General features: G+C 60.6%; 40 protein-coding genes, 1 tRNA gene and 1 pseudogene (1 of these 42 running past the window's edge). 25 read left to right on the top strand and 17 right to left on the bottom strand.

The window, feature by feature from the left end; translation table 11 throughout:
- A protein-coding gene (locus SO180_RS06280) for a flagellar hook-length control protein FliK (protein ID WP_449377950.1) crosses the window boundary here: on the bottom strand, window positions 1-559 show its 5' end (the start). The gene continues 1,037 nt to the left of window position 1, outside the view; only the first 559 of its 1,596 coding nucleotides appear in the window; the start codon lies at window positions 557-559; the stop codon falls past the left edge of the window.
- Between the two features lie 364 nt (window positions 560-923).
- Here SO180_RS06280 and mnmA point away from each other — a divergent pair, with 364 nt between their 5' ends.
- The 4 genes from mnmA to SO180_RS06300 all read left to right on the top strand — a co-directional run bounded on the left by mnmA (window position 924) and on the right by SO180_RS06300 (window position 3,451).
- Entirely contained in the window at window positions 924-2,105 is a 1,182-nt protein-coding gene (gene mnmA, locus SO180_RS06285; protein WP_449377951.1) for a tRNA 2-thiouridine(34) synthase MnmA, read from the top strand.
- Between the two features lie 21 nt (window positions 2,106-2,126).
- Window positions 2,127-2,765, top strand: coding sequence for a class I SAM-dependent methyltransferase (locus tag SO180_RS06290; RefSeq protein WP_449377952.1), 639 nt, complete (start codon window positions 2,127-2,129; stop codon window positions 2,763-2,765).
- A gap of 46 nt (window positions 2,766-2,811) precedes the next feature.
- Window positions 2,812-3,177, top strand: a complete 366-nt coding sequence (locus SO180_RS06295) for a hypothetical protein (protein WP_449377953.1) — start codon at window positions 2,812-2,814, stop codon at window positions 3,175-3,177.
- Between the two features lie 197 nt (window positions 3,178-3,374).
- Window positions 3,375-3,451 (top strand) — tRNA-Met (locus tag SO180_RS06300).
- Here the strand turns inward: SO180_RS06300 and SO180_RS06305 are convergent.
- The 4 genes from SO180_RS06305 to traA all read right to left on the bottom strand — a co-directional run bounded on the left by SO180_RS06305 (window position 3,408) and on the right by traA (window position 8,859).
- Window positions 3,408-5,078, bottom strand: a complete 1,671-nt coding sequence (locus tag SO180_RS06305) for a recombinase family protein (protein WP_449377987.1) — start codon at window positions 5,076-5,078, stop codon at window positions 3,408-3,410. The genes SO180_RS06300 and SO180_RS06305 overlap by 44 nt on opposite strands.
- Window positions 4,978-5,217 carry a hypothetical protein gene (locus tag SO180_RS06310; protein WP_449377954.1) on the bottom strand — a complete coding sequence of 80 codons (240 nt, stop codon included), beginning with the start codon at window positions 5,215-5,217 and terminating at the stop codon, window positions 4,978-4,980. Before SO180_RS06310 ends, SO180_RS06305 begins: the two co-directional genes overlap by 101 nt.
- Before the next feature lie 287 nt (window positions 5,218-5,504).
- The gene (locus SO180_RS06315; RefSeq protein ID WP_449377955.1) at window positions 5,505-5,720 is read right to left on the bottom strand and encodes a helix-turn-helix transcriptional regulator; all 216 of its coding nucleotides are present in this window, start codon (window positions 5,718-5,720) and stop codon (window positions 5,505-5,507) included.
- A gap of 127 nt (window positions 5,721-5,847) precedes the next feature.
- The gene (gene traA, locus SO180_RS06320; RefSeq protein WP_449377956.1) at window positions 5,848-8,859 is read right to left on the bottom strand and encodes a Ti-type conjugative transfer relaxase TraA; all 3,012 of its coding nucleotides are present in this window, start codon (window positions 8,857-8,859) and stop codon (window positions 5,848-5,850) included.
- 172 nt (window positions 8,860-9,031) lie between these two features.
- Between traA and SO180_RS06325 the strand changes: the two genes are divergently transcribed.
- Window positions 9,032-9,358, top strand: a complete 327-nt coding sequence (locus tag SO180_RS06325; protein WP_449377957.1) for a conjugal transfer protein TraD — start codon at window positions 9,032-9,034, stop codon at window positions 9,356-9,358.
- Between the two features lies 1 nt (window position 9,359).
- Entirely contained in the window at window positions 9,360-9,626 is a 267-nt protein-coding gene (locus tag SO180_RS06330) for a conjugal transfer protein TraD (RefSeq protein WP_449377958.1), read from the top strand.
- A gap of 463 nt (window positions 9,627-10,089) precedes the next feature.
- Here SO180_RS06330 and SO180_RS06335 read toward each other — a convergent pair whose 3' ends face one another.
- The 10 genes from SO180_RS06335 to SO180_RS06380 all read right to left on the bottom strand — a co-directional run bounded on the left by SO180_RS06335 (window position 10,090) and on the right by SO180_RS06380 (window position 22,938).
- A complete protein-coding gene (locus SO180_RS06335; RefSeq protein ID WP_449377959.1) occupies window positions 10,090-10,608 on the bottom strand; it encodes a DUF1275 family protein in 519 nt (172 codons plus the stop codon).
- A gap of 226 nt (window positions 10,609-10,834) precedes the next feature.
- Window positions 10,835-12,526: an aspartate-alanine antiporter gene (gene aspT / locus SO180_RS06340; protein WP_449377960.1), complete on the bottom strand. Its 1,692-nt coding sequence runs from the start codon at window positions 12,524-12,526 to the stop codon at window positions 10,835-10,837.
- A 90-nt stretch (window positions 12,527-12,616) separates the two neighbouring features.
- The gene (locus SO180_RS06345; RefSeq protein ID WP_449377961.1) at window positions 12,617-14,023 is read right to left on the bottom strand and encodes an NAD(P)/FAD-dependent oxidoreductase; all 1,407 of its coding nucleotides are present in this window, start codon (window positions 14,021-14,023) and stop codon (window positions 12,617-12,619) included.
- Between the two features lie 5 nt (window positions 14,024-14,028).
- Window positions 14,029-15,663 (bottom strand): NAD-dependent malic enzyme, encoded by a 1,635-nt coding sequence (locus SO180_RS06350; RefSeq protein ID WP_449377962.1) that lies wholly within the window; start codon window positions 15,661-15,663, stop codon window positions 14,029-14,031.
- A 125-nt stretch (window positions 15,664-15,788) separates the two neighbouring features.
- A complete protein-coding gene (gene cydB / locus SO180_RS06355) occupies window positions 15,789-16,571 on the bottom strand; it encodes a cytochrome d ubiquinol oxidase subunit II (protein ID WP_449377963.1) in 783 nt (260 codons plus the stop codon).
- A 3-nt stretch (window positions 16,572-16,574) separates the two neighbouring features.
- On the bottom strand, window positions 16,575-17,987 hold the full coding sequence (locus SO180_RS06360) for a cytochrome ubiquinol oxidase subunit I (RefSeq protein ID WP_449377964.1): 1,413 nt from the start codon (window positions 17,985-17,987) through the stop codon (window positions 16,575-16,577).
- A gap of 11 nt (window positions 17,988-17,998) precedes the next feature.
- Window positions 17,999-19,732 (bottom strand): ubiquinone-dependent pyruvate dehydrogenase, encoded by a 1,734-nt coding sequence (gene poxB, locus SO180_RS06365; protein ID WP_449377965.1) that lies wholly within the window; start codon window positions 19,730-19,732, stop codon window positions 17,999-18,001.
- A gap of 180 nt (window positions 19,733-19,912) precedes the next feature.
- Window positions 19,913-21,166 (bottom strand): threonine/serine exporter family protein, encoded by a 1,254-nt coding sequence (locus tag SO180_RS06370; protein ID WP_449377966.1) that lies wholly within the window; start codon window positions 21,164-21,166, stop codon window positions 19,913-19,915.
- 36 nt (window positions 21,167-21,202) lie between these two features.
- Complete coding sequence (fumC, locus tag SO180_RS06375; protein WP_449377967.1) at window positions 21,203-22,618, bottom strand: class II fumarate hydratase; 1,416 nt, start codon at window positions 22,616-22,618, stop codon at window positions 21,203-21,205.
- A 92-nt stretch (window positions 22,619-22,710) separates the two neighbouring features.
- A complete protein-coding gene (locus SO180_RS06380) occupies window positions 22,711-22,938 on the bottom strand; it encodes a hypothetical protein (protein ID WP_449377968.1) in 228 nt (75 codons plus the stop codon).
- Window positions 22,939-23,262: 324 nt separating this feature from the next.
- Between SO180_RS06380 and SO180_RS06385 the strand changes: the two genes are divergently transcribed.
- Window positions 23,263-29,151, top strand: a complete 5,889-nt coding sequence (locus SO180_RS06385) for an AAA family ATPase (protein ID WP_449377988.1) — start codon at window positions 23,263-23,265, stop codon at window positions 29,149-29,151.
- Here SO180_RS06385 and SO180_RS06390 read toward each other — a convergent pair.
- Entirely contained in the window at window positions 29,146-29,571 is a 426-nt protein-coding gene (locus SO180_RS06390) for a response regulator transcription factor (protein WP_449377969.1), read from the bottom strand. The genes SO180_RS06385 and SO180_RS06390 overlap by 6 nt on opposite strands.
- Window positions 29,572-30,034: 463 nt before the next feature.
- On the opposite strand from SO180_RS06390, the gene SO180_RS06395 reads away from it, so the two are divergent.
- The 18 genes from SO180_RS06395 (at window position 30,035) to SO180_RS06480 (ending at window position 46,180) form a co-directional block, all read left to right on the top strand.
- Window positions 30,035-30,418: a hypothetical protein gene (locus tag SO180_RS06395; protein ID WP_449377970.1), complete on the top strand. Its 384-nt coding sequence runs from the start codon at window positions 30,035-30,037 to the stop codon at window positions 30,416-30,418.
- Between the two features lie 74 nt (window positions 30,419-30,492).
- A complete protein-coding gene (locus SO180_RS06400; protein WP_449377971.1) occupies window positions 30,493-31,428 on the top strand; it encodes a helix-turn-helix transcriptional regulator in 936 nt (311 codons plus the stop codon).
- 316 nt (window positions 31,429-31,744) lie between these two features.
- Complete coding sequence (locus SO180_RS06405) at window positions 31,745-32,362, top strand: response regulator transcription factor (protein WP_449377972.1); 618 nt, start codon at window positions 31,745-31,747, stop codon at window positions 32,360-32,362.
- A 325-nt stretch (window positions 32,363-32,687) separates the two neighbouring features.
- Window positions 32,688-33,137, top strand: coding sequence for a winged helix-turn-helix domain-containing protein (locus tag SO180_RS06410; RefSeq protein ID WP_449377973.1), 450 nt, complete (start codon window positions 32,688-32,690; stop codon window positions 33,135-33,137).
- Between the two features lie 44 nt (window positions 33,138-33,181).
- Window positions 33,182-35,008, top strand: a complete 1,827-nt coding sequence (locus tag SO180_RS06415; RefSeq protein ID WP_449377974.1) for an FUSC family protein — start codon at window positions 33,182-33,184, stop codon at window positions 35,006-35,008.
- Window positions 35,008-35,211, top strand: a complete 204-nt coding sequence (locus SO180_RS06420; RefSeq protein ID WP_449377975.1) for a DUF1656 domain-containing protein — start codon at window positions 35,008-35,010, stop codon at window positions 35,209-35,211. The genes SO180_RS06415 and SO180_RS06420 overlap by 1 nt, the downstream gene beginning before the upstream one ends.
- A gap of 11 nt (window positions 35,212-35,222) precedes the next feature.
- Window positions 35,223-36,410 carry an HlyD family secretion protein gene (locus SO180_RS06425; protein WP_449377976.1) on the top strand — a complete coding sequence of 396 codons (1,188 nt, stop codon included), beginning with the start codon at window positions 35,223-35,225 and terminating at the stop codon, window positions 36,408-36,410.
- A 683-nt stretch (window positions 36,411-37,093) separates the two neighbouring features.
- Entirely contained in the window at window positions 37,094-37,867 is a 774-nt protein-coding gene (locus tag SO180_RS06430) for an alpha/beta fold hydrolase (protein ID WP_449377977.1), read from the top strand.
- Between the two features lie 42 nt (window positions 37,868-37,909).
- Window positions 37,910-39,580, top strand: a complete 1,671-nt coding sequence (mdcA, locus tag SO180_RS06435; protein WP_449377978.1) for a malonate decarboxylase subunit alpha — start codon at window positions 37,910-37,912, stop codon at window positions 39,578-39,580.
- Between the two features lie 11 nt (window positions 39,581-39,591).
- Window positions 39,592-39,909: a malonate decarboxylase acyl carrier protein gene (mdcC, locus tag SO180_RS06440; RefSeq protein ID WP_449377979.1), complete on the top strand. Its 318-nt coding sequence runs from the start codon at window positions 39,592-39,594 to the stop codon at window positions 39,907-39,909.
- Window positions 39,906-40,844: a biotin-independent malonate decarboxylase subunit beta gene (locus SO180_RS06445; protein ID WP_449377980.1), complete on the top strand. Its 939-nt coding sequence runs from the start codon at window positions 39,906-39,908 to the stop codon at window positions 40,842-40,844. Before mdcC ends, SO180_RS06445 begins: the two co-directional genes overlap by 4 nt.
- Window positions 40,831-41,553, top strand: coding sequence for a biotin-independent malonate decarboxylase subunit gamma (gene mdcE, locus SO180_RS06450; RefSeq protein WP_449377981.1), 723 nt, complete (start codon window positions 40,831-40,833; stop codon window positions 41,551-41,553). The genes SO180_RS06445 and mdcE overlap by 14 nt, the downstream gene beginning before the upstream one ends.
- A complete protein-coding gene (gene mdcG / locus SO180_RS06455; RefSeq protein ID WP_449377989.1) occupies window positions 41,510-42,205 on the top strand; it encodes a malonate decarboxylase holo-[acyl-carrier-protein] synthase in 696 nt (231 codons plus the stop codon). The genes mdcE and mdcG overlap by 44 nt, the downstream gene beginning before the upstream one ends.
- Complete coding sequence (gene mdcB, locus SO180_RS06460; protein WP_449377982.1) at window positions 42,202-43,083, top strand: triphosphoribosyl-dephospho-CoA synthase MdcB; 882 nt, start codon at window positions 42,202-42,204, stop codon at window positions 43,081-43,083. Before mdcG ends, mdcB begins: the two co-directional genes overlap by 4 nt.
- Before the next feature lie 17 nt (window positions 43,084-43,100).
- Window positions 43,101-44,033 carry an AEC family transporter gene (locus SO180_RS06465; RefSeq protein WP_449377990.1) on the top strand — a complete coding sequence of 311 codons (933 nt, stop codon included), beginning with the start codon at window positions 43,101-43,103 and terminating at the stop codon, window positions 44,031-44,033.
- Window positions 44,034-44,043: 10 nt separating this feature from the next.
- A complete protein-coding gene (locus tag SO180_RS06470) occupies window positions 44,044-45,021 on the top strand; it encodes an ACP S-malonyltransferase (RefSeq protein ID WP_449377983.1) in 978 nt (325 codons plus the stop codon).
- A 101-nt stretch (window positions 45,022-45,122) separates the two neighbouring features.
- On the top strand, window positions 45,123-45,551 hold the full coding sequence (locus SO180_RS06475; RefSeq protein ID WP_449377984.1) for a VOC family protein: 429 nt from the start codon (window positions 45,123-45,125) through the stop codon (window positions 45,549-45,551).
- A 305-nt stretch (window positions 45,552-45,856) separates the two neighbouring features.
- Entirely contained in the window at window positions 45,857-46,180 is a 324-nt protein-coding gene (locus SO180_RS06480) for a hypothetical protein (protein WP_449377985.1), read from the top strand.
- A 76-nt stretch (window positions 46,181-46,256) separates the two neighbouring features.
- Here the strand turns inward: SO180_RS06480 and SO180_RS06485 are convergent.
- Window positions 46,257-46,512 (bottom strand): annotated as a pseudogene (locus SO180_RS06485) (IS481 family transposase); the annotation flags it as partial.

Genomic DNA, 46,512 nt, shown 5'->3' on the forward strand with positions numbered 1-46,512 from the left:
GAGAGTTTGAATTGCTGGCCGCCTGGCTGGCGGCCGCGTTCGGATCGACCGGCACGACCGGGGCCGCGACGATGACGGCGTTCGGATCAGGCGTAGTGGACGCCACGGCTGCCTGCGTGGGATCGGCCTGAATGGCGGCGGCGACACCGTCGGTGTCCTCGGTCTTGTCGCCCTTGCTGTCATTGGATTTTTCGGTCGATTTCGTGCCGGAGGCGTCCGACCTGCCTTTGGTCTTGTCGGGCGCCTTGGCGGGATCGGCGGGCGTGTCGGTGGCGGCAGACGTCGAACTGTCGGTCGCGTCAGTCGATCTGCTCTGCGACGACGGATCGCTCGAGGAAGTGTCGTGCGTGCTCTTGTCGGAGGAGGACGACGAGGAGCTGTCGGTGCGGCGCGGCGCCGGGTCGGAGGTCGTACTCGGCGTGCTGCCGGCAGCCGTCGTGTTACTGTCGACGAGCGCACCGAACTGGTCGTTCGCCGCAGCCCCCTGCGAGCGGGCAGGTTTTGGCGGTGTGGTCTGGACCGACACGCTTGCGGCTACATCTGACGTCACGCTGACCACGGACACGCCCCTTGAAATGAAACTCAGGACAAGGGGTTAGCAAGGAGCGGGCCAGCCAGGCTAAGTATTGCTTTATACAACAAGATCAAATACTTAATACATGGGGCGGGACGCCAGGAAGGCCTCCGAAGCCCAGCCCATTTCTGCCTCCCGGCAAGAATTGCCCTAAGCGCCCGGCGAAAGCCTCCCCTGCGATTGCTTCAGGGGAATACGGCCTATATTAAAGGGTAGCTCTCAGCCGCTTTCGACCGGGCAAGCCGACTCGTGGAACTATTCCCGTTCCCTGAGACCGTCCCTTTCCCGACCGATCAACGCGGGATCAGCGGAACACTTCCGCCGCAAGTCGCCTTCAACAGCCGGAACCATGCGCAACAGTCTGGATCTCAAAGGCCGTCCGCAGGACACCAGGGTCGTCGTCGCCATGTCGGGCGGCGTGGACTCCTCGACGACGGCTGCGCTGCTGAAGGCCGAGGGCTATGACGTTGTCGGCATTACACTCCAGCTCTACGATCATGGCGCGGCGACCCATCGCAAGGGCGCTTGCTGCGCCGGCCAGGACATTCACGACGCGCGCGATGTCGCCGCCAAGCTCGGCATTCCCCATTACGTGCTCGACTATGAGGACCGCTTTCGCGAATCCGTCATCGACAATTTTGCCGACAGCTATGCGCTCGGCGAGACGCCGGTGCCGTGCATCGAGTGCAACCGCTCCGTCAAATTCCGCGATCTCCTGAAGACCGCGCGCGAACTCGGCGCGGTCGCGCTTGCCACCGGTCACTATGTCGCCTCGCGCGGCCTTGCCGACGGCTCCCGCGCGCTGGTGTGCGCTGCAGATAGCGAGCGCGACCAGAGCTATTTCCTGTTCGCGACCACGCGCGAGCAGCTCGATTATCTACGCTTCCCGCTCGGCGACATGACCAAGACCGAGACGCGCGAGCTCGCCCGCCGCTTTGGCCTCAGCGTGGCCGACAAGCATGACAGCCAGGACATCTGCTTCGTGCCGACCGGGCGCTACACCGACATCATCACGCGGCTGCGCCCCAATGCGATGGAGCCCGGCGACATCGTCGATCTCGATGGTCGCGTCATCGGCCAGCATCACGGCATCGCCAATTTCACCGTCGGCCAGCGCCGGGGCTTAGGCATCGCCTCCGGCTCGCCGCTCTACGTGGTGCGGCTCGAGGCCGCGACCCGCCGCGTCGTGGTCGGCCCGCGCGATGCGCTGAAGATGCACCGTATCGTGCTGCGCGACGTCAACTGGATCGGCGACGGCGATATCGATCGGGCCATCGGCGGCGGCCTCGAAATGTTCGTGCGCGTGCGCTCGACCCGCGCGCCGCAGCCAGCGTGGCTGCGCGGCGGCAACGGCCATTACGAGGTCGAGCTGGTTGCGGGCGAAGAGGGCGTCTCGCCGGGACAAGCCTGCGTATTCTACGACGCGCCATCGGGGCAGGCGCGCGTGCTCGGCGGCGGCTTTATCCAGAGCGCGGCCGCGAAGATCGCAAGCGATGCGGCGCGGCCGCTCGCGGAAGCGGTGCGCGGTTAAAATCTTTATAGGGCAGGGGGCATGGCAGCAGATATCTCGCGCGCCGGGGTCGAGAAGGCCTATGGCCGCTGGGCGCCGGTCTACGATCTCGTCTTCGGCAAGGTGTTCGACGCGGGACGCCAGTCGACCATTGCGGAGGCCGACAAGATCGGTGGCCGCATCCTCGACGTCGGCGTTGGTACCGGCCTGTCGCTGTCGGATTATTCGCGCTCGACGAAAATTTGTGGCGTCGACATTTCCGAGCCGATGCTGCGCAAGGCGCAGGCGCGTGTGCGCGCGGAAAAGCTCGGCAATGTCGAGGTGCTCAGCGTGATGGATGCAAAGAACCTCGCATTCCCCAATTCCTTCTTCGACGCGGTGGTTGCGCAATACGTCATCACCGCGGTGCCCGATCCCGAAGGTACGCTCGACGAATTCGTGCGTGTGTTGAAACCCGGCGGCGAATTGATCCTCGTCAATCACATCGGCGCCGAGAGCGGACCGCGAAAAATCTTCGAACTCGCCTTTGCACCGCTCGCGCGCCGGCTCGGCTGGCGCCCCGAGTTTCCCTGGGACCGCCTCGTCGACTGGCAGAAGCGCCACGGCGGCATCACGCTCGCCGAACGGCGCCCAATGCCGCCGATGGGCCACTTTTCGCTGATCCGCTACCGCAAATCGTGAACGTAGCTGGCTGGAACATGCGCATATCCCCGCGCGTTTCCGTCTCATGCGCACGACATCAAAGCTCATCCTTGCAAGCCTCCTGATAGCGGCCTCAGGCACCGCGATGGCTCAGGCTCCGCCCAGCCCGGCGACGCCGCCACAGGCGACCGCGCCGCCGCCCCCGCAACGCGCCAGCGACTGCACGCCGACCCAGAGCGATCAGCCCCGCGGCACGGTGAGGCCCGACGGCCAGACCACCGGCCAGGCTCGGGAACCGCTCGGTGACAAACTGGCCAAATCCGACGGCGTGCTGTGCCCGCCCTCCGGCGTCGATCCCGAAATGCGCGCCCCCGCGCCCGAGGTCGGCAAAACCCCGATCATCCCGCCCCCCGGCAGCCCTGGCGGCGACCCCAATGTGAGGCCGAAGTAGGCCTATTTCTTCACCTCTCCCCACATCCGGGGGGAGAGGCCGAACTCCACGGAGCGCGAATTTCGGGTGAGGGAGCTTCTACGAGTCTGGTGCCGAAAAGGGCGCGCTGGGCGGCCACCTTGCTTGACAGCCCGCTGCCCCCTTCCTTATATGCCGCGCGTTCGCGAGATCGGCCGTTTCGGCCCCGCGAGCCCTGTGGCGGGGTAGCTCAGCTGGTTAGAGCACGGGAATCATAATCCTGGGGTCGGGGGTTCGAGTCCCTCCCCCGCTACCACGTATGACCCACTATTATGGTGGGCCTGCGGAAAGACTTCCCCGCCGATTAGGGCGGCGAGTTTACCTTTCACCTCGACTTCGAAGCCCTGCCATGGTCCCTTCGGGTAGAGGGTGATGCTGTGCACTAACGCCCGAAAATCGTCGATCAAGGAACCGCGATCGTCGTCTGCGCCGGCATGGTCCGCCATTGTCTCGGCAAGCGCGTTCACAGTGTTGATGTAGCGGTCGAGGGTCGCCGGATGGAGAGCGATGGGGACGGGGGCCTCTTCGAGCGCGGCCAACTCGGCCTCGACGCGCAATCGCTCCTCCTTTAACTCCGCGATCCGCAGCTTGGCATCCTCTTCGGAGATCACGTACTTGATCACAAGATCGATGTTGCGCTGGCGCTCGCCTTCGATCCGATCACGTTTCGCCTCCAGTCGCGCGCGAACCGCGACCGCGTTCCCCGCAAGCCGCTCTCGTTCACTGTTGTATTTGCGCACATAAGTCTCGATCAGCTGCGGATCCTTTAATTCCTCGGCCATACCACTGAGTACGAGCCCTTCGATATCGCGCAGGTAGATGATCCTGCGATTTGAACAGCTCCCGCTCTCGCGAACCGCCGAACAGCGAATCCTGGTCTTTCCGGTCTTGTCACGATCGTGAACCGACATGCCGGATCCGCAACATCCGCAGCGAAGGAGGCCAGAGAGGAGATGCGGTGCACGTCGCTTAACGTGGCTCGCCAAATGGCTCTTCTCGGTCTTCAGAGCCAGAGCCTGCTCCCAAACTGACTGTTCGACGATCCGTAGTTGAGGCACATCGATGCTTTGCCACTCGTCACGAGAGTTCGGGCGAGACAGTCGCTTCCCGGTGTCAGGATCCTTGACCATGCGGACCTTGTTCCAGACGATCCGGCCGGCATAGAGTTCGTTGAAGATGAGCCCAGCACCACGTTGGGCGTTGCCGTTAATCGTCGATGCGTTCCATCGCCGCCCCCGCGGTGGATGAACGTTTTCTCGGTTGAGATCGTGTGCGATCTCGCGAGGTGTTCGTCCCCCAGCATACGCCACGAAAATACGCCGGATGATGGCAGCCTCTTCTTCCACGATTTCAAGCTCACCGGGTTTGCCGGGAATCGATCGATATCCGTAGGCGCGACCCCCGGCGTGCCGGCCATCGCGTACCACGCCGGCCATACCGCGACGGACCTTCTTCGCTCCGTCTTCTCGCTGCATCTGTCCTACGAGGCCTCGAATCCCAATCAAGATAGAATCCGCAGTGCCGTCATGGACGGCCTGGATTTCGATCCCCTGGAAAGACAACCGTTTGTGGATGCCGGCCAAATCTTCCATGTCACGTGAAAGCCGATCCAGTGCTTCCACAATGACGACCGTGAAAAGGCGCTGGCGCGCCGCATCCATCAGCTGCATCAAGCCATCACGGCCGAATACCGAGGCACCAGAACGAGCCTTGTCCTCAAAAGTCGCAACGACATTGAGTTGATGGCGGGCCGCATAGGCCTGGCATAGAGCAATCTGATCCTCAGTCGATTTTTCGTTTTGAAGCTCGGTCGAGAACCGAGCATATATTGCTGCGAGCTTCATTTTGAATACCACCGCTGATGCGCATCTCGCCAGCGGCATCAAGATGGTTTTTCATCAGACGCTCGCTTTCAAAAAGATGATCGCGTCTAGCGTCGGCAATTGCAAGTGCTTCAACAAATTTGATCAGAATGGGATCTATTTCGCTTGAGGTTGCTCGCCGCGATACCCGATCAACCACTCCCCTCATTCTCGCGCGCTTCATCCGAGCAGGATGCAGCGCTCATTTAAGAAAGGGCACAACGCATTCGCTCGATCGTAGAATTGGATATCATAAGAGACGAAACGGACAGGTGATGCTATCTGGGGCAGAGTTGCGACCTGCAATCAGAGTGTTATGAGCGGCAGATCGGTCAAACCGCAAAGCGGCTGCGCGATAGTGCCAGACCTTACGGCCTGGCCCCGATCCGGTTTCACCCTCAGCCAACAGCAGAGGAGATGGGCCGCCGGTTGCGGGTATCGACCGACTCACTGGACTTTATCTAACTCGCGTTTCGGACGCCATCCGACTGGATCAGCGATCCAGCGGTTGATGTCGGATTCGTGCCAGCCGGTGCCGTTGACGCTGATCTTGATTTGGGCCGGGAAAGTGCCCTCAGCGATCTTGCGGTAGATGGTTGACCGGGACAGCCCGGTCCGGGCAAGGACGGTCTTCAAGCGGACGATACGATCTGGTTCTCGCATGGCTGTGCTGCCTCCTGCTGGCTGTTTCTGACTGCTCCTGAGACCAGACAGGACAGGCCGCTACGTCGCGCAACAGAGTTTCTCGCGTCGCCGTACCGTGGCGTGCAGACGGCCGCAAATGGATGGGTCAAATTTCGATGCCGCGGCCTCTGCCGAGGTCGATGCCGTGTGTGAACGCGAGTTCGATGCCAAGCCGGCGGCCTGAGTCGAACGCGATGCCAAGCTCCCTCTTGCGGTTGGCGAGGACGGATTCTAGTTGCGGATCGCGTTCGAGGCTTCTCGCCATATCGCCCATGACCGAGCGCGTGGCCCTGTAGCCGGACATGTCGCCCGCCTGATATTGGCGCAGGCGGGTCTGGTCGAGCTCCTGCCAGCGCTCCACGAAACGGTCGGCGCGGCGGCCCGGATTGATGCGCAGTTCGGTTTCAAGCTGGAGGGCGCGGACGGCGCGGTTGATGCGTCCGCCAGCGGCCTCGTGGGCAAGCTCCGGGTTCTTCTTGTAGGCGGCTTCGGCATCATGCGAGCCGTAGGGCCGGACGTCCTCGAAGATCCGGCGAGCCTTCTGTAGTTCTTTCACTTGGTCGGGACTCGCCTTGCCGCCCGTCTCCTGCGCCTCGAAGATCGCATCCACGGCGCGGGCATGGCGCACCAGCGCCCGCGTGCGCAGGCGCCGCGCTTCCGCGTCCGGATCTTGCGCCACGTTCTTTGCCGGCACTTTGGCTGCGCGCCGCTCGGCCGGCAGATCGCTCCTGCCCCTTTCCGGCATCTCCCGTTCCGGCCTCTGTCCGCTATCCGGGCCGGACACATCTACGAGCGGGCGCAACCCCTCGAGCATGTTGCGTACCTTCTCTGGCACGACCTTGCGAACGATCTCGGCCACGCGCTCTCGAAAGGTGATCCCACGCCGCTCGGCAAAGCTCTGTGCCGCGTCGGCTCGTTCATAGTCCAAGGCCATGTCCTTGGCCCGGTCGCGCGACAGGGTGCGGACCAGCCGGTCCTGATTGGCAAAGTCGTCACGACTATAATGCAGGTCCACGCCGTCGCGGTGCCGCGACAGGGCGACATAGCTGCTGTGGGCATCCATGCCTGGCGTCGCCAGCACATGGGCGCGGTCTACCGTCATGCCCTGCGCCTTGTGGATCGTCGCCGCATAGCCATGGTCGATCCGGTTATAATCCTTGAGGTCGAAGCGGACGGATCGGCCATCGTCAGTCTGCACGGTCATGGATTGCGTGCTGATCTGCTCGATGGTCCCGAGCGTGCCATTCTTCACGCCAAGGCCGCGCTCGTTCTGCAGGAACATGACGCGATCCCCGCTGGCAAAATTTCTCGCGCCGCGTTCAACCGTCAGGCGGAGGTCATCGCCCAGATCACCCGCAGCCCGCATTCGCTCGCGCGCTGACTCGTTGAGTGCGCGAACTTCATCGTTGGTATGAGTTAGAATGATCCGGCTCCGATCCGGTGATGCCTCCCGGTCGCGATCCCAGCGGTCGATCAGCTCGTTGCGGGCCTGCCCGCGAGCTTGGGCTTTATGCACCATGCCGTGGGAGCGATAGGCCTCAAGCGCATGGCCGGCTCTGCCGTTGGCGAGATCACGCGTGGCGTCCCGCTGCCAATCCTCCAGCTGGCGGCGCACCTCGCCGATTTCGGCGCCGCGATGGCGCCCGTGGATCGAGCGGAACGCCGCGCCGGCTTCGATGGATTGCAACTGCTTGGGATCGCCGACCAGCACCACCTTCGCGCCGGCCTTTGCCGCATGGGACAGCACGCGCTCCAACTGACGCGTGCCGACCATGCCCGCCTCGTCGATCACCAGCACATCGCGGGTCGTAAGCTCGTCGCGGCCCTGCTGCCAGCCATGCTCCATGCTGGCAATGGTGCGCGACGCAATGCCCGATCCGCTCTCGAGATTTTCTGCCGCGATGCCGGACAGCGCCACGCCCCTGACCTCATAGCCCGCTGCTTCCCATGCCTCCCGCGCCACGCCCAGCATCGCGCTCTTGCCGGTCCCGGCATGGCCGACCACGATCCCAAGATCGCGCCCATCCGTGACATGCGCCAGCGCGTCGGCCTGTTCGCCCGACAGGACAAGGCCGCGCGCTTCCGCACGCGCCAGGGCGGCTTCGCGGTCCACGCCACGCAGCTCATGGCGTTCCCGCTCCGCCATCAGTTCGGCGGCGCGGCGTAGGCGTTGTTCCGCCTCGATCATCTCGCGGGTGGTGAACCGATCCTCGCCGCGAGCGTCCTTGCCAAGTTCGACCAGATCTGGGGCGCCGCGCATCGCGCCCATCACCGCGTTGAACTGCTCGACCCCGTCGCTGTGCCGATGCGCGAACTTCGCCATGTCGCGCTGCGTGAAGGTCGATTGTTGCTGGGTGATTGCGTCCAGCCCAAGGGAGGGATCGGCGATGATCCGCGCACCATTGCCGCGCGCGATCTCGCGGTGCATCTCGGCGCGGTCGGCTTCGAGCTCTTCGCCTTCTATGCCTCGAACCTCGATACGTTTAGCGGGCGCGCCGATCTGACTTTGCGGCTCCAGCGCAATGCCCTGTGCTTCAAGGCTGCGATGGTCGATCCGCGCGTCAATGTCGAGCTCGGCTAATCGCTCATTGGCAAGCTCGGCCCAGCGTTCGCGCCAGCGCTCCACCATCTCCGTGCGGTTCCACTCCCGCACCTTTTGGCCAAAGCCTTTCTCGTCCACCGCGCGCATGGTCAGCATGACATGAGCATGGGGCTTGGGCATGCCGTCCTCGGCCATGTCCCAATGCACATTGAGATCGGCGATCATGCCCCGATCCACGAACTCGGCCCGAACGAAATCGCGAGCGAGTTCTATGCCTTGTGCTTCAGTCATCTCGCGCGGGATGGCGAATTCCACCTCGCGGGCAAGCTGCGCGTCCTTCCTGATTTCGAAGGCTTCGACATCGTTCCACACCCGTTCGCGGTCGCTCCATGCCTCTGGCGCATTCTCGGGCAGCACCATCTCGGAATGGACGACGCCGCGCTTGGCAGAAAAATCATGGCAACGCTCCAGCCGCTCGTCACGCAGCCGCGAGGCGGAGCGGTAGGCGGCTGACGCCACCGCGCTTGACCCGGACTTACGGCCAATGACCTTGACGTGAAGATGATAGATCGCCATCGCGATCAGATCAGTGGCACAGCGAAGCGCACGTCGGAACGACGTATAAGCGCGCCCTCCCTCGAAAAATTCTCGGGAGCGACTACCGCGTCCCAGGCCGTCCTGACGACGTTACAGCGTTCTGCCAGTCCCTCAACTATCATCGCTCCATAGACAGTTTACGGAGAATATGATGCGCAAGCCACGAGACTTTGACGCGGAACTGAAAGCGCTCGAAGACAAAGCGCGCGGCCTCAAGAGCCACAAGGTGCAGCAACTCGGCGAACTGGTCATCGCCACCGGGGCTGACACACTCAACAGCAATGAACTGGCAGGTGCGCTGATCGTGCTGGCCGAAACAAAAGAGGCCGGAAAGAGGGAGGCATGGGCCAGGCGCGGGGCCGCGTTCTTTCAAGGACGGTCGCGGCGAAATGCACCGGCAGCTGAGCGCGACACGAACGGCGCTCCGGCGCAAGCGGGCGGCGCGCAACCGGCATCAGGCCGCAAGGGCGCGACATGACATGCGCACATGGCAGGTCGAGCGCCGCAAGCGCACGCGACACCTCATCGAACTCGGCGGCCTCGTCGTCAAAGCCGGGATCGTCGACCTGACCGGCGATGATCGCGCCACTATTCTCGGTGCGCTGCTCTGGATGGCTGACAAGCTCAGAAGCGATCAACACGAACGGGTGCGGGCGCTTTGGGCGGCACAGGGGAAACAAGCGTTCGAGGCGGACCCAGAGACACAAACGCAGGCGCATCTAATTGTCCCAGCAACTCGTCGTTGAGGCACGACAATGACACGTCAGCCGCACGACTGCGTACTAGTAGCGACGTTCGAGCGTGCCGTTGAAAGCAGGAACGACCGAACTCGCGATCTTTGTCACGGCGTGACTCAGAATGTTGCGTTCATACTGGTTGCTCCGGTCGTTGCGAAATTTAACCATCACACAACGCGGCGGCTTGAACCACATTTGCAAGACCTTCCAGCTTGTAAAGACGGCGCAGGTGTTTGACATTTACCTGCTAACGTTCGCACCGGAGCAACACATGAATGTGCCTACCGTAGCGCATGCGCGTCTTGGAATCTCCAGGCAAAACCTTCCATTGATGCCTACGACGCATTATCTCGTTCCTCGATAACAGCTCGTTTCCGATTGCTGAGCCAGCTGCCGCATTTGCTTTCGCGTCAGTATTAATGGCAAGGACTCGAACCCCTTTTGTGAGCCGGGAGCCGGGCATACCGAAGCGTTAAGCCTCCAACGGGAAGGATGGCCAAAAATGCGCAGGACAGCCCGAGGGTGACGTAGGCCGTAGCGCCGAGTGCCGTTCCCGCGAGGAAGCCAAGCCAGAGCGGGAGTAGCGCTGCGAGGTCACGCCCTGCATCTGCAGGTGTACCGGCGCGCTCTGTGCACCCATCGCAGCCATTCCGAATAGCAACGCGACGATCGCGGCCGGAGCGTCCAATCCCCGAAACGGTATGCCGGCCAGACACGAAGCTAAAAAACCGATCAACAAGATCCATTCGATCGCCAAGCTCCGGGCTAACGCGGCGCGCGGGCAGTCTCTTATCGAATGAATGAGTAGTGATACCGCGACGCCAGCAAAGAAGAATGAAGGGATGGCAAGAAGCTTTTCGGGCGCGACCGGTTCCTTCTTAACAAGTTCCGTTCCGACAAGAACGAGACTTCCCGTCACCTGCGCGACGAAAATGCCGAACAAACCGAGATAAGTGCAGCTGTCGACGTAACCGGCGACGAGGCTGAGCATGACGGGGATCGACCGTGGAACTACAATCGGGATTGCTGGTGACTCGCTCATGTGCTCTTCTTAGTTGTCGAACTGTTGCTTACGATGCGGGTGCCGCTGCTTTGCAGACAAAGGAGCAGAGCCCGCGTAGGAGACCATCTCGGCGTCGTAGCAGTGCATCACCAGGACAGGGATGCACGTTCGCGACGCGAGTGAGTGCGATGGCGCCTTCGGAGCGACGACGTGCTCACTTCATGACCAGCAGGATTACGACGCCGAAGATCGCGAGTACGATGCGGCTGACGGCGTACGGGATGGTGTAACCGATCGCCGGAATAGTGCTCTTGGCGGCTTCCTGAATCGCGCCCAGCGCCGGGGTCGCGCTCCGGGCGCCGGCGCAGGCCCCGAGCAGGATGGCCGGGTGAAACCTGAACAGATACTTGCCGAGGACGAGAGCGACGATGAGGGGCGCCAACGAGGCGAATATGCCGGCAACGAACAGGCTGATGCCGTAGGTCGCCAGCCCGGAAGTCAGGCCGGGACCGGCGTTCAAGCCGACCACGGCCAAGAAGCCCGAGAGTCCAACATTGTTGAACACCCAGAGCGCGGGCGCGGGAATGGCCCCGAACGTGCGATAGACGGAGCGCAGGTACCCGAAGACCAGGCCGGCAATGAGCGTCCCGACGAAGGCACTAAGGCTAAGCGGAATGCCGGCTACGTTGACCGTGATCAAGCCGACGAGGCTGCCGATCACAATGCCCGCGCCCATGAAGGCGATGTCCGACCTGGACGAGCGGCGGTCGGCGTAGCCGAGCGACGTCGCCAGATCTTCAACGAATTTCCGAGCGCCACGCAACGTCAGCACATCCCGGCGTTGGATCACCAGATCCGGACTCGGCTCGATTGCCTGACCGGCGCGCGTGACGCGAAGGAGGAAAATGGAACGCCCAAAGCGCACGAACTCGTCTTGCTCAAGTTCGCGAACGGTTCGATTGGCGGCGGCCTTCCTTGTGACGACGACGTCCATCTCCTCGACTACATAAGTAAGGAGCTCGGGATCCTCGACCTCGGGGCCGACGATGCGTTCGGCGCTAAGAAGCGCGCGTTGAGGGCCGGAGATCGCAAGCGTGGCGCCCTTCTCGACAGGAGCGTGCGTATCGGGTTCAAGAATCTTGTTCCCCTGGCGATAGCGCGTGATCACCGCGCCATCGAAGGCCCCATTCAGGTCCCGCGGCGATTGTCCAGCGAGGTCGTCATTCTCCAACCGGTAGCTGCGCGTGGTCAGCGGCCGCCACGCGGATTCGACGCCCGGCTCGGTGCCATGCGTGCCCATCTTGGCCTCATATCGCTTGCATTCGTGCACCAGATCGATGCCCAGAAGCCTGGGTCCGAGCGTGGCCAGAAACCACGCTGATCCGACGGCGCCGAACGGGTAGGTCACGGCGTAGGCGATCGCGACCAGGCTGGCCATCGACGCAGTCTGTTGCGGATCAAGACCGAGCTCGCCCATGTTGGCTGTTGCGACGCCAAGGGTGCCGGAGTTCGTGTAGCTGCCCGCGAGCAAGCCTGCCGCAACTGCAGGGTCGTAGCCGAGAAGTCTTGCTGCGACATAGGCGGCCCCAAGGCCGGTGCAGCAAACAATCAGCGTAAATGCGACCTGCGGCAGTCCGTCCGTCTTAAGTGCGCGAATGAATACTGGCCCGACGCTATATCCGACGGCGAACAGGAACATCATGAAGAAGGTGTCCTGTACCGCGGGATCGATGTGGATATGGAGTTGTCCGATCAGAAGGCCAGCGATCAGCGTGCTCGTCACCGCACCAAGGCTGAACGTGCCAAACTTGAGATTACCGAACCAAAATCCGATCGCGAGTGTGAGAAACAACGCAATCACCGGATTTTGGCGTAACGTGTCCACAAGAGTCTGAAAAATCTGCACGACGATCTTCCTATTTGCTGGGGCCGATTGATGCGAACGTTCTTCGCAATCTTTGCTTTTGGCGTGATGAGTAGGCGCGAAACTCCCCGCTCAGTGGAGCTTCACCCGCGGGCTGGTTCGCCTCGACAGGGCGCGAGCAATTGCGCCGAAGATGGCGCCCGCGGTTCCGCGTAGCGCGCGTTCGTGCATGAGGCGCAGCGAGCGGTACATCAACCCCGCGACCAAGCCCTCGATGAAGACGCCGCGCCCGAACAGAAAGCCCGTCAGATTTCCGACAGTGCCCCAGCGCCCGAGTGACACCAGGGAGCCGAAGTCCCTGTACACGTAGGGAAGGAGTGGTGCTGAACGCAGCCGCCGGTCGATCTGACGCACCATGTGCGCTGCCTGCTGATGCGCTGCCTGCGCGCGTGGTGGGACCAGAGTAGACGTACCCGGCCGTGGGCACGCGGCGCAGTCACCGATTGCGAAAACGTTGGGGTCGCGGGTCGTCTCCAACGTCTGCTGCACCACGAGCTGGTTGGCGCGATTGACTTCCAGCTGGTCGAGGTCTCGCAACACCGGGGGCCCTTTGACCCCGGCTGCCCACACCACTAGCTCCGAGCTGATGAAACTTCCGTCGGCGAGCTTGAGGCCCTGCGCGGTCACCTCCACCACCTTGGCTCCGGTACGAACCTCGATTCCCATCTCATCAAGAAGACGATGAGTCGCCTCTGAGATGCGTTCGGACAGTCCAGGCAGAACTCGATCTGCTGCTTCAATCAGCACGAGGTGGATGTCGCGCTCGGGATCGATGCGATCTAACCCATAGGCGACCACTTCGCGTGCCGTGCGTTGCAGCTCCGCGGCGAGTTCCGTGCCGGTTGCACCGGCGCCGACAATCGCGACGTGCAACTGGCCGGGACGCACCTCGCCGGGCTGCGTCTGGGCGCGGAGGCATGCATTGACCAGCCGCCGATTGAAGCGCGCGGCTGCCGCCGACGTTTCGAGCGCCACCGCATGCTCGGCAACGCCGGGCGTGCGGAAGTCATTGGTGAGGCTGCCGATCGCGATGACGAGGGTGTCGTAGCCGATGGCGCGAGACGGGGTGATCTCGCGGCCCTCGTCGTCGAAGCTGGCGGCCAGATGCACTTCCTTCTCGGCGCGATCAAGCCCGACGATCTCGCCGAAGCGATAGCGGAAACCGTGCCAATGTGCTTGTGCGAGGTAGCTCAGCTCGTTTTCGCCCGGATCCAGACTGCCAGCCGCGACTTCGTGCAGCAGTGGCTTCCAAACATGCGTCCGGGCGGAGTCAACCAGTGATATCTCTGCTCGTCCGCGCTGACCGAGACGGTCGCCGAGACGAGTGGCCAACTCCAGCCCGGCGGCGCCGCCGCCAACAATGACGACGCGATGAAGGTGCTGCTCGTCGGTCGAGGATGCTGCGCGCGGCGTATCCTCCCGCGCCGGCTCGGTAAGGGCGTTTTCGAACGAACCACGCAATTCGAATGAGGACGTCATCGGGCTTACTCCTGATACGCGGGACGATACGCATGCGCGCGGATGAAGGCGCCGACATCCTTGGGCCGGGACACGCGCGAGATGCCCTTGTCGAAAATGTGCTTGGCGACTTGCTCGGCGACATGGAGCGAGGTTTCCAGGATCCGGCTCTGAGGCGGATAGATAAGTCCGGTCGCGAGGTTTTCCTCCGTGACCTGGTCAGCCACGGCTTTGGCTGCAACGATGAACATCTCATCGGTCACCCGCGTCGCCTCCGTAGCAAGCACGGCCATGCCCATGGCAGGAAAAATGTAGACGTTGTTGCCTTGGCCCGGCACTAACGTGCGTTCGCCGATCTTCACCGGTGGGAATGGACTGCCGCTTGCGAAGATCGCGCGTCCCTTGGACCAGCGATAGGCCTCTTCAGCCGTGCATTCCGAACGCGAGGTGGGGTTCGAATATGGGAAGATGATCGGCCGCTCGTTGATCTCCGCCATGGCCTCGATGACCTGCTGGTTGAAGAGTTTCGGTACGGTGCTGACGCCGATGATGCCGGTAGGCTTAAGCGCCGTAACCGCGTCCACGAAAGTTGTGATTGGTGAATGCTCGATCGCGAAAGGCCTCTGGAAGTCGGCAAGGTCTTTGCGCGATTTGACCATGAGGCCGTTGATGTCGAAGAGGGCGTTGCGGGCGCGCCCCTCAGCGATGTCCATGCCCTCCATCGCCATTGCCTGGCTGATGAGCTCCGCGATGCCGGTCGCTGCGGAGCCGCCGCCGAGGAAGAGGAAACGCTGCTCCGTGAGCTTGCTCTTGGAAATGCGCAGTGCTGCGAGGATGCCGGCCAGCGCGATGCTGGCGGTGCCCTGAATGTCGTCGTTGAAGGTGCAGACCTTGTCATGATAGCGGGAGAGAATGGGCACGGCGTTGAAGTTTGCGAAATCCTCCCACTGGATGCAGCACTTCGGGTAAAGGTCCTCGACGGCCGAGACGAACTCGTCGACGAAGGAAGCGTAATCGTCGCCGCGCACGCGTTGCTGGCGCAGGCCAAGATAGAGCGGGTCCTCGAGCAGATTCTGGTTGTTGGTGCCGACATCGAGAACGACAGGCAGGCAGTGTCGCGGCGGAACGCCGGCGCAAGCCGTGTAGAGCGCAAGCTTCCCGACCGGAATACCCATGCCCCCGACGCCGAGATCGCCCAGACCGAGGATGCGCTCGCCGTCGGTGACGACGATGAAGCGCACGTCCTTTTCCGGCCAGTTGGACAGCAACTCCTTCAAGCGGCCGCGCGCACTGATCGGCAGGTAGATGCCCCGCGCGCCGCGAAAAATATGGTCGAACTTCTGACAAGCTTCGCCGACCGTCGGCGTATAGACGAGGGGCATGTAGGTCGCCGGATCAGACATCAGGACGGCGTAGTACAGTGTTTCGTTGCGCGCCTGCAGATCCGACAGCACGAGGTATTTCTGTAGATCGTCATCGAGATTGGTGATCTCGTCGTGAACGCGCGCCACCTGGTGCTCGATCGGAAGCACGGCGGGTGGCAACAGGCCCTCGAGCCCGTATTCGCGGCGCTGAGCCACAGTGAATGCGGTCCCCTTGTTCAAGCGCGGGCTATGAAGCAGCTCAGAACCTGTCAGACGCTCGTTAGTTGCTTTGGTCATATTGATTTCTCCTATTGCTACGAGGATGGGTTGGGTGTGTTCGGTTCGCTTCGCTTAGTAGTCTCGTGGCGCGTTGCCGATCTTCCCTCTGAAGACATTCAGGCTGATCGCGGTGTAGACGAGCATCAGGGGGAAGACTGTGTATAAGAGACAGACGGCACGGTGTCCTTGCGAGCGCGAACGCTGACAGCGAGAGCGATGGCGGCAAACGCGGCGGCTACGGGGAAGACGAATAAGTAGGGACGTTCGATCCACCGCATCATGACCGGAAGGGCCTGGGCCAGAGCGCAGACAAACACGATGATCAGGAAGACGAGCAGCCCGCCCGACAGGTACGGGATGACGCGATATGCGCTGTCCCGCACATCGCCTTCACACTTGCGCACAAGCCAACAGGCGCCGAGCAAGGTGTAGCCGAGGCAGAGTCCTACGCCGCAGAGGAGCGCGAACGGGCTTAGCCAGCCGAATTCGCTGCCGGAGTAGTGACCGGCCGAAATCGGCAGGCCCTCGACCAGGGCGCCGACGGTGAGTCCCTGCATGAAAGCAGCGACGAGCGAGCCACCGGCAAAGCTCGCGTTCCAGATCCAACGCATGCGCGTCGTCTTGTACCGGAATTCGAACGCAACGCCGCGCAGGATCAACCCTGTGAGCATGAAGAGGAGCGGCAAATAGAAGGCCGATAGCAAGGTTGCGTAGACGAGCGGAAAAGCTCCCCATAGGATCACGCCGGTTACGACGAGCCAGGTTTCGTTGCCATCCCAGATCGGAGCGATGGCGCTCATCATCGCATCGCGCCGTCGTTCGTCGCCTGTGGCGCCGAAAAGGATGCCGATGCCAAGATCGAAGCCGTCGAGGAGCACGTAGAGCAACGTGCTGATTGCAAGAACGGCTACCCAGAAGAGGATCATGGGTTATTCTCCTGAAACAAGCAGAGCGGTGTCCGGCATGCCATGCTGGCCGACGACGGACATCGGGCGGTTGGGGCTGGCACCGACTGGCGGCAGAGCGAGACGACCGGCGGGGCCGCTGCGGAGAAGCCGGTAGACGTAGAGGGTGCCGAACACAAAGAGGAAGACGTAAAGGGCGCAGAAGACGACGAGCGAGATCGAAGCCGCACGCGTCGTCAGAAACGGCGTCAGCGCATCAGCCGTCCGCAGCACGCCATAGACTGTCCAGGGTTGCCGCCCGACCTCTGCAGTAAACCAGCCGGTCAATATGGCGATGTACGGCAAGGGAAAGCTCAGGAAGGTGCACCAGAGCAGCGCGCGGTATTGCTCGATGCGGTTCTTGCGGCTCAAGTAGGATCCGAGCCATGCAAGTGCCAGCATGAGGAGACCGCAGCCGACCATGATGCGGAACGCAAAGAAGGGGATCAGGACCGGCGGACGATCCTGCGGCGGAAAACTCGTCAAGCCGACTTCCTTCGAATCGAAGCTCATGCTGCCGATCAGGCTGCCGAGGATCGGCACCGAGATCGCATATCGGTTGCTCGCCGATGCTTCGACCGGAAGCGCGAACAGGACTTCGCTGGCGGGCTGCTCGTCACGCCAGCGCCCCTCGATTGCCGCGAACTTGGCAGGTTGATAGTCGTGGACGTAGTCGCCGGTGAGGTGCCCGAAGAAAATCTGCACCGGAACGAGGACGGCAGCGAGATAAAGGCCCATGCACAACATCGTGCGGGCCTCGGCGTGGAATTTGCCCCGCAGCAGATACCAGGCTCCCGTCGCAGCCACGCAGAAAGCGCCGGTCAGGTAGGAGGCGAGCAGCATGTGCGGAAAGCGTACCCAAACGACCGGGCTGAAGATGATCTTGGCCCAATCGGCGGGAACGAACGTACCGTTCTGGACGACGTAGCCGACCGGCACTTGCATCCAGCTGTTGTTGACCATGATCCAGAACGCTGAGAGCGTGGTACCGAGCGCAACCATCGCTGTCGAAAGCAGGTAGAACCATGGAGCAACTCGTTGCCGCCCGAACAGAAGCACGCCGAAGAAACTCGCTTCGAGCGCAAAGGCGGTGAACGTTTCATAGGCGATGAGCGGACCCTGGATCGGACCGGAGATCCGCGAGAGCTCGCTCCAGTTGGAGCCGAACTCGAAGGCCATCACGATGCCGGTGACGACGCCGAGCCCGAACACGACGCCAAAGATCTTCAGCCAGAAATCGAAGACGCGGCGATACACCGGCCGGCCGGTGGCTAGATGTAACGCCTCAAGGACGGTCAGCCATGCCGCCAATCCAATCGTGAAGGAGGGAAAAATGATGTGGAACGAGATTGTGAACGCGAACTGCAGCCGCGATAGAAGGAGCGCCGTCAGATCCATGGTGCGTCCCCTCAGCGCCAGAGATTCGTCTTGGCGAGGTCGATCACCTCGTCGGCCCGGCCGTTCATGATCGCCTTCGCCATGTAGAGTGAGAATCCCTTGGCCATTTCAACCGTGACCGAGGGCGGCATGACAAGTTCGGTGCGGTTCACGACCGCGTCGATCAGGACAGGACCGTCATGGGCGAGGGCGGCGCCGACGGCCTCATCGACCTCTGACGCATCGGTGATCCTGATGCCGCGAATGCCGATGGCCTCCGCCATTGCCGCGAAGTTCGGGTTCTTCAGCTCGGTCCCGAAGTCGAGAAATCCGGTCGACTTCTGCTCGAGCTCGATGAAGCCCAGCGATCCGTTGTTGAACACAACCACTTTCACCGGGAGATTATACTGAGCGATCGTGAGCAGATCGCCCATCAGCATTGTGAATCCGCCATCGCCGGACATCGAGATGACCTGGCGGTCGGGAAGAGCTGTCTGAGCGCCGATGGCCTGGGCCATCGCGTTCGCCATGGAGCCATGCCAGAACGAGCCGATCAGGCGGCGACGACCGTTCATCGCGAGATATCGCGCGGCCCAGACCGTCGGAAGGCCCACGTCACAAGTGAAAATGGCATCTCTGCCGGCGTGCGCACTCAACGCACTCGCGACCTGCTGCGGATGCACCAATCCCTTTCGGCGGCTTCCGGCGGCGAGCTGGTCGAGTTCGCTGCGAGCCTTGGCATAGTGTCGCTGCGCTTGTGCTAGGTGCGCCTCGTCCTGCTTGTGCTCAAGATGTGGGAGCAATGAATGGATCGTCGCACGGACATCTCCGACCAAAGCAAGGTCGACTGCTGCGCGCCGCCCAAGGTGCTCCGGCCGGATGTCGACCTGGGCAATGCGGACAGCAGCTCCTTCGGGATAGAATTGCCGGTAGGGGAAATCCGTTCCCAGCATCAGAAGCACGTCGCAGTCCCGCATGGCGTAGTAGCCGGACGAAAAGCCGATCAGGCCGGTCATGCCCACATCGTAAGGATTATCCCATTCCACATGCTCCTTGCCGCGCAGCGCATGCACCATGGGCGCCTTCAGTCGTTCGCCGAGCGCCAGCAATTCGTCGTGTGCTCCCGCACATCCCGAACCGCAAAGAATGGTCACGCGACGATCGCCGTTGAGCAACGCCGCCAGGCGATGCAGATCTTCCTGGGATGGAGTGACAACAGGCGCCGACGGCAGCAGGCCTGAAACCTTGGGAAGAGGTGTATCGAGCGCCGGCTGCAACGCCACATCTCCCGGCATCACGATCACCGAGACGCCGCGCCTGCCAACCGCCTCGCGGATCGCGACTTCGACTGCGCGCGGCATCTGGTTGGCGCCAGATACGAGCTCGCAATAATGGCTGCACTCCTGAAACAGCGTCTGCGGATGCGTCTCCTGGAAGTAGCCACTGCCGATCTCGGCCGACGGAATGTGCGCGGCAATAGCGAGCACGGGGAGGTTCGAACGGTGACAATCGAACAATCCGTTGATCAGATGCAGATTGCCGGGCCCGCAGCTTCCGGCGCAAACGGCGAGGGAGCCGGTCAAGTGGGCTTCCGCGCCCGCCGCGAACGCAGCTACTTCTTCGTGCCGCACATGGATCCACTCGATCTTGCCCTGACGACGAATGGAATCTGTGAGGCCATTGAGGCTGTCACCCACGATCCCATAAATCCGCTTGACGCCAGCATTGGCCAGGATCTCGGCAAACTGATCTGCGACGGTTTTCATAGGAGCCTTCCTGTTTGGTTAGGAACTACGAGAAGAGACAAGATGACTGTGAAGCCCGCGATCGACGCGACTGAATGGGCTCGGATGATTTGACTGATGCCGGATTTCTCCGGCCGCGGCTTTGCATGGATTGATGAGGCTTTGTCAGTTCGTGATGCCAATCGCGGGCGGGCCGGACATTCATCGCTCCGCAGAAAATCCGTGCGAATTGGCAAAGCTGTCGATCACCATCTTTGGAACAATCAGCCCGATACTCGTTGCCAGGATTACTGCGGCAGCAGTTGCACCGTCGGCGATCGTTGCACCCACAAGTTCTGAAGTTGGCTGCGCCGAACCGGCAAGCTGGGTCAGGCCACTCATCATCCTGAAGATGTAGACCCCAGGGATCATCGACACGACGGACGCGAAGCCGACGGCCGCAAACGGCAAGTGCTGGCGGCGTGAAACCGGCGTGAGCAGTAGGCCGACGACAAAGCAGGCAACGAAAGCGCCGGTTGCGACGCCAAAGCCAAGCCAGGCGATTGCAACCCAACGCAAGGCGTGAGCCAGCATGCCGACCAAGAGCGGCCAACCCAGCATGTTCAGTGGCATTGAGAAAAATACGCTGAAGCAGACCACGGCAATGCCGGCTGCACTGACGTCGAGCCAGAGCGGCACCGCCACCGCCGGCGGGTCAAGCGGCAACCACTCATGCATCGCTGTGAGCCCCAATAGCAGCCCAATCGAGATTGCCGCGACAATGAGTCCGGCATAACCAAGGCGGGCCGCACCGAGATGAATGCGTCCCGCGATCAGGTCTATCGCTCCGTTGAGAACGTGCGGTCCTGGAACCAGCACCATGCCGGGACATACAACGACGAGCCGCAGAGCCGAGCTCAACTGGTAGCGCGCCGCCAGTCCACCGATCAGACCTGCAAGCAACGCTGCACCGAATGGTTGGATGAAGATATTCGGACTCAGGATGGAAATCGAGCGACGCAGTAGAGCGCCGGCGCCTGCGCTTACGAAGATCACCAGCGCTGCGGGCGCGTGCTGAATGCCGAAGATGACGGCAAGAGCGACCGCGCCGACGGCCGCAGCCAGGGCAAACAACCACCTCGGTGCCAGCGGCCCCTTGGCGATGATGTCAATCCGCTTGCAAGCCTCCTCGAGCGAAAGCCGATCCGCCTCGATGCATGCGACGGTGCGCATCGCGGAAGCAACGCGATCCATGTCGACACCGACTGGATCCGCCGCGACGTATGAGATCGGCGTCATCCGATCGTTCTCAACTCGCAATTGCAACTCGCCCCAGCGCGGCAGCAGCTCGGCATGGATACCGAGCTTGTTGCCTAGCCGGCGGACCACAGCGACGATCTGATCGGTTGTCTGACCATTCACAAAAAGCACTTTTGCGAATGTAAGGATCAACTTCGATTGTTCCTCGAAGGTCATGGCTTCTTCCACGATTGTTGGCGGAGCCGCAGACGGTCATCCGCCCAGATTACCCGTGGCGACGTAAGGTTTGACCATCTTGGCCGGGTCGACGATGCGGTCGAATGTCTGCTCGTCTACGAAACCCAGTTTGAGGGCAGCCTCTTTCAGGCTGAGGTCGTGTTCCGCAGCGTGATGCGCTATCCTGGAAGCCTTGTCGTAGCCAATCACCGGCGCCAGCGCCGTCACCAGCATCAGCGAACGGTTCACGTATTCGCTGATCTTCTTCCGGTTCGGCTGTGTGCCCTCAACGAGGAACTTGCGGAAGTTCGTGCAGCCGTCGGAGAGAAGAGTGATCGAGTGGGTGACGCTAAAGATCATGAGAGGCTTGTAGACGTTCATCTCGAGATATCCTCCCGCCCCGCCGAAGCCCGCAGCGACATCGTTCGCCATGGCCTGCACGGCAATCATTGCCAACGCTTCGGCCTGGGTCGGGTTGACCTTGCCGGGCATGATCGAGGAGCCGGGCTCGTTCTCCGGGATCAGGAGCTCGGCGAAACCAGCGCGCGGCCCGCATGAGAGCAGCCGGATGTCGTTGGCGATCTTGTAAAGCGACACTGCAAGCGTGCGCAGCGTTCCGGAGAGCTGAACCAGCGCATCATGCGCACCCTGAACGGTGAACTTGTTGGGCGCCGTGACGAACGGCAGCCCGGTGAAATCGGCAATCTCGGCGGCCACCGCCTCGGCAAAACCCGGCGCAGAATTGATTCCGGTCCCCACGGCCGTGCCGCCCAGGGCGAGCCGATAGACGCCCTTCAATGCATCTTCGATCCGATCGATGTCATCGGACAGCATGCCCGCATAACCCGACCATTCCTGGCCGAGCGTAAGCGGCGTTGCGTCCTGCATGTGGGTGCGGCCAATCTTGACGATGTCGCCCCATTCCACCGCTTTCACGGCGATGGCATCGCGCAGCGCAGCAACCGCAGGAATCAGGCGGGACTTCGCACTGACGGCGGCCGCGATATACATCGCCGAGGGAAAACTGTCGTTCGAGGATTGCGACATGTTGACATGGTCGTTCGGATGGACCGGCGTTTTGCTGCCGAGCGCCGTCCCGGCGAGCTGACAACAGCGGTTCGATACCACCTCGTTGACGTTCATGTTGAACTGTGTGCCGCTGCCAGTCATCCAGACGTGCAGCGGGAACATGTCGTGGTGCTGGCCGGCGAGGATTTCGTCGCACACCCGGGTAATCAGATCGTGCGCTTGAGCCGGCAACCGGCGGCCAGCGTGGTTGGCGGCGGCAGCGCAACGCTTGAGAATTGCGTAGGCGGTGATCATCTCGCGTGGGATCAGGTCGTGACCGACGCTGAAGTGCTCAAGGGAACGTTGCGTTTGCGCTCCCCACAGCTTGTCTGCCGGTACTTCGACCTTGCCCAGACTGTCTGATTCTACCCTGACTGCGGTCATGTTCGATCTGTCCTGTTTCGATGAGCGATTAGTTACCTGCTTGCTTACGTCCGAACCAACGTATGTGGCCGGCCGACTCGGTTGTGGGACGTCTAGTGGAAGCTGTTCGCAAGTATCGACTTGACGCTAACCTCTCCGTCATAGACCCCTGCGACCAGTGCGCCGGAGATCGACACCTGGAACAGCGTATGCACGGGTACGCCGAGATATTCAGACAAGGCAGCGGTGACGACGCCTGATTGGTCTGTGCTCGAGCGCTCGATTTCGTTGTCCAGCGCCATCTTGATTGACACTGGAATGTCTGCGGTCACGATTGGCATCTTAGGCGCTCCAAAAACGGGGCCGGTTCCGAAAAGAAGATTCTACGGAGTGGTCCAGCAAAAGCTGCTTCGGCACCGAAGGTTTGCCAGCTGTCGCGGTGGTCATGTGGATTTCCGTTGTTTCAACGTGCGTGATTTGACACGCATGTGCTGCCGTAGCGAGTAAAGCATCGCCAATGACGCCCAATTACTGCTTACGAGCGGGCGAGCCCGGATCGAGTACGTCAACGGAACCTGGCAATTCTCATGCGATGCGGTGCAATTTCTGCTAAGACGCGCAGGTCAGCTCGATCCGGAAGCCCGATCCCTGGAGTCCGTCAGGTGATGGCGCATTCGATGAACAGCGCGTACTCGGATGGCAGCTCTCAGATCCTCTGGGAGGACGGCGAACGTGTCTTCCGCCGTGACTGGCGACTCGACGACAATGGCAAACGACGGTCCGTGCTGGTCGTTCTTCCTGCCGCCAGCCACCCGTCTGGCTCGAGCCTCGATCGCCTCACGCACGAATACGAGCTAAAGGACGAACTCGACACGGCGTGGGCAGTGCGGCCGCTGGAGCTCGTACGCGACGCCGGTCGGACCATGCTGGTGCTCGAGGATGCGGGCGGCAAGCCCCTCGATCGGCTGCTCGGCCTGCCTATGGAGGTCGGACCCTTCTTGCGTCTTGCCATTGTTGTTGCCGCGGCTCTTGGCAAACTCCACCAATGTGGGCTCGTCCACAAGGACATCAAGCCGACCAACATTCTCCTCAACGAGGCGACCGGCGAGGTTCGGCTTTGCGGGTTCGGCATCGCTTCACGCCTGGCACGTGAGCGCCAGTCGCCTCATCCTCCGGAGACGATCGCCGGTACGTTGGCCTACATGGCACCTGAACAGACGGGGCGAATGAACCGGTCAATCGATTCCCGCAGTGACCTCTACGCGCTTGGCGTCACACTTTACCAGATGCTTACGGGCTCCCTGCCGTTCACCGCGGCTGATCCCATGGAGTGGGTGCACTGCCATGTCGCCAGAAAGCCGCTGCCGCCCAGTGAGCGCTTGGCAAAAATCCCCGTTCCGATCTCCGCAATCATAATGAAGCTACTCGCCAAACCGGCTGAGGAGCGTTATCAGACAGCGCGCGGTCTCGAGCACGATCTGCGACGCTGCCTCGCTGACTGGGAGGCGCGATACGGTATCGATGGTTTCGTGCTTGGCCAATATGACACACCGGATTCGTTACTCATCCCCGAAAAGCTGTACGGGAGAGAGCGCGAGATTGAGATCTTGCGCGCAGCCTTCGATCGTGTCGTCAAAAGCGGTACGGCGGAGTTGGTGCTGGTTTCGGGTTACTCGGGCATCGGCAAATCTTCGGTAGTCGGCGAATTGCACAAGGAGCTGGCTTCGACGCGCGGTTTCTTTTCAGCTGGCAAGTTCGACGAGTACAAGCGAAACGCCCCTTATGCGACGGTAGCCCAGGCCTTTCAGAGACTTGTGCAACAGATCCTCGGCAACAGCGACGCGGAGTTGAGGCAATGGCGCGGTGCTTTGCAGGAGGCCCTTGGTCCGAACGGCCAGCTCATTGTGAATCTCGTTCCACAGCTGGCTCTCATCATAGGTGAGCAAGCGCCAGTTCCCGACCTTCCGCCACAGGACCAGCAGGCTCGATTTCAGTTGGTATTCCGACGCTTCCTCAGCGTGTTTGCGAAGCCGGAGCATCCGCTGGCGCTGTTCCTCGACGATCTGCAATGGCTGGATTCCGCAACGCTCGATTTGATCGAGCATCTGCTTGCGCACCCGGACGTACGCCACTTGCTGCTGATCGGAGCCTACCGGGACAATGAGGTCGGTCCCGCGCACCCGCTCGCGCGGACGCTGGCGCGAATCCGCGATGCAGGAGGGCGGGTGCAGGAGACCGTGCTAGTGCCGCTGCGGGTCGATGACGTGGCGAGGCTGCTGGCAGATGCCTTGCAGACAGAGGCGGGACGTGTGCGACCATTGGCCGATCTGGTGATCGAGAAGACCGCCGGCAATCCATTCTTCACGATCCAGTTCCTCATGACCTTGGCCGAGGAGGCGCTGTTGGCATTCGATCCCGATATCACGGCTTGGAGCTGGGACTTGCCGCGCATCCGCGCCAAGGGATTCACCGATAACGTGGCGGATTTCATGGCTGCTAAGTTAAGCCGCCTGAACCAGGCGTCTCAAAGTGTTTTGAAACGATTGGCTTGCCTCGGAAACACTGCGACGACGGCGACTCTGGCTCTGCTTCAGCAAGCAAACGAAACGGACATCCACGCCACGCTCTGGGACGCTGTCCGGTCCGGCCTAGTTCTGCGCTCGGACGGCGCCTATACATTTTTCCACGACCGTATCCGAGAGGCGGCGTATGGGCTCATCCCCGAACACGAGCGTGCAACGGCGCATCTTCGGATTGGCCGCGTGCTTGCGGTTGGCACGCCGATGGAAGAGATAGAGGAAAACATTTTCGAGCTTGTGAATCAGTTCGATCGCGGTGCGACGCTGATCACTGAGCACAGTGAGCGAGAGGAGGTCGCCCGACTCAACCTTATCGCAGGAAAGCGAGCCAAAGCGGCAACTGCATATGACGCGGCACTGCGGTATTTCAGCGCCGGTCGCGCCTTACTGTCCGAACGCGGATGGGAATATTCTTACCGATTCACCTTCGACCTCGAGCTCAATTGCGCCGAGTGCGAATATCTGACCGGGGAGTTGCCGTCAGCGGAAGAACGGCTTGCCATGCTGTCAATTCGCGCACAGAACACAATCGATTCTGCTGCCGTAACCTGCGTGCGCATCAATCTTTATACGACCCTGGACCAGAGCGACAACGCTGTCCAGGTCGGCTTAAAGTATCTCTGTCGCATCGACGGCAAGTGGTCGGCCCATCCGACGGCGGAGGACGTTCGCCGGGACTATGACCGATTGTGGCAGCGCCTGGGTGCCGGATCGATTGAAGCACTGGTTGACCTACCGCCGATGAGGGATCCGGATCGGTGCGCCACTATGGACGTGTTGACCGTGCTCACCTCACCAGCCTTGTTCACTGATTTGAATTTGTTCCGGCTGATCGTCAGTGGGATGGCAACCCTCAGCCTGGAGTACGGCAACATCGACGGATCATGCCTCGCCTATGTGTGGTTGGGGAGCGTCCTGGGCACGCACTTCGGAGAATACCAGCGAGGATCCCGCTTTGCCAGGATTGGCCTGAACCTGGTGGAGAAGCGTGGACTTGACCGCTACAGGGGTCGCGTCTACCTGGTATATGCAGTCCATGTCGCTCATTGGACTCAGCCCTTGCATATCTCTCATGCCTTCCTAGGCCGGGCCTTTGATGCGGCGCTGGTCGCTGGTGATCTTTCCTATGCGGCCTACAGCCGAATCGACGTGATTACAAACCGTATTGCTGCTGGAGACTCGCTCGGTGAACTCGAGCGAGTGGCCAACAACGGTCTCGAATTCGCGCGGAAAGTACGGTTCGGTCTCGTTAGCGATTGCATCACCGGGCAGCTCAGGCTCATCCGGATGCTCCGCGGATTGACGCTGGACTTCAAATCCTTCAGTGACGCGGAATTCGAAGAGAGTCATTTCGAGCGACACCTGGAGAACAATCCCCAACTGGCCATTGGGGCGTGCTATTATTGGATTCGCAGGTTGCAAGCGAGCATCTACGTCTTCGACGTGCCATCTGCTATCGCGGCTGTATCGAAAGTAGCGCTGCTGCTTTGGACGATTCCGACCCAATTTGAGCTGGCCGAATACCATTTCTACGGTGCGCTCGCTCGGGCGGCGCATTGCGATTTGGGCTTGCCCGAAGAACGCTGCCACCACTTGGAAGCGCTGGCCGTTCATCACCGGCAGCTCACGGTCTGGGCAGAGAACTGCCCCACAACTTTCGCGAACCGCGCGGCATTGGTAGGTGCCGAGATTGCGCGCCTTGAGGGTCGGGAGCTCGACGCCATGCGGCTCTATGAAGAGGCCATTAGGCTGTCGCGCGAACACGGTTTCATCCAGAACGAGGGCTTGGCCCATGAACACGCCGCTCGGTTTTGCGCGGCGCGGGGCTTTCAGACCATTGCGGAAGCATATCAGCGAAACGCTCGGCGCTGCTACCTAAGTTGGGGGGCTAATGGGAAGGTCCAACAGCTTGATGAAACGCATCCGCACCTAGGAAAGGGTGAGTTAGTTCCTAGCCAGATAGTCACGATCGGGGCGCCTGTCGAACATCTCGACCTCGCGACGGTAATTAGGGTGTCGCAAGCAGTGTCAGGCGAAATCGTTCTTGAGAAGTTGCTCAAGACCCTCCTGCGCACAGCACTCGAGCACGCCGGCGCCGAGCGAGGCCTCTTGATTTGCCTGCAAGGTGGAGAACTGCAGATAGACGCGGAGGCAACAGCGCGCGGAGAGGATGTAGCGGTGCACGTGCGGGAAGGATCCGCATCCATTGCAGTCGCTCTGCCGGAGTCACTCATTCGCTACGCAATACGCACCCGAGATACCGTGATTCTCGACAATGCATCGTCTCAGAACCCATTTTCCGCCGATCCATACATCGCTCAGCGTCGTATCTGCTCCATTCTCTGTTTGCCATTGATCAATCAGGGAAAACTTATCGGCGTTCTCTACCTTGAAAACAATCTGGCACCACGCGTTTTCACCTCAGACCGAGTTGCTGTGTTGAAGGTACTGGCGTCGCAAGCGGCGATCTCCCTCGAAAACTCGCAGCTCTATCGTGACCTGGAAGATCGCGAAAGGAAGATTCGACGCTTGGTCGACGCCAATATCATCGGGATCTTCGTTGCCGATCTCGAAGGCCGGGTCATCGAAGCCAACGACGCGTTTCTCGGTATGCTGGGATATACCCGAGAGGACTTGGTTTCGGGACGCCTGCGCCGGTCTGAGCTGACTCCGCCGGAATGGCACGAGCGCGACATACGCACGCTCGCAGAACTGAACTCGACCGGGACCGTTAAGCCGTTTGAGAAAGAGTATTTTCGGAAAGACGGCAGCCGCGTTCCTGTGCTTCTTGGCGGGGCATTGTTCAGGGAGGGAAGTAATGAGGCCGTCGCGTTCGTTCTCGACCTGACTGAGCGCAAGCGCGCCGAGGAAGCCCTTAGCCAAGCACAAAGGCTAAGCCACACCGGCAATTGGATCTACAACGCGACAACGATGCGTTTTCTGTATTGGTCGGACGAGAGCTATAGGATCTGGGGGTTTGATCCGCTGCAGGGTCTTCCAAGCCGCGAAAGTATGTGGCAACGCGTTCACCCAGACGATCGAGACAGAGTGTTGGAAGCAGTCCAAGAGGCAGTGCGCCAGAAAAACAATTTCATAGGCGAGTTCAAACTCTTGCTACCTGACGGAACAGTCAAATGGGTCGAAGCAACCAGTTATCATATGTTTTCCCCCCTCGGCACGCTGCTGGAGGTCATCACCACAACCGTCGATGTGACGGAACGGAAGCGCGCACTACACGAGCGTGAGAAGCTGCGTCAGCTGGAGTCAGATCTCGCCCACATGAACCGCGTGAGCATGATGGGAGAACTGGCTGCCTCGCTGTCCCACGAAATTCTGCATCCGATCGCGACCGCCCGCAACAACGCTTGGGCAGGGATGCGCTTTTTGGAAATGAATCCACCAAAACTTGATAAGGCCAGGGTAGCGCTCGAATGTGTTATCAAAGACGCCGACCGAGCTAAGGATATCGTCGGACGTATGCGTGATCAAATCAAGAAAGCACCTCCGCGAAATGAGCAGTTTGACCTTAATGAAGCGATCGACGAGGTGATTGGGATCGTGCGAAGCACAATCGCCAAGAACAGAATCGTCGTCACCACCCACCTGATGGATGAGCTGGTTGCTATTCGAGGCGATCGCGTTCAATTGCAGCAAGTCCTCGTCAACTTGATCCTGAATGCGGTTGACGCGATGAGCTCAGTTGAGGACAGGGCGCGAGAGTTGTCGATCAGAACCGAGCAAAGCCAAAGCGGCATCTTCGTCGCAGTGCACGATTCAGGACCTGGCATTGATCCGGGAAATCTCGAGCGGGTCTTCGAAGCCTTCTACACCACCAAGACCAGCGGGGTCGGGATGGGTCTGTCGATCTGTCAGACCATAATCAATCATCATGGGGGCCGGTTATGGGCAAGTGCCAATGAGCCTCGGGGGGCCGTATTTCAGTTCACCCTGCCTGCGGTCCAGGAGGACTCATGAATTGTCTTCAACCGGCGTACCGGACTGCAGAGCCGAGCGCAGGCATCGATCGAGATGGACCGCGTCCACTGGCTTGCTGAGGAAGCAAACAACCCCATTCCTTAGGGCCCGATCCCGGATGACTTCATCGGGGAATGCCGTAAGGAGGATTGTCGGAATCGCGTATCCAGCGTCGACCAAATTTCTGTGCAACTCAACTCCGGTCATGCCAGGCATTTGAACGTCGGTGACCAAGCAGGCGGTTTCACGCAGAAGATGCGATGCGAGAAAATCGCCGGCTGATGAAAACGTTTCGACGGTGTAGCCCAGCGACATTATGAGTCTTTGCATTGACTCGCGGAAGGGCTCGTTATCATCGACGATAGATATTAGTGCACGGTTCAACATCGCGCTTCCATGCGCCTTCCCTCGCACCACCATGCCAGCGGCAGCAGTACCTCGCCTGCATCGCAATCTCAGCGAGATTTCCCAGCAATGCAATACCGGTGCCCCTAAGCGATGTGCTTAGGCCCTGGGCCGCCGCTCAGGCAGCACATAGTTTTCATCTCGATGGGTGACGATATTTTAGTATGACGGTTACGGCCAATGGCCGACTGGGGTGTCAGTCTGACGATGCCCACCGCGCGACCATATGACCGAGGACGCACACACAAGTTCAGTGCCAGCAGGTTTGGTTCCTCCATGCAAGATCACAAAAAGCTTACCCAAACGCGCCCGGCTGGGAAATTAGCCGCCTTGACAAGTATAGCTTCTAGTGTGAGCATCTGCCCACGGCATGAGCATATACCCACGATTAGCTGGAACTGAAAGTTGGCTCATTGCGATCGATGTTGGAGCGCTCCTGGGCAGACAGCGCCAAATTCGTCCCCTAACGGAGGGCGCTATGTCCAAGCAACGGGATTTGGGCCGATGGCTCGTCAGTCAGCAGATTGATCCCACCCTTCGGGCGGAGGGACGCGACGCCCAGTACGGCCTCGACGCCGGCGACGCCGCCGCGGAATTGGCGCGCACCTGTAATGCGCAGGCCCATGAGATTGCCGACGCGATCGCGGCGGCCGTCAATAATGCACAGGCCGGGTTAAACTGGCTGCGCGCTCAACCGCTAGATCAGGAAGAAGTCCGCGAGGCGCTCAATAGCATCGTCAACAACGGTAAGCGAGCATGCGAAATCGTCGTTGGACTTCGAGCGCTCATGCAGAAGGTTACCGCAGCGGATGACGCAGCCGATCCTAGAGCTGATAATCATAGTTATGAGTACACGCCCTAACTAATCTAATAGGCGCCGATAGCGACCCATTCTTGCTACACGCGCGACTTGTGCTACCGTTTTGGGATGATCGAGTGGGGATCATTTTGGCAATGCCCCATCTTGCCGAGTTAGCGAAGAATCCCGTCGCCGTAGCGGTAGGTCTGCCGGATGCACCGGTACTGACCACGCGCGCGGCTCGGGGAACAGGCATGGCGTTCCTCGAACTCAATTGCAGACGTCGCAACACCGGAATTACCCGGGCGGTACGCGATGATGCATTCTTAATCGCGCTCCAAATGAAGGCGTGCCCCGATTTCGACCTCTACGCAGATGGTAAGTTAATCCAGCCAAAGGGGTTTGATGCCGACGAAGTCGCGATCTTCGACTTAAGGACAAGTTTAGCCACCGACCTACGCGACCCGTTCCACGCCGTGGACCTCTACTTGCCACACAAAGCTCTTGTAGCAATGGGTGATGACGGGGATATACCGAGGCATATCCAAGAACTGCGCCATACAGTTGGTACCACTCTTCGGGATCCAGTCACCCGCGATTTGCTGTTGTCTATGCGCACGGCCCTCGCGGCAAGACCGGAGGAAATTCCCGAACTATTCGTTGACCACGTTGCACTAGCACTATCGATTCACGTTGTCAGTAGATACGGGGACGTCGCGGCCTTGCCACAGCAGTGGGGAGGCGGCCTCGCACCATGGCAAGTGCGGCGAGCAAAGGAGCTCCTCGATGCCAACATTGACGGTGGCATCACACTCCACGCCCTCGCTCGCGCCTGTGAACTTTCTAATAGGCACTTCACCCGAGCATTTCGCCAGTCGACTGGGATGGCACCTCATCAGTGGCTGCAATACCGGCGGATGGAGAAAGCAAAGCAGCTCTTAAAAACGTCCTCTGCGTCGCTGAGCTCCGTCGCCTTGGACTGTGGTTTTGCAGACCAGAGCCACTTTAACAGGACGTTTTCGCGCTTTGTTGGTGTTACACCAGGGACGTGGCGCCGCACGAACCGCGAATAGTTTTGGCTCGACCGTTCCACGGTTGGCCGTTTCGTTCAAGACCCGAACGGCGGCCTACATAATGTCGGCTGGAGGTCCTTGAACCCTCGGAAGCGCAGTCTGCGACACCTCATCTCTCAATTGCGTCGTGCCGGTCAAAGGGTGAGCGATGTGAGATGAACGTCCCTGGGCTAGACCATGCTACGTTGCACCGTTCCGTCACCCGGCTTCACTGTACATTCAACACTTGATGCGTGAGAGATTTGTTATGCTAATGGATCGACCAAATCTGTCGTCGCGCGCCGCCAGCGCTCTCCTTGAATGCGGGATACCTAGAATGGGTAACGCAGATCCCAGCGTCTTGGTCATCGATGACGATCCTGAGTTTCGGGATTCGGTCGTGCGGCTGTTGGAGACGGTCGGCTTACACAGCCGTCAATTCTCGTCTGTCCCCGATTTTCTCAGGGCCGATCTACCGGGAGGGCCTGCGTGCCTGGTCCTCGACGTGCGCATGCCAGGGCGAAGCGGTCTTGAGCTTCAGCGCGACCTTGCCGCTGCGAACAGGCAAGTGCCGATCATCTTCATTACAGCCCATGCCGACGTGCCGATGACCGTGCAAGCGATGAAGGGGGGTGCAATCGAGTTCCTTACAAAGCCGTTCCGTCCTCAGGATCTTCTTGACGCCGTCGAGGCCGGCCTCGCTCGCGATCGCACCCGTCAGGAGAATGAACGAGAATTGGCCATGCTCAGGGCGCGTTTCGATATGCTCAGCTCCCGCGAGCGCGAGGTCATGCTCCTCGTCGTGGCAGGTCGCCTGAACAAACAGATTGCCGTCGATATCGGCATCGCGGAGGCTACAGTGAAGGTGCATCGCACCCACCTGATGCGAAAGATGGAGGCGCGTTCGTTTCCCGAGCTCTGCCGGATGTCGGACATCCTCAAATTGAAACCGTAGCAGCGACAGGATTTTTGAGCCGGCGAACGGTTTTCTCTTCAGGCGCACTCTTCCTGAGCGCACTCGTCATTCGCGCAAATTGCCATCTGCCGTGCTTCCTACACCGCTGATCATCCTTCCCTGCCTACTTGATCCGGCCAGCGGATGCGGCAGATTAGAGGGCCTCGCACCCCCGTTGTTCCTAAACGATTTGCTTATGACGCTGCGACCGCAAGCGCACCTCACAGCATCCTGCTGGTGATCGACTGCGGCGCCGCAAGCCGCCAAATTATGCCTCGCAAGATTTCTGGTCGGAGAGCCACCCATCCAAACTCGCGAGGTGATAATGAGCGAAACTATCGAACGCTTGGCGCATCCTGAGTCGGGACTTGACATAAAACACGCGATTCAAAGTCCCGATACGGACGAGGCATTCTTCAATAAGCGAACCGAATCGCCCGATTTCTCTCCAACCAAGATTTCGTTCGGACCCTTTCGCCTGCTTCCCACGCAGTTTCTTCTGCTGGAAGGCGAGAAGCCCGTGCCCCTCGGAAGCCGTGCTCTAGAAATCCTTATAGTCTTGATTGAGCGCCGATTCGAGCTGGTCAGCAAGCAAGACTTGACTGCTCGCGTTTGGCCTAACCTTTTTATCGCCCCCTCCAATCTCACACACCATGTTTCTGCGCTGCGTCGCGCACTGCGTGACGGCCAGGACGGGAATCGCTTCATCATCAACATCAAAGGGCGGGGCTACCGCTTCGTCGCCTCCGTCGAGCTATCGCGACACGGGTACTGATTGCGAGTGGCGGAGCATCTGCAAAATTTCGATGAGGGGTTGTCATGGAGGCGACTATAGCCGACGAGCCGTTCACTATAGTGAAGATTCCAGCCAGTTCCTGTACCTTCGCTGTCCGCGTTTGGCTGGCCATCATCCTGGCGTTGTTTGCAAGCTTTTGGCTTCAGCTCGAAGCGCCGTTTACGGCAGCGGTAACTGTTGCCATTTTGGCTGAACCGACCCGCGGTCAGGCACTGGACAAGGCGGCCTTCCGATTGACCGCCACCATTGTAGGAGTCACAGCTTCGATCGCAATCACCGGGCTGTTCTCGCAGGCGAGAGAGCTGCTTCTGGCAGCGTCTTCTTTGTGGCTTGGTCTTAGTGTCTTTGCGGCAAAGCTTTTGGACGGCTATCGCGCGTATGCGGCCGTGTTGTCTGGCTACACCGTTGCAAATATCGCGATACAGCAAATCGACAAACCGCTGAACGTGTTTGACGCGAGCGTGGAGCGCGGCGCCGCGATCGTGGTCGGCATCATGTCAATAGCGGTCGTAAACGTGTTGACATCTGCTCCTGATCGTCATCCACGACTTGCCAGGCAGTTGGCAGCGATTCATCGCCGTGTGCGTGAGTACGCAAGCGCCGCCCTCAATGGCGAAAGAGGCAATTCGACGGCCTTCCTGGCCCTGATACGGGAAATCGTGAGACTTCGTCCCGACATGGCAAGCGTCGCTCTCGAGTCGAGCAGCGGCGCTGTCAGGAGCGCCGCCGCCCGGAGCGCTGCTGTCAGCCTCGTCGCTGAATTGCAGGCGGCCCGAGCCTTGAATGCCGGTTCTGCCGATGTCGAGACTGAGGTATCCGCATGGAGAATGCGAGAGTTACTGCGGCGGGACGACAACGTTCGTCAGGATCTGTTAGCCCTGAGGTCCGTCAAGTGGCCGTCGCGATTGCGGCGCGTCCCCTTATACCGCTCCTATCGAATTGCGGCTGAAGTTGCCATGCGCGCTGTTCTCTGGTTTGCAATGGCCTCGACGTTTTTCGTCTGGGCCGGCTGGTCTGCGGCAAGCGCTTCATTGTATCTCGTGGCGGCGGTTGCTGCACTAGGAGTCACAACGCCCAACCCGCGCGCCTTCACCGCCATCGCGCTTGTTGGCGCGCCGATCGCGGTTGTATTGGCCGGCATACTCGAGTTCATCGTGCTCGATGGCGCTGACACCTTTCCCGTACTGGCGATCGCCTTGGCACCTTTTGCGATTGGGGCAGCACTTCTCGCCAGCTCGCAGAATCCTGTGTGGTCAGGAATTGGTCGCATCAACCTCATCGCCATCCCAACGATCCTGGCGCCAAGCAATCCCCAGGCCTACAATCCGCAGGTATTCCTTTTCACGTCTCTCTTCGTGATCGCAGCCGCAGCGGTCTTGCTGGCGGCACAAATGCTCATTCCGCCTGTCTCTGATGAAAAAACTGGGATGCGGCTGCTTGCGGAGGCGTGCGGCGAGCTGCAGGAGTCAGGTCACAAGACTAGCGAAACTCCGGAAGAGGCAACGTTCCGCGACGCGTCACGCATCGGACAATTTCTTTCCGCCGGAGGAGCGCAAGACGATCGCGCTCTCGCAGAAATGCTCTCCTGCTTCGACCAATCGACCATGGTCCGGCTTTGCAATGCAAAACTGATGCAACTCGCTGATGGGCCTCTCGCTCCACTGGCTCGCCAGGCACGCGCGGCGATCGTCACGCGAGACACATCCACGCTTCGCGCCGTTGCCCGTGTCCTACGCGAGAGAGCCTCCCACAAGGATTCGTTTGAAGCTGAAGCTGCGGCGTGTCTTGTCTCAACAAGCGACACCTTTGTCCAGGGCAGCGGACAGGATTGGTCTCGGGAGGCGAGCTGATGGCACACACCTTTAGAGAGTTAGTCCTCGGAGGCGTCCTGGTGGCGCCGTTTGTAACGTACCTGGTTGCAGCTCTGGTCGTTATAATTGTCCTTCGACCGATTCTGCATCTCGTGGGCTTTGCGAGAGCGTTCAGTAACGTTCCAATTGCAGAGCTGAGTCTGTACGTGACGATTCTAGGCTTGTTGATGCTGTTGTTCTAATGGAGGACGCTATGGACGCAATTGCTCGCGATGAAGCTGTCCAGCAGGAAGAGATGCAGGCAAGCGTCACGCGCTCTTCGCCGGCTATAGCTCAGGCGCCGAATCTAAAAACAATCGAGTTCGACCACCTTGCGCGAAGGGTATCGGAGGGAACTCTGGAGTTGAAGCAGGCCGGATCGTCTCCGACCAAGTCCATGTTAACGCACCGAAGTGACGCCACCCGAAGTCTCCGATTTCTGGTGCGCAAGTTGGCCACAATCGGCATTGCTGTGATCGCCGTGCTGGTCGCCGTCGTGACTTGGGACATGTATAACGCCGCGCCCTGGACGCGCGACGGGAGCGTGCGAGTGCAAGTTGCGAATGTGGCACCACAGATTTCTGGTCAGATCGTGGAGCTGCGTGTCGTCGACAACCAATTCGTTCACAAAGGTGACGTTTTGTATGTCATCGAGCCTTTCGATTTCAAAGTCGCGCTGAGCGCCAACGAGGCATCCCTGGCGCAAAAGATCGCAGATCGGGACGTAAAGAAATTACAGGCCGAGCGACGGCGGCGCCTGTCCGATCTTTCGGCAAGCACCGAAGAAAAGCAAACCTATGAGGGAAATGCTCTTCAGGCCGACGCCAGCGTTGACGCGGCGCGAGAGCAGGTGGCGCAAGCGAAGATCAATCTGCAGCGCACCGAGGTGCGCAGTCCAGTGAATGGATTCGTAACGAATCTCTTGCTCCGAGTGGGAGACTACGCGCCGCAGGGGAGCAGCAACCTTTCGATCATCGACACGGATAGCTTTTGGATCGACGGCTATTTCGAGGAAACAAGGCTGGCCCGACTATGCGTGGGTGACGGAGCCGAGGCGCAGCTGATCGGCTATTCATCACCGATCATAGGTCACATTGCGACGGTGACACGCGGTGTCAGCGTATCCAATGCGGCGGCTGCTACGCAGGGCTTGCCCAACGTCGATCCGGTTTACACCTGGGTGCGCTTGGCACAGCGAGTTCCAGTCCGCATTGCGATCGACAAGGTACCCCCTGGCGTGCCGCTGGTGTCCGGCTTGACCGCGACTGTCACGATCCGGAATGGCAAGGATGGCGAGATCAGAACGCTGTCTCAGAGGGTGCGCGCCGAACTTGAGGCAAGCCTTTTTGGATTGTTCGGTGGAGAGTCGGCGCGGCCCGGCTGCATTCCCAACCCATCATGAGCCTCGATCAAATACAAACCTGGAAGGGGCTTGATGGTCCGAGCAGATAAGTCTGCACATTCGGTACTTAGGAGAGATTGATGCGGCGTGATGAAGGCAAAACCGAAGATTGGTCCCTGATCCGTTCTCGCTGTCGGGACGACGTTGGTTACGTCGGAGGCGCTAACTCGGATTTGATTACGAGACCGTCCGACCATGTCCTTAGCTTGCTCCGCATCCCTCACAACACAACCGAGCGCTTCCATGCCGGCTCTCTCACGCGTCCTCCGGCAATAGCGCCGCACCGGCGGTGAGATTTATCAGCGCGGAAGGATAGGCCGACGACGCTTCGGCGCGCTTGCAAGTGGCTAGGTTCAGCTCTGCGAGCTATCCTCGCTCATCTTGTGACAGGATCAGAGGTGCGCTGCGGTTGAGCTGCTTGGCGTCTCGAAAGACTGCCTCGTCGTTGTTTTCCGGTGGCGTCTGCCGCCTGCTCGTTGGCGGCAATTCGGCGTCATTGGCGATGCTCTACTCGCATCGCCGGCGCAGGCGATCTATCTAGGGACCTACGCGGGCGAGAGAAAAGGACGGACATGCGACTTCCGCCGGCGGACGAGGAAAATCGAGTCGCAACCGTGACAGAGAAGCAAAACCAGAACGGCACTCAACGGAGCCAAATCGACGCACGTCAAAGGAGAGATGCCATGATCAACAGACGCACCTTTTCAACCGCCCTCTTGGCCGGTGCAGCGGCTTCGCTGATCTCCACCCGCGGCATAGCCGCAAACGCCACCCCGCCGAAGGCCAGCAACGTCGTGCTGGTGCACGGCCTGTTCGCCGATGGTTCCTGCTGGACCGAGGTGATCGCGCGGCTGCAGTCCGCGGGTCTGAACGCAACCTCTGTGCAGAACCCGCTGACGACGCTGCCTGAAGCAGTCGCTTCGGCCGAGCGCGTGCTCGCACGGCAGGACGGCCCGACGGTCCTCGTCGGTCACTCCTTTTCGGGCATGATCGTCACTGAAGCCGGCGTGCATCCGAACGTCTCAGCACTGGTCTATGTTGCGGCGCGCGCGCCGGACGCGGGCGAGGATTATACGGCCCTGGCGAAGACTTATTCGACACCGCCAGCCAGCGCCGGCATCGTATTCGACGGCGATCAAGGACGACTGTCCGAAGAAGCTTTCCTGCGCGATTTCGCGGGCGACCTGCCGGAAGCAAAGGCGAAGGTCCTCTATGCGGTCCAAGAGCCGTTTCACAAAAATCTGCTCACGGGCAAGACGACGCACGCGGCCTGGCGATCGAAGCCGAGTTTCTATGCCGTTTCGACGGAAGACCGAACGATCAATCCAGACCTCGAACGCTTCATGGCCAAGCGTATGGGCGCGAAGACCATTGAAGTGAAGGCGAGCCACCTTTCACTGATTTCGCAGCCCGGCATGATCACAAAGCTGATCCTCGAGGCTGCCGGACACGCCTGAAAAATCAATAAGCCTCGCGAAAAGCCACAACGGAGAGTAGACATGCTTGCGATCGACCGCCGGACAGTAACGAAGTGGCAGCATCGGCGGGAAGCGCGCGATGCCCGTCTTGCGGCTGCCTCCGGGCTGGCGCGCGGGAGGATCGTGGAAGCGCGCGACGTCACGCGGTTGATGGAAGCCGTCATTCGGCCCGGCGACCGGATTTGCATGGAAGGCGACAATCAGAAGCAGGCGGACCTCCTCGGTAGCGCGCTTCTGGCTGTCGATCCTGCAAAGGTGAACAATCTGCACATGGTGCAATCCGGCGTCGTACTCCCGGAACATCTGGACTTGTTCGACCGCGGCGTGGCGAGAAAACTTGACTACGCATATTCCGGTCCACAGTCGGCGCGCATCGCGCATATGCTTTTCAGCGGCAAGATCGAGCTGGGAGCTATTCACACATATCTCGAACTGTTCGCTCGTTACTTCATCGACCTTACTCCGAATGTCGCGCTGATCGCTGCCGTAAGCTCCGATCGCGAAGGAAATCTCTACACCGGTCCCAACACCGAAGACACGCCGACCGTTGTTGAGGCGACAGTATTCAAAGACGGTATCGTGATCGCCCAGGTCAACGAGATCGTCGATCAGTTGCCGCGGGTCGACATACCAGCCGATCGTGTCCACTTCATCGTCAAGGCCGACAAGCCATTCTTCGTTGAGCCACTGTTCACACGTGATCCGGCGGCAATCACCGAGGGGCAGATCCTGACCGCAATGCTCGCGATCAAGGGCATCTACGCGCCCTACGGTGTGCGCCGCCTCAATCATGGGATCGGCTTCAGCACGGCGACGATCGAACTGCTGCTGCCGACCTTTGGTGAGAAGCTCGGCTTGAAAGGCAAGATCGCGAGCCACTTCGCCTTGAATCCTCATCCTGCACTGATCCCGGCGATCGAGTCCGGCTGGGTCCAGCAGATTCATTCGTTCGGCTCCGAGGTCGGCATGGATGATTACATTCGTGCCCGATCGGACATCTTCTTCACGGGGCCCGACGGCGCGCTGCGTTCCAACCGCGCGTTCTGCCAGACGGCGGGCCTCTACGCCTGCGACATGTTCATCGGCTCGACGCTGCAGATCGATCTGCAGGGAAACTCGTCAACTATCACCACCTCCCGTATCGCCGGTTTTGGCGGCGCGCCGAACATGGGCTCCGATGCCCGCGGACGGCGCCATCCGAGCACGCCCTGGCTGAAAGCCGGTGCGGAAGCTGACCCCGACAGTCCCGCTTCGCTGCGCCGCGGCCGTAAGCTGGTCGTGCAGATCGGCGAAACCTTTGGCGACAAGAACGTGCCGCTGTTCGTCGAGAAGCTCGAAGCTCTTGAGCTCGAAGAGAAACTGAGCCTCGAACTGGCGCCCATCATGATCTACGGCGATGACGTCACGCACATCGTCACCGAGGAGGGGGTCGCGAACCTGCTGCTATGTCGTAGTGCCGGGGAACGCGAGCAGGCGATCCGCGGCGTTGCCGGCTACACCGAGGTCGGTCGCAGGCGCGATCGAAACATGGTCGAGCGGCTGCGTCAGCGCGGGGTGATCCGCCGGCCGGAAGATCTTGGCATCAACCCGCTCGATGCGGACAGAAACATGCTGGCTGCGCACTCCATCAAGGACCTCGTGCGCTGGTCCGGTGGCCTCTACGCGCCGCCATCGAAATTCAGGAACTGGTGAGGAGGGCCGCAATGGAAGACCTCAGCTTTCAACACACAGCTCGTGAGCGAGCCGGCGGTATAAAGCCAATAGCGATCGTTGGCGTCGTGGCTTCGGGCAATCTCGAAGTCCTGGTCGAGCGCGTCTTGCCGGGCACTGAATGCCAGTTGGAAATCAAGACCGCAGCCGTTGGGTTCGCGGAGGTCTGGAAGGCCGTCATCGGCGATTTTGTAGAACGCTGCTCGCCGGGCGGGCTCAAGTTCTCAATCAATGACGGCGGCGCGCGGCCGGACACCGTATCGCTACGCCTGGTGCAGGCAGTTCGATTGATCGGGGAGGGGGACCAATGACAGCTCCGCTTAAGCACACAGTTCCGTCAGAGCGAGCTCGCACGACCAGCTTCAATGAAGCATCGGCACGAACGCGCGTCGAATTGCTGCTCGACGCAGGGAGCTTTGTCGAGTTCATCGGACCAGAAAAACGCGAGGTCAGTCCCCACCTGAAGATATTCGACCTTCCCGAGCAATTCGATGACGGCATCGTCGTCGGAGGTGGCCGGCTCGACGGTTCGCCGGTGTTCATCGCTGCCCAGGAAGGCCGCTTCATGGGTGGAGCTTTCGGAGAGCTGCATGGCGCCAAACTAACGGGCCTGCTGCGTGCCGCACGGGAGATCAAGTCCGCTCCGGTGCTGATCCTGTTCGACACCGGCGGCGTGCGGTTGCAGGAAGCCAACGCCGGCGAGCTCGCTATCGCCGAGATCATGCGTGCCGTGATGGAAGCTCGCATGGCCGGTGTAAAGGTCATCGGCCTGATCGGGGGCCGGTCCGGATGTTATGGCGGTGGTGCGTTAATCTCCGGCTGCTGCTCAGCGCTGGCCGTATCGGAGGCGGGCCGGATTGCGGTGTCCGGCCCGGAGGTCATCGAGACCAATCGAGGCGTCGAAGAATTCGATTCCCGGGATCGCGCCCTGGTCTGGCGCACCATGGGCGGGAAGAATCGGCGGCTTCTAGGGGCTGCGGACGTCTTCACCGACGATACTGCCCAGGGGTTTCGCGACGCCGCGCTGGAGCTGCTCGGGTTGGTCGGGGCGTTTGGCCTCGACAAGCTGAAGGCCGAGCAGGCGCGTCTCGCGGACCGGCTACGACGTTTCGGCGAGTGCGCGGACGCGATCGATATCTGGGCCGCCGAAGGCATAGCGCAGTCCGAACGGGTGCCCGACTTGCCCTCCGATCAGTTCATCTCCCTCGCCAACACAATCGGGAGGACCAGCCGTGAAGCTCGATGACATCCTCAGCTCGCTGTTTCCCAATGGCCACGACGTTACGAACGACTATGGTGTCATTTCCGGATCCGCGACGTCGCGTTCCGGGGTCAAGATGCTGGTCATCGGCACCGTGAACCGGACCGCGGTCGGCGTTGATGAGGCGATCCGGCTTTCTCGATTTGTGCTCGATTCCATTCCGAAAGGAAGTGGCCCGATTCTCGTGCTCGTCGACAGCGACAGCCAGCGCATGAGCAAGCGGGACGAAATGCTCGGGCTCAACGAGTACCTCGCGCATCTCGCCAAGTCGCTCATCTACGCGGATATCCATGGTCGGCCGACCATCGGCCTCCTTTACGGTCACTCGGCCGCCGGCGCGCTTCTTGCGACCGGGCTGGCAACCAGGGTGCTGGTGGGAATGCCGGGAGCTGATCCTGCGGTGATGGATCTACGTTCCATGGCGAGGGTCACGAAGCTATCGATCGAGGCGCTACAGGAGAAGGCGAAATCGACGGCCGTTTTTGCACCCGGTTTATCGAATCTGGCGCAGATGGGCGCCATTCAGGTCATCTGGAACGACGCTGTTTCTCTTGCCGATCAGTTGGAATCACTGCTCGACACGATGCCTGACGCAGGTGACCGGCGAGATGCGCTGGGTAAAGAGCGTGGCGGCCGATCGAAAGCAGCCGATGTTGCGGAGCAGGTTCGTGAACTCGCCCTTCAGGCCCAGTAAGCAGGCGGGTCGCCACGACCTGGTCTTTGTCACCCGCACCGGTTGGCGAGCGTTGTTCGCCATGCGCGAAGATCTAGCCGTCGATCCGCTCGCTACGCGTTGGCCCGAGGAGGGGTGGCCTACGATCCGACGGCGCACTTTGCCGCATGAGCCTGCAGGTGTGCCACTGGGGCTGCCTTTGCCGCCTTGGGCTGGCAAAAAACGGCTCTCCCTCCTGCTGCAATCGCACGACATTAGGGCGATCCATCGACCGCCTTTGTTGGGCCCGGCGCGCAGATCGGCGCCGCGCGCGTGGTGGCCGACGCTCGACCGTCTGGAGAAACTGGCTCTCCGCTATTCGGCGGAGGCAAGGGTGTACGGGAGCCTGGCGTGGCAGATCGTGACCGGGCTGGAATATCTCTCAGACCGCTCCGACATCGACGTGCTCCTCGATGTCCATTGCCATACAGACCTCGACGGCCTTGCCGCAGGTCTCGCCGAGATCGAAGCCACGGCGCCGATGCGGCTCGACGGCGAATTGATGCGTGAAGACGGTGTCGCGGTGAATTGGCGCGAGCTTCGCAGTGGTGCCAGGGAGGTTCTTGTCAAGAGTGTCGACGGCTTCGGGTTGCTCAGCAGAGACCTATTCGTCGCCGGGAAGACGATGCCATGACCGCCGCTTTGGCTCGAGGTCTGGCGAGCGCGCATGCGCGAGAGGCGCAAGCAACCAACAGTGCGACCTCGATTGCGGGCAGTGCCGCTGGTTGTCTTCTCCAGGAATTGGAAACCTGGCCGAAGCCGGGTCTCGTGAGCCATGTCGACCGTGGCAGTCACGACGACATGGATGCCGACACGTTTCGCAGAAGTGCCGCAGCCATAAAGCCCTATCTCCAGCTTCTCGCCGAGGCAGCCGCCCTTGGCTGCGGAATGGGGCGGCTGAGGACCATCGGTCTAGATGCCGAAGCGGCCATGCTGGCGGCAACCTCGGGAATCAACACGCATCGTGGTGCCATTTTCGGTCTTGGCCTGCTGTGTGCCGCTGCTGGTGCCAGAGCCAGCGGACGGGCCGATTTCGACCTGTCATTGGGATCGATCGTTTCGCACCTTTGGGGCCGCAGCATACTCGACGGCCCAGTGCTGCTGCACAGCCATGGCACCGCGGCTCGCCGCCTCTTCGCCGCGGGCGGCGCTCGCGTCGAGGCTGCGACGGGATTTCCCAGCGTGTATCAGATCGGCTTACCAGCGCTGCGGAGGGGCGTGCTCGCTGTACCAGAGGACGAGGAAGGCGCGCGGGTCGAGACGTGCTTCGCCCTTATTGCCTCCGTCGAAGACACCAATCTGCTGCATCGAGGCGGTCTCGATGGCCTGCGCTTTGCTCAGCGCGCGACAAGGGGATTTCTCGATGAGGGCGGCATTGGCAAGCCGAATTGGCGAGGGCGCGCGCAATCCGTGCACGAGAGCTTCATCGCCCGGCGTCTCAGCCCGGGCGGATCGGCCGATCTCCTCGCCATGACGCTGTTTGTCGAAGCTCACGAAAGGCCAGTTCCATGATGTTCAATCCAATCCTGATGGCACTGGCTCCGGTCTTCTTCGTCTTGCTGCTCGGATATGCGGCCGGAAGATACCGTATCGTCGACAATCATCATGTCGATGGCTTGAACGCGCTCGTCATGGATTTCGCCGTGCCGGCCTCATTATTCGCTGCGACCGGGTCGGCTTCGCGCCAGGAAATGATCGAGCAGGCTCCGCTTTTTTTAGTATTCGGCTTGACGGTGCTGTTGGTTTATTTCGCGTCGTATTTGGCCGCCCGTTCGTTTTCCAGCGCGTCCAGGTCGGATGCGTCGCTGCAGGCGCTGACGATCGGCTTTCCGAACATCGCCGGCGTCGGCCTGCCGATTGCGTCTTGCGTGCTGGTGCCCAGCGGAACGGTGCCTGCTGCGGTCGCACTGGCTTGCGGCTCCATTCTCATCAGTCCGCTCACCCTGATCATCGTCGAGTTGAGCGACGCCAAGGCCCATGGCGCGAGCGAGAGACCATTGATCCAAATTCTCGCCGCGGTTCGACGCGCGGTCACCAAGCCAGTGGTCTTGGCACCTGCACTCGGTATCGTGCTTTCATTGGCCGATCTACAACTGGATGGGCTCGCCCATTCCTGTCTCTCGTTGATAGGGGATGCGGCCGGCGGCGTAGCCCTGTTCCTGACCGGACTGGTCCTGTCGGCACAATCATTCCAGCTGGATTGGAAGGTCGTCCGCGCGACCGCGGCTTCAGACATCTTTCGGCCGCTCCTCGCCGCAGCCCTCGTCTACGTCGTGCCGGTTCCTCCGGAGGTGACGAAGACAACGATCCTGTTCGCCGCTGCGCCATCAGGCTTCTTCGGCATCCTCTTTGCCGTAAATTATCGGTTGGACTCCTCGACCGTTGGGTCCATGGTCACCGCGAGCACCGTGTTCAGCATCGTGACGATGGCGATCACTATTGCCGTGCTATTCCCGAGTTAGGCATCCGCGCATGACGCTTGCGATCCTTTGCTCGGGACAGGGATGGCAAAACCCGGACATGTTCGCCTTGACGGGCGAGGCGCCGGAAGCCTCCGAACTGTTCGCATGCGCGACGAAGTTTCTTGGCGGTATCGATCTCCGCCACTATGTCCGTACTGAAACTAATGAGGCCATCCATCGCAATCGTGCCGGTCAAATCCTTTGTACGATTCAGGCGCTGGCAGCCGCAGCTTCGCTGAAGGAGGCGATGCCGGCTCGCATCGTTGTTGCCGGCTATAGCGTAGGCGAGGTGGCGGCCTGGGGAGTCGCCGGTCTGTTCAGCATGACCGATACACTCGAACTCGTGGCACGCCGCGCAGAGGCCATGGACGCTGCCTCGCTGCCCGGCGACGGCCTGTTGTTCATTCGTGGACTTTCCAGATACGACATCGATCGATTATGCGAGCGATTCGAGGCGGCAGTCGCCATCGTCAATCCGGGCGACGCCTACGTTCTCGGTGGCGGCCACGCGACGCTGAAAGCGATCGCCAGGGAAGCGAAGGTCATGAACGCGGCCAAGGTGATCGGCTTGCCAGTCGAGGTTGCCAGTCACACGAAGTGGCTGGCGAGGGCCTCCGTGGAGTTTCGGGAGAGCTTGCGCCGGGTTTCGGTGCGGTTCTCGCCCGCTGTCGGCCCGCGCGTCCTGAGTGGCGTTGATGGCTCTCCAGTCGTCCGCATCGATGTTGGGTTAGACAAGCTGGCGGCTCAGATATCTCAGACCGTGCATTGGGCAAGTTGCCTTCAGGGCTGCGTGGAGGCCGGTGCGACGGCCTTTCTTGAACTCGGGCCTGGCCGCGCACTGAGCACGATGGTGGCGGCCGCCTATCGCGACGTGCCGACACGATCTCTGGAGGATTTCAAGACACTTCAGGGGGCGCGCTTATGGCTGGCGCGCCACGCGCTGACATGCTCGGTTCGGGTAAGCGGAACCGCCGGGAGTCAGACTTGACAAAGCAGGTGAGATCTCGGTGCCTGGGCCCGTCGTTGTGCCAGATACACACGTTCCGCAACTTTGCGCATAACAACGCCAACGCATGGAAGAGGACCCGAATGATCGACCACGTCTACATATCCGTCACCAACATCGATAAGTCACTGGCGTTCTACTCTCAAGCCATGAAGCCACTCGGCTGGAGCGTATTTGGCAACTACGACTCAGCTTCGGGTCCCGAGGGCGTCCCTGATCTCTACGGCATCGGTGACGACGTGTACGGCAGCGGAAAGGCGGTCGGGTCAAGCATCTGGCTACGTCAACGCAAGCCCGGCGAGACTGGGCTGTATCTCGGGATTGTCTGCGATACCAATGAACTGGTCGACGCCGCCTACGCAGCTGCAATCAAAGCCGGCGGCACCGACGAAGGTAGACCAACAGATCGCGCCTACTTCGCCCCCGGCTACTATGCCGCTAACGTCGCCGACTTCGATGGAAACCGCCTCGAGTTCGTACATAAGGCGTGGAACCCCAAGCGGCGCACATAGCATCGCAACCGGTCGCGTGATTGATAAGTTCCGGTCGCTAGAAGGCGGAGTCATAGGGCTGGCGTTGAGTTTGCGATGTCGGTTGGCCTCAACCGGCGGGCTTGCGCGTCAACCTTGCTTGCTTCTGATCGGCCATTACGCAAAAATGTGGTAAGAGAGCTGCGAAGCCGTCCTTCTCCGCCAACGATTTTTGGACAGCGCAGACGTCCTTTGGAATAGGCGTTTCTCGAACCGCCAAAAATTGACGGTGTAGCACCGGGGCATACCCAAATTGCCTAACTGGGCCGCCGGTAGGAGGAGCTGATATGGGCCTCACGCCCGAGAAGCCGTCCGCGACAGTACCCCTCGAAACGAGTCAGCGTGCGCAGTGTCCGGCGCCTGCCGGCACGTCGCCGAATTCGGTCAACTTAGTGTCGCCGCTCGCCGACAGGTCTCCGGAAGCCGAGCGGCGGATCACCCAGGAGAAGGCAACTTCGCTGATGTCGATCGAGTACCATCAACTTCAGAACTTCGGCAATCGTTCGAATCGTACTTCGATAGCACACAAAGGGCGGCTTTTGGCCGACTATCAAGGCGCCGTTAGGCCAACTACGCTGCTCGCCGATAAGAGAACAGGGCTTCCGAAATAGTGGGTTTAGCGATGTAGCGGACCCCCGCTACCAAATCCGGCGTGTCCGGCCCGAAGACATGGGTAACGGACCGTACCTAAGACATGGGTGACAGCCTCGTGCCGAACGGGTTGTCGAGGGGTTGCAAGGTTCTCTGCTCCAGGTCGAAATATCCGAGATCATAGTGCATGAAGCTGACGAGCCAAATGCCCTCGTCGACTTCCCTGATTCCGAGCTTTTGGCCGGCCAGCGCGACTGAGATATTGATTTTCTTGCGGTGCAGACAAAGGCGGCCGCAGGATGTGATGACGACATCTCGATCGTGGAAGGGATAGGTCAGTCCGGGCAGGCCA

The organism is Bradyrhizobium sp. UFLA05-112 (genome assembly GCF_053572325.1).

Bases quoted from the DNA above. Each gene is read 5' to 3' on its own strand.
- mnmA (WP_449377951.1), top strand. From the start codon at position 924: ATGCGCAACAGTCTGGATCTCAAAGGCCGTCCGCAGGACACCAGGGTC.
- SO180_RS06290 (WP_449377952.1), top strand. From the start codon at position 2,127: ATGGCAGCAGATATCTCGCGCGCCGGGGTCGAGAAGGCCTATGGCCGC.
- SO180_RS06295 (WP_449377953.1), top strand. From the start codon at position 2,812: ATGCGCACGACATCAAAGCTCATCCTTGCAAGCCTCCTGATAGCGGCC.
- SO180_RS06305 (WP_449377987.1), bottom strand. From the start codon at position 5,078: ATGCCGCTGGCGAGATGCGCATCAGCGGTGGTATTCAAAATGAAGCTC.
- SO180_RS06315 (WP_449377955.1), bottom strand. From the start codon at position 5,720: ATGCGAGAACCAGATCGTATCGTCCGCTTGAAGACCGTCCTTGCCCGG.
- traA (WP_449377956.1), bottom strand. From the start codon at position 8,859: ATGGCGATCTATCATCTTCACGTCAAGGTCATTGGCCGTAAGTCCGGG.
- SO180_RS06325 (WP_449377957.1), top strand. From the start codon at position 9,032: ATGCGCAAGCCACGAGACTTTGACGCGGAACTGAAAGCGCTCGAAGAC.
- SO180_RS06330 (WP_449377958.1), top strand. From the start codon at position 9,360: ATGCGCACATGGCAGGTCGAGCGCCGCAAGCGCACGCGACACCTCATC.
- SO180_RS06335 (WP_449377959.1), bottom strand. From the start codon at position 10,608: ATGCTCAGCCTCGTCGCCGGTTACGTCGACAGCTGCACTTATCTCGGT.
- SO180_RS06345 (WP_449377961.1), bottom strand. From the start codon at position 14,023: ATGACGTCCTCATTCGAATTGCGTGGTTCGTTCGAAAACGCCCTTACC.
- SO180_RS06350 (WP_449377962.1), bottom strand. From the start codon at position 15,663: ATGACCAAAGCAACTAACGAGCGTCTGACAGGTTCTGAGCTGCTTCAT.
- cydB (WP_449377963.1), bottom strand. From the start codon at position 16,571: ATGATCCTCTTCTGGGTAGCCGTTCTTGCAATCAGCACGTTGCTCTAC.
- SO180_RS06360 (WP_449377964.1), bottom strand. From the start codon at position 17,987: ATGGATCTGACGGCGCTCCTTCTATCGCGGCTGCAGTTCGCGTTCACA.
- poxB (WP_449377965.1), bottom strand. From the start codon at position 19,732: ATGAAAACCGTCGCAGATCAGTTTGCCGAGATCCTGGCCAATGCTGGC.
- SO180_RS06370 (WP_449377966.1), bottom strand. From the start codon at position 21,166: ATGACCTTCGAGGAACAATCGAAGTTGATCCTTACATTCGCAAAAGTG.
- fumC (WP_449377967.1), bottom strand. From the start codon at position 22,618: ATGACCGCAGTCAGGGTAGAATCAGACAGTCTGGGCAAGGTCGAAGTA.
- SO180_RS06380 (WP_449377968.1), bottom strand. From the start codon at position 22,938: ATGCCAATCGTGACCGCAGACATTCCAGTGTCAATCAAGATGGCGCTG.
- SO180_RS06385 (WP_449377988.1), top strand. From the start codon at position 23,263: ATGGCGCATTCGATGAACAGCGCGTACTCGGATGGCAGCTCTCAGATC.
- SO180_RS06390 (WP_449377969.1), bottom strand. From the start codon at position 29,571: ATGGTGGTGCGAGGGAAGGCGCATGGAAGCGCGATGTTGAACCGTGCA.
- SO180_RS06395 (WP_449377970.1), top strand. From the start codon at position 30,035: ATGTCCAAGCAACGGGATTTGGGCCGATGGCTCGTCAGTCAGCAGATT.
- SO180_RS06405 (WP_449377972.1), top strand. From the start codon at position 31,745: ATGGGTAACGCAGATCCCAGCGTCTTGGTCATCGATGACGATCCTGAG.
- SO180_RS06410 (WP_449377973.1), top strand. From the start codon at position 32,688: ATGAGCGAAACTATCGAACGCTTGGCGCATCCTGAGTCGGGACTTGAC.
- SO180_RS06415 (WP_449377974.1), top strand. From the start codon at position 33,182: ATGGAGGCGACTATAGCCGACGAGCCGTTCACTATAGTGAAGATTCCA.
- SO180_RS06420 (WP_449377975.1), top strand. From the start codon at position 35,008: ATGGCACACACCTTTAGAGAGTTAGTCCTCGGAGGCGTCCTGGTGGCG.
- SO180_RS06425 (WP_449377976.1), top strand. From the start codon at position 35,223: ATGGACGCAATTGCTCGCGATGAAGCTGTCCAGCAGGAAGAGATGCAG.
- SO180_RS06430 (WP_449377977.1), top strand. From the start codon at position 37,094: ATGATCAACAGACGCACCTTTTCAACCGCCCTCTTGGCCGGTGCAGCG.
- mdcA (WP_449377978.1), top strand. From the start codon at position 37,910: ATGCTTGCGATCGACCGCCGGACAGTAACGAAGTGGCAGCATCGGCGG.
- mdcC (WP_449377979.1), top strand. From the start codon at position 39,592: ATGGAAGACCTCAGCTTTCAACACACAGCTCGTGAGCGAGCCGGCGGT.
- SO180_RS06445 (WP_449377980.1), top strand. From the start codon at position 39,906: ATGACAGCTCCGCTTAAGCACACAGTTCCGTCAGAGCGAGCTCGCACG.
- mdcG (WP_449377989.1), top strand. From the start codon at position 41,510: ATGTTGCGGAGCAGGTTCGTGAACTCGCCCTTCAGGCCCAGTAAGCAG.
- mdcB (WP_449377982.1), top strand. From the start codon at position 42,202: ATGACCGCCGCTTTGGCTCGAGGTCTGGCGAGCGCGCATGCGCGAGAG.
- SO180_RS06465 (WP_449377990.1), top strand. From the start codon at position 43,101: ATGGCACTGGCTCCGGTCTTCTTCGTCTTGCTGCTCGGATATGCGGCC.
- SO180_RS06470 (WP_449377983.1), top strand. From the start codon at position 44,044: ATGACGCTTGCGATCCTTTGCTCGGGACAGGGATGGCAAAACCCGGAC.
- SO180_RS06475 (WP_449377984.1), top strand. From the start codon at position 45,123: ATGATCGACCACGTCTACATATCCGTCACCAACATCGATAAGTCACTG.
- SO180_RS06480 (WP_449377985.1), top strand. From the start codon at position 45,857: ATGGGCCTCACGCCCGAGAAGCCGTCCGCGACAGTACCCCTCGAAACG.